This is a genomic window from Escherichia sp. KTE96 (assembly GCF_000408525.1).
GTDB classification, from domain to species: domain Bacteria; phylum Pseudomonadota; class Gammaproteobacteria; order Enterobacterales; family Enterobacteriaceae; genus Escherichia; species Escherichia marmotae.
Genome location: NZ_KE137149.1, coordinates 1,999,788 through 2,057,458, shown reverse-complemented (window position 1 = coordinate 2,057,458; position 57,671 = coordinate 1,999,788). Strand labels below are relative to the sequence as shown.

The following is a 57,671-nucleotide window of genomic DNA, read 5'->3' as shown; positions in this document are numbered from 1 at the left end:
CGAATACGGCGCATAAAGCGGGCATCACGCAAGCGCAGAACAGGCATCAACCGCACCAGATGACGCGCCTGATCGTTAATATCATCAACCTCAATCGGATGCCCGTCTTTATCAAGAAAACTGCGCAGCGTCATCACGCTGCCATCTTCCGCACACTCCCCTTCCAGACGATAAAAAATGCGGTGATAACCATCGACGCACGGCGTCCAGCATGTTTCAAGTGGGCGATAACGGCGAACACGATGCCGCCCTGGCAGCGATTCACGAAAGGTCAGAATGATATGCAGATGGTGTTCCCGGCCATTGATATCGCCCGGCGGAAACCAGAAATCGTCGCGTTCAAAATGGTAGAGATCTGATTCTGGCGATAGCAGTAGGGTTAGCGCATCCAGCAAACTGGATTTACCCCACGCGTTCTCCCCAATCAGGACGTTGTTTTGTTCCAGCATCAACGATAGTCGGTTGATACCACGAAAGCCCACAATTTCAACGCGCTCAAGAATCATATCCCCTCCAGAAATATGTTACTTATCCTTTACTCCGGCAGTATAACGGGAAAGCCCCCAGGAATACGTGATGACATCACACTTAAGCATGGCAAATGTCTGAAAAATGAGCGAATAATTGTGTCAGACGCCCTCTCACTGATTTCCCCCAAAAAACAATAAAATCAAATGATTAATCTTGTGTATTATTTTTATTACCCCCAAAGGTTTAATTTCGTGGTTTGCACTACACTGTCAATCAGGCAAATGACTATATGGGGGAACCCTCATTTGTTCTAAATCAAAATTACTGGATTTATTTATCTGGCGAATGACTCAGCTTCGTTTTTAAAATACCCACGCATTATTTCTGTCGTCACTTTTTTACGACGACCCTATAAAACGACCATATTTTTCACAGGGTCAATTTTTAATTGAGGTGGATATGTTCAGAAAATTAGCAGCAGAATGTTTTGGTACTTTCTGGCTTGTATTTGGTGGCTGCGGTAGCGCTGTGCTGGCGGCAACATTTCCGGAATTAGGTATTGGCTTTGCTGGTGTCGCGCTGGCGTTTGGTCTGACAGTACTGACCATGGCCTTCGCTGTTGGTCATATTTCTGGTGGTCATTTTAACCCGGCAGTCACTATTGGTTTATGGGCTGGCGGTCGTTTCCCGGCAAAAGAAGTCGTTGGCTACGTCATTGCCCAGGTTGTTGGCGGTATTGTTGCGGCGGCACTGCTGTATTTAATCGCCAGCGGTAAAGCCGGATTTGACGCGGCGGCCAGCGGTTTTGCGTCTAACGGTTATGGTGAGCATTCACCTGGCGGCTATTCCATGCTTTCTGCATTGGTTGTTGAACTGGTATTGAGCGCTGGTTTCTTGTTGGTGATCCACGGTGCGACCGACAAATTCGCGCCGGCGGGTTTTGCGCCGATTGCCATTGGTCTGGCATTAACGCTGATTCACTTAATCAGTATTCCGGTCACTAACACCTCCGTTAACCCGGCGCGCAGCACTGCGGTTGCTATCTTCCAGGGTGGCTGGGCGTTAGAACAACTGTGGTTCTTCTGGGTAGTGCCCATTGTCGGCGGTATTATTGGTGGTCTGATTTACCGGACACTGCTGGAAAAACGCGATTAATTAACGCAGAAGGCCTGACGCAATGTCAGGCCTTCTCATTTGCATAACGTTTCCTTTTAATTGCAACTTTACTCATCCTTCCGCTTTCAGTAGTGTGTCATCGCGCATTTCGATTTCTTCTTTGCAAGGGCTGAGTTTTCATGTTTTCTGGGCTGTTAATCATTCTGGTGCCACTCATTGTGGGTTACCTCATTCCGCTTCGCCAAAAAGCTGCGTTAAAACGCATTAATCAGTTATTAAGCTGGATGGTCTATCTCATTCTCTTTTTTATGGGTATTAGCCTGGCGTTCCTTGATAATCTCGCCAGTAATTTGCTGGCGATCCTGCATTATTCCGCCGTCAGTATTACCGTTATTTTGCTATGCAATATTGTCGCCTTGCTGTGGCTGGAGCGTGGTTTGCCATGGCGTAATCACCACCAGCAAGAGAAATTACCGTCACGTATTGCGATGGCACTGGAGTCGCTAAAACTGTGCGGCGTAGTAGTGATTGGTTTTGCCATTGGCCTTAGCGGATTAGGTTTCTTACAACACGCCACTGAAGCCAGCGAATACACGTTAATTCTGTTACTTTTCCTCGTCGGTATTCAGCTACGCAATAATGGCATGACCTTAAAGCAGATTGTCCTTAATCGCCGGGGAATGATTGTCGCTGTGGTAGTGGTTGCCAGTTCATTAATTGGCGGTTTAATTAACGCCTTTATTCTTGATCTCCCTATCAACACCGCGCTGGCAATGGCCTCCGGTTTCGGCTGGTATTCTCTTTCCGGTATATTGTTGACCGAATCTTTTGGCCCGGTAATCGGTAGCGCAGCGTTTTTTAATGATCTGGCACGAGAGCTGATCGCCATCATGCTAATCCCCGGCCTTATCCGTCGCAGTCGCTCAACGGCGCTGGGTTTGTGCGGTGCCACATCGATGGATTTCACCCTGCCCGTTCTTCAGCGTACAGGTGGTCTGGAGATGGTCCCGGCGGCGATTGTTCACGGTTTTATTCTTAGCCTGCTGGTGCCCATTCTGATCGCCCTTTTCTCCGCGTAATACCTCTCTGGCGGTAGAACCCTGCCGCCAAAATTGCGCTAAATCAATCTCCCTTAAAGTTGCAACAAAAATCCCTTTTATCCCCGCGTTAAGCGTCTTAACCTTAAACATGTATATTAAATATAACTTTAAAGGTGTGATCATGTTTTGTGTGCAATGTGAACAAACTATCCGTACTCCGGCAGGAAACGGCTGCTCATACGCGCAGGGGATGTGTGGTAAAACGGCGGAAACCTCTGACCTTCAGGACTTACTGATTGCGGCGCTGCAAGGGCTTTCTGCCTGGGCGGTAAAAGCACGTGAATACGGCATCATCAACCACGACGTGGACAGCTTCGCGCCGCGTGCATTTTTCTCAACGCTGACTAACGTTAACTTCGATTCTCCTCGTATTGTCGGCTACGCCCGTGAAGCGATTGCCCTGCGTGAGGCGCTGAAAGCACAATGCCTGGCAGTAGATGCAAACGCCCGCGTCGATAACCCGATGGCTGACTTGCAACTGGTGAGCGATGATCTCGGTGAACTGCAACGTCAGGCGGCGGAATTTACGCCAAATAAAGATAAAGCAACGATTGGCGAAAATATTCTCGGCCTGCGTCTGCTCTGCCTGTATGGTCTGAAAGGTGCGGCGGCCTATATGGAACACGCTCACGTTCTCGGTCAGTACGACAACGATATTTACGCCCAGTACCATAAAATCATGGCATGGCTGGGAACCTGGCCTTCCGATATGAACGCACTTCTCGAGTGTTCCATGGAAATCGGCCAGATGAATTTCAAAGTGATGAGCATTCTGGATGCAGGCGAAACCGGTAAATACGGTCATCCGACACCGACTCAGGTCAACGTCAAAGCTACAGCGGGTAAATGCATTCTGATTTCCGGTCACGATCTCAAAGATCTCTATAACCTGCTGGAACAGACCGAAGGCACGGGCGTTAACGTCTACACCCACGGCGAAATGTTGCCTGCTCACGGCTACCCGGAGCTGCGTAAATTCAAGCATCTGGTCGGTAACTACGGCAGTGGCTGGCAGAATCAACAAGTTGAGTTCGCTCGCTTCCCTGGCCCTATCGTGATGACCTCTAACTGCATCATCGACCCAACCGTCGGCGCTTATGACGATCGTATCTGGACCCGCAGCATTGTTGGCTGGCCGGGCGTACGTCATCTGGATGGTGAGGATTTCTCTGCGGTCATCGCCCAGGCGCAACAAATGGCGGGCTTCCCGTACAGCGAAATTCCGCATCTGATCACCGTAGGTTTTGGTCGTCAGACGCTGCTTGGCGCAGCCGATACGCTGATTGATCTGGTGAGCCGTGAAAAACTGCGTCATATCTTCCTGCTTGGCGGCTGTGACGGTGCCCGTGGTGAACGTCACTATTTCACCGATTTCGCTACCAGCGTGCCGGATGACTGCCTGATCCTGACGCTCGCCTGCGGTAAATATCGCTTTAACAAACTTGAGTTTGGCAATATCGAAGGTCTGCCGCGTCTGGTGGATGCCGGCCAGTGTAACGATGCATACTCAGCGATTATTCTGGCTGTCACCCTGGCAGAAAAACTGGGTTGCGGTGTCAACGATCTGCCACTCTCGCTGGTACTCTCCTGGTTTGAACAGAAGGCAATTGTTATTCTGCTGACGCTGCTTTCTCTGGGCGTGAAAAATATCGTCACCGGCCCGACTGCACCAGGCTTCCTGACCCCAGACCTGCTGGCGGTGCTGAATGAGAAATTCGGCCTGCGTTCTATCACCACTGTTGAAGAAGACATGAAGCAACTGTTGAGCGCGTAAGGAGTTTATCGATGACGATGCCAACGAATCAATGCCCGTGGCGGATGCAGGTTCATCACATTAAGCAAGAAACACCGGATGTGTGGACGCTTTCCCTGATTTGCCACGATTACTATCCGTATCGCGCCGGGCAATATGCGCTGGTCAGCGTGCGTAACTCAGCAGAAACGCTGCGTGCGTATACCATTTCCTCCACGCCAGGCGTGAGTGAATACATCACCCTGACCGTGCGGCGGATTGATGACGGTGTCGGCTCCCAGTGGCTGACTCGCGAGGTGAAACGCGGTGACTATCTCTGGCTTTCGGATGCGATGGGGGAATTTACCTGCGACGATAAAACAGAAGAGAAATTCCTGTTACTGGCAGCAGGCTGCGGTGTCACACCAATTATGTCGATGCGTCGCTGGCTGGCGAAAAATCGTCCGCAGGCCGATGTACAGGTGATCTACAACGTGCGCACACCGCAGGATGTCATTTTTGCCGACGAATGGCGCAACTATCCGGTGACGCTGGTGGCAGAAAATAACGTCAGCGAGGGCTTTATCGCTGGTCGCCTGACTCGCGAACTGCTGGAAAGCGTTCCTGACCTGGCTTCGCGTACCGTGATGACCTGTGGCCCGGCTCCGTATATGGATTGGGTGGAACAGGAAGTGAAAGCACTTGGCGTAACACGCTTCTTTAAAGAGAAGTTCTTCACGCCGGTGGCGGACGCTGCGACCAGTGGTCTGAAATTCACCAAATTACAACCGGCACAAGAATTTTATGCCCCGGTTGGCACCACGCTGCTGGAGGCGCTGGAAAGCAATAAAGTTCCGGTCGTCGCCGCCTGTCGTGCGGGTGTTTGCGGCTGCTGTAAAACAAAAGTAATTTCTGGCGAATACACGGTGAGCAGCACCATGACGCTGACTGACGCCGAAATCGCTGAGGGTTACGTGCTGGCCTGTTCCTGCCATCCGCAGGGAGATATGGTTCTCGCGTAATCGCATTATGCCCGATGATATTCCTGTCATCGGGCAATTTAACTGTTAGTGCCCCCTTTTTCTCCCATCCCTTCCCTCTCCGTCAGATGAACTAAACTTGTAACCATTATCACATTCAGGAGACGGAAAACCATGAAACAAACGGTTGCAGCTTATATCGCTAAAACGCTCGAATCGGCTGGGGTGAAACGTATCTGGGGAGTGACGGGCGACTCGCTTAACGGCCTCAGCGACAGCCTTAATCGTATGGGCACTATCGAGTGGATGTCCACCCGCCATGAAGAAGTCGCGGCCTTTGCCGCTGGCGCTGAAGCCCAGCTTTCAGGAGAACTGGCGGTCTGCGCCGGATCGTGTGGGCCAGGCAACCTGCACTTAATCAACGGCCTGTTCGACTGTCATCGTAATCACGTTCCGGTACTGGCGATTGCCGCCCATATTCCTTCCAGCGAAATTGGTAGCGGTTATTTTCAGGAGACCCACCCGCAAGAGTTATTCCGCGAATGTAGTCACTATTGCGAGCTGGTTTCCAGCCCGGAGCAGATCCCGCAAGTACTGGCGATCGCCATGCGCAAAGCGGTGCTTAACCGTGGCGTTTCGGTGGTCGTTTTACCGGGCGATGTGGCGTTAAAACCTGCGCCAGAAGGGGCAACCACCCACTGGTATCACGCGCCACTGCCAATAGTGACGCCGGAAGAAGAAGAGTTACGCAAGCTGGCGCAACTACTGCGTTACTCCAGAAATATTGCACTGATGTGCGGCAGCGGCTGCGCGGGCGCGCATAAAGAGTTAGTAGAGTTTGCCGGGAAAATTAAAGCGCCAATCATCCATGCTCTGCGTGGTAAAGAACATGTCGAATACGATAATCCGTATGATGTCGGAATGACCGGCTTAATCGGTTTCTCATCGGGTTTTCATACCATGATGAATGCCGACACTTTAGTGCTGCTCGGCACCCAATTCCCCTACCGCGCGTTCTACCCGACCGATGCCAAAATTATTCAGATCGATGTCAATCCTGCCAGCATTGGCGCACACAGCAAGGTGGATATGGCGCTGGTGGGCGATATCAAATCAACCCTGCGAGCACTTCTGCCATTGCTGGAAGAAAAAACCGATCGCAAGTTCCTGGATAAAGCGCTGGAAGATTACCGCGATGCCCGTAAAGGGCTGGACGATTTAGCCAAACCGAGCGAGAAAGCGATTCACCCGCAATATCTGGCTCAGCAAATTAGCCATTTTGCTGCCGATGATGCCATCTTTACCTGTGACGTCGGCACACCAACGGTATGGGCTGCGCGTTATCTGAAAATGAACGGTAAGCGTCGCTTGTTAGGTTCGTTTAACCACGGTTCGATGGCTAACGCCATGCCACAGGCGCTGGGCGCGCAGGCAACCGAGCCAGAACGTCAGGTAGTCGCCATGTGCGGTGATGGCGGTTTTAGTATGTTAATGGGCGATTTCCTCTCGGTGGTACAGATGAAACTACCGGTGAAAATCATCGTCTTTAACAACAGCGTGCTGGGCTTTGTGGCGATGGAGATGAAAGCTGGTGGTTACCTGACAGATGGCACTGAACTGCACGACACCAACTTTGCCCGCATTGCCGAAGCGTGCGGTATTACGGGCATCCGCGTAGAGAAAGCCGCTGAAATCGACGAAGCCCTGCAACGCGCCTTCTCCATCGACGGTCCTGTACTGGTGGATGTGGTCGTCGCGAAAGAAGAGTTAGCTATCCCACCGCAGATTAAACTCGAACAGGCCAAAGGTTTTAGCCTGTATATGTTGCGGGCGATCATTAGCGGACGCGGTGATGAAGTGATCGAACTGGCGAAAACAAACTGGCTAAGGTAAAAAGGGTGGCATTTCCCGTCATAATAAGGACATGCCATGATTGATTTACGCAGTGATACCGTTACCCGACCGAGCCGCGCCATGCTAGAAGCGATGATGGCCGCCCCGGTTGGGGACGACGTTTATGGAGACGACCCTACCGTTAATGCTCTGCAGGACTACGCGGCAGAGCTTTCCGGTAAAGAAGCCGCCATTTTTCTGCCTACCGGCACCCAGGCCAACCTGGTCGCTCTGCTCAGTCACTGCGAACGCGGCGAAGAGTATATTGTCGGTCAGGCAGCACATAACTATTTGTTTGAAGCTGGTGGTGCTGCGGTGCTGGGCAGCATTCAGCCGCAACCCATTGATGCGGCTACCGACGGCACGCTGCCATTGGATAAAGTGGCGATGAAAATCAAACCTGACGATATCCACTTCGCCCGCACAAAGTTGCTTAGTCTGGAAAACACCCACAACGGCAAAGTACTACCGCGTGAATACCTGAAACAGGCATGGGAATTTACCCGCGAGCGCAATCTGGCGCTGCACGTTGACGGCGCTCGCATCTTTAACGCCGTGGTGGCTTATGGCTGCGAACTGAAAGCGATCACGCAATATTGTGATTCGTTCACCATATGTCTGTCGAAAGGTCTTGGTACGCCGGTAGGTTCGCTACTGGTAGGCAATCGTGATTACATTAAACGAGCCATCCGCTGGCGGAAAATGACCGGTGGCGGGATGCGTCAGTCCGGGATCCTGGCGGCCGCCGGGATGTATGCGCTGAAAAATAACGTCGCGCGTTTACAGGAAGACCACGACAATGCCGCCTGGATGGCAGAGCAACTGCGTGAAGCGGGCGCTGATGTGATGCGCCAGGACACCAATATGCTGTTTGTTCGCGTCGGGGAAGAAAATGCTGCTGCGTTGGGTGAATACATGAAAGCGAGAAACGTGCTGATTAACGCCTCACCGATTGTTCGCCTGGTAACACATCTCGACGTCTCGCGTGAACAACTGGCTGAAGTCGCCGCCCACTGGCGCGCTTTCCTGACGCGTTAAGGAGCGAGACGTGCCGCAACGCATTTTAGTTCTCGGTGCCAGTGGCTACATTGGTCAGCATCTGGTGCGCACACTCAACCAGCAAGGGCATCAGATCCTGGCGGCGGCACGTCATGTCGACAGGCTTACAAAGCTACAACTGGCTAATGTCAGTTGCCATAAAGTCGATCTTAGCTGGCCGGACAACCTTACGGCCTTGTTAAAAGATGTTGATACCGTCTATTTTCTGGTGCACAGCATGGGCGAAGGCGGTGATTTTATCGCTCAGGAACGCCAGGTTGCTCTCAACGTCCGTGATGCGCTGCGTGAAGTGCCGGTTAAGCAAGTCATCTTTCTTAGTTCATTGCAGGCTCCGCCCCATGAGCAATCGGATCATCTGCGCGCCCGTCAGGCCACGGCGGATATTTTGCGTGAAGCCGATGTGCCTGTTACTGAATTGCGTGCCGGAATTATCGTCGGAGCCGGGTCAGCGGCGTTCGAAGTCATGCGCGATATGGTTTACAACCTGCCAGTGCTAACACCACCGCGCTGGGTTCGTTCACGTACCACACCCATCGCGCTGGAAAACCTGCTGCACTATCTGGTGGCGCTGTTAGACCATCCGGCCTGCGAACATCGGGTATTCGAAGCCGCCGGACCACAGGTGCTCAGCTATCAACAGCAGTTTGAACATTTTATGAGCGTGAGCGGCAAACACCGCGGGTTAATCCCCATCCCTTTCCCCACCCGCTGGATTTCGGTGTGGTTTCTCAATGTGATTACCTCCGTACCGTCCACCACCGCAAGTGCGTTGATTCAGGGACTGAAACACGATCTGCTGGCGGATGACACCACCTTACGCGCGCTCATTCCACAACCGCTGATCGCTTTTGATGACGCTGTGCGTCGCACGTTGAGAGAGGAAGAAAAGCTCGCCAACTCCAGCGACTGGGGATATGACACTCAGGCCTTTGCCCGCTGGCGACCAGAATACGGTTATTTCGCCAAACAGGCGGGTTATACCGTTAAAACCTCCGCCAGCCTTCAGGCTTTATGGCGGGTAGTGAATCAAATCGGCGGTAAAGAACGTTACTTCTTTGGCAATATTTTGTGGCAGACCCGGGCGTTGATGGACCGCGCAATAGGTCACAAACTGGCGAAAGGTCGCCCCGAGCGAGAATATTTGCAAACCGGCGATGCGGTGGATAGCTGGAAAGTGATTGTCGTCGAGCCTGAAAAACAGCTTACCTTATTGTTTGGTATGAAAGCGCCAGGACTTGGGCGACTTTGTTTTACTCTCGAAGATAAAGGCGACTATCGCACTATTGATGTCCGCGCTTTCTGGCACCCGCACGGGATGCCAGGGCTGTTTTACTGGCTGTTCATGATCCCCGCACATCTGTTTATTTTTCGCGGGATGGCAAAACGAATCGCCAGACTGGCAGAACAAAGCACAGATTAATCGAAAAAAACCTGCGTTATTCTTTCATGTTTCCCATTGCATCAAGGATGAAATCACGGAAGAATGCGCACGTCGTTTTTATCAACAACAGTGGAATGATATGAAGGTACTGGTTACCGGCGCCACCAGCGGCTTAGGTCGAAACGCGGTTGAATTTTTATGCCGAAAAGGCATCAGCGTAAGAGCGACCGGTCGCAATGAAGCGATGGGTAAATTGCTGGAGAAAATAGGCGCAGAGTTTGTCCAGGCGGATCTGACTGAACTGGTCTCATCGCAGGCAAAAGTAATGCTCGCAGGCATTGATACGCTGTGGCACTGTTCCAGCTTTACCTCGCCGTGGGGAACGCAGCAGGCTTTCGATCTGGCAAACGTTCGCGCCACTCGCCGCCTGGGCGAATGGGCTGTCGCCTGGGGCGTACGTAATTTTATTCATATCTCTTCACCGTCACTGTACTTCGACTACCACCACCACCGCGACATCAAAGAAGATTTTCGTCCGCACCGCTTCGCCAACGAATTTGCCCGCAGCAAAGCCGCCAGTGAAGAGGTCATCAATATGCTTTCGCAGACAAATCCACAAACGCGCTTTACCATTCTGCGCCCACAAAGCCTGTTTGGGCCGCACGATAAAGTCTTTATTCCCCGTCTGGCGCATATGATGCACCACTACGGCAGCATCCTGTTACCCCACGGCGGCAGCGCACTGGTCGATATGACTTACTATGAAAATGCGGTGCACGCTATGTGGCTGGCGAGCCAGGAAGCGTGCGATAAACTGCCTTCTGGTCGTGCGTATAACATTACCAACGGCGAACATCGCACTCTGCGCAGTATCGTGCAGAAATTGATCGACGAACTGAATATTGATTGCCGTATCCGTTCGGTACCTTACCCGATGCTGGATATGATTGCCCGCAGTATGGAGCGTTTAGGACGCAAGTCAGCAAAAGAGCCGCCGCTAACCCATTACGGCGTCTCCAAGTTGAATTTTGACTTTACGCTGGATATTACGCGAGCACAGGAGGAGCTGGGGTATCAGCCGGTCATCTCGCTGGATGAAGGTATCGAGCAAACTGCTGCCTGGCTGCGCGACCACGGAAAACTGCCGCGCTAGTCCTGGCCGTATTTCTCCAGTAGGGCTTCGGCAATCGCCTGAGTTTCTGCATCCGCTTCGCCGTTATATAACGTCGGGCGGAAGTGCATCTGAAACGCCATAATGACTCGCTGCTGCTCGCGCGGCGTCATTTCAGGTTTTACGTCATAGCCGTAGCGCGCCAAAAGCTCCAGTAACGATGCTGTTTCTACCGGCGTGTGTGGTGCGCGTCCGGCCAGATAAAAGCTAACGCGCGATGCATCCGGCCAGGCACCAATCCCCTGCTGCGCCAGTTGCTGCCACGGAAATAACGGGCCAGGATCGTCCTTGCGCTGTGGGGCTATATCCGCATGTGCCACCACATTCTCTGGTTTGATGTGATAGCGGGCGATAATCTCTTTCGCCAGTGGAATGAGCGCCTGAATCTGCGCCGGTTCAAACGGCGCAAAATATTTCACCCCCGCCGATTTTTGCCAGCCACGATTTTCCAACTCAATACCAATAGAGGTGTCGTTAATTCGTGTTGCTCCGCGCCAGGCGCTGATCCCCGCATGCCAGGCCAGTTCCTGTTCCGGCACCAGTTGCCAGATACGTGGTTTGCCGTTGTAACGCGGCGGCACGGCAGGCACCAGATAATGCGAGCTGACCTGCTTATCGGTCAGTGTCGCCAGCGAAGAATCGAAGTCATCTGCAGTGTAATGGATCACCAACACTTTGATACGAGGATACGCTGCCTGTGCCTGACGTCGGGTATCGAGCTGGTATCCCTCCTTCTCAACAATTCCTTTTTCTCCTGCGCACCCTGCCAGTAACAGAACCGCAGCAACCAGCCAGAAGATTCTTCTCATCGACGCGTTTTCACCGCTGTTCCGCTGACGCTGACCATCAGCATACTGCCGTTTTGCCCGACCGTTTCATAGTCGATATCAATGCCGACCACTGCGTCAGCGCCCAGCGCCCGTGCCTGATCGCCTAACTCTTCAAACGCAATCTCCCGTGCTTTACGCAGTTCTTTTTCGTAAGCCCCGGAGCGTCCGCCGACGATATCGCGGATGCCCGCAAAGAAATCGCGAAAAATATTGGCACCTAAAATCGCTTCGCCCGTCACCACACCGCAATATTCAACGATGGTCTGACCTTCAAGTGTTGGGGTTGTGGAAAATTGCATGACCGATCTCCTTGTTTGCTAAGCCTTCGATCTCAAAAGCATTATCGGACTGATACGCTATTATTGAAAGGATATCATTATTATCGTAGAACGCTTTCAAGGTGTTCGCTTATAAGGAAATCATTATGCGCTACAGCAAATTGACCATGCTTATCCCTTGCGCACTGTTACTCAGTGCTTGTACCACCGTTACGCCAGCCTATAAAGACAATGGCACTCGCACAGGTTCTTGCGTCCAGGGCGGCCCTGACAGCGTGGCTCAGCAATTCTATGACTACCGTATTCAGCATCGCAGTAACGACATTACCGCTCTGCGCCCGTATTTGAGCGATAAACTGGCGGCACTGCTCAGCGATGCCAACCGCGATAACAACCATCGCGAATTGTTAAGCAGCGATCCGTTCTCCAGCCGTACTACCTTGCCTGATAGCGCCCGAGTCGCCAGCGCGTCGACCATCCCGAATCGCGATGCGCGCAATATTCCGCTGCGCGTAGATCTGAAACAAGGCGATCAGAGCTGGCAGGATGAAGTATTGATGATTCAGGAGGGGCAATGTTGGGTTATCGATGATGTGCGCTATTTAGGTGGCAGCGTTCACGCCAAAGCGGGAACATTACGTCAGTCCGTTGAGAACCGTTAATCCCTTGATCAGATTATAACCCCCATAAATTGTCCGGCATTCTGCGAGGAATGCCGACATTTATGCTCGCCGCCCATCACCCTCGTTATTTTGTGCTATGTTTAGTGAATAATGTGCTTTGCTTTTAACTTTTAAAGCAGAAATATTGCATAATTATTCTGTCAAAGGTACTATCTTCGACCTCAATAGCTATCAGACTGCCAGTATACGAGTGTCAATGAGTATTCAATTAAACGGCATTAATTGCTTCTACGGCGCACATCAGGCGCTGTTCGATATCACGCTGGATTGCCCGCAGGGCGAAACGCTGGTGTTACTTGGCCCCAGCGGCGCGGGGAAAAGCTCGCTGCTGCGTGTACTCAATCTGCTTGAGATGCCGCGCTCCGGTACGCTCAACATTGCAGGCAATCATTTCGATTTCACCAAAACACCGTCTGACAAAGCGATTCGCGACCTGCGTCGTAACGTTGGCATGGTGTTTCAGCAATACAATCTGTGGCCACATCTCACCGTGCAGCAAAACTTGATCGAAGCACCCTGCCGCGTACTCGGCTTGAGTAAAGATCAGGCGCTGGCTCGTGCAGAAAAACTGCTGGAACGTCTGCGTCTCAAACCTTATAGCGATCGTTATCCACTGCACCTTTCTGGTGGCCAGCAACAACGTGTTGCTATCGCCCGAGCGCTGATGATGGAACCGCAGGTGTTGCTGTTTGATGAGCCGACCGCCGCACTGGACCCGGAAATTACAGCGCAAATCGTCAGTATCATTCGTGAACTGGCGGAAACCAACATTACCCAGGTGATCGTCACCCACGAAGTTGAAGTCGCGCGTAAAACCGCCAGCCGTGTGGTGTATATGGAAAACGGTCACATCGTAGAGCAAGGCGACGCGAGCTGTTTTACCGAGCCGCAAACCGAAGCATTTAAAAACTATCTCTCTCACTAAGATTCGGGATAACGACAATGAAAAAAGTTCTGATTGCCGCGTTAATTGCAGGTTTTAGTCTTTCCGCCACAGCCGCTGAAACCATTCGTTTTGCTACCGAAGCATCCTATCCTCCGTTTGAATCGATGGATGCGAATAACCAGATCGTCGGGTTTGACGTTGACCTGGCGCAGGCGTTGTGCAAAGAGATCGATGCGACCTGTACTTTCTCTAACCAGGCGTTTGACAGCCTGATCCCGAGTCTGAAATTCCGTCGTGTGGACGCCGTTATGGCGGGTATGGATATCACTCCTGAGCGTGAAAAACAGGTACTGTTCACCACCCCGTACTATGACAACTCTGCACTGTTTGTTGGTCAGCAAGGCAAATACACCAGCGTTGATCAACTGAAAGGCAAAAAAGTCGGCGTGCAGAACGGGACGACGCACCAGAAATTCATTATGGATAAACATCCGGAAATCACCACTGTTCCATATGACAGCTACCAGAACGCGAAACTGGATCTACAAAATGGCCGTATTGACGGCGTATTCGGTGACACCGCAGTGGTAACCGAATGGCTGAACAATAATCCCAAACTGGCACCAGTTGGCGACAAAGTGACTGATAAAGATTACTTCGGTACTGGCCTCGGTATTGCGGTACGTCAGGGCAACACTGAACTGCAGCAGAAATTCAACGCTGCGCTGGAAAAAGTGAAGAAAGATGGCACTTACGAAACCATCTACAACAAATGGTTCCAGAAGTAATTCCTGATGAATGAATTTTTTCCTTTAGCAAGCGCCGCCGGGATGACCGTCGGCCTTGCCGTTTGTGCATTGATTGTCGGTCTGGCGCTGGCGATGTTCTTCGCGGTGTGGGAGTCAGCAAAATGGCGTCCTGTCGCGTGGGCAGGTTCGGCGCTGGTAACGATTCTGCGCGGCCTGCCAGAAATTCTGGTAGTGCTGTTTATCTATTTTGGTTCTTCGCAGCTACTACTGACACTTTCGGATGGCTTCACCATCAACCTTGGGTTCGTACAGATCCCGGTGCAGATGGACATAGAGAACTTCGACGTTAGCCCGTTCCTCTGCGGGGTGATCGCCCTGTCCCTGCTGTATGCTGCCTATGCCTCGCAAACCCTGCGCGGTGCACTGAAAGCGGTGCCGGTGGGTCAGTGGGAGTCTGGTCAGGCGCTGGGGCTGTCGAAATCGGCTATATTTTTCCGTCTGGTAATGCCGCAGATGTGGCGTCATGCGCTACCTGGTCTCGGCAACCAGTGGTTGGTACTGCTGAAAGATACCGCGCTGGTCAGTTTGATTAGTGTGAATGATTTAATGCTGCAAACCAAAAGCATCGCCACCCGTACCCAGGAACCATTTACCTGGTACATTGTGGCGGCGGCGATTTACCTGGTGATTACCCTGTTGAGCCAGTACATTCTCAAACGCATTGATCTGCGCGCGACACGTTTTGAGCGGAGACCTGGCTGATGCTTGAGTATTTACCTGAACTGATGAAAGGGCTGCATACCAGCCTGACGCTGACGGTCGCCTCGCTGATTGTGGCGCTGATTCTGGCGTTAATTTTTACCATCGTCCTGACGCTGAAAACACCGGTGCTGGTGTGGCTGGTGCGGGGTTACATCACACTGTTTACCGGTACGCCGCTGCTGGTGCAGATCTTCCTGATTTACTACGGACCGGGCCAGTTCCCGACGTTGCAGGAGTATCCGGCGCTGTGGCATTTGCTGTCGGAACCGTGGTTGTGTGCACTGATTGCGTTGTCGCTGAATAGTGCCGCGTATACCACGCAACTGTTTTACGGAGCAATTCGTGCGATCCCGGAAGGTCAGTGGCAATCCTGTAGCGCCCTGGGGATGAGTAAAAAAGATACGCTGGCGATCCTGCTGCCGTATGCATTTAAACGCTCGCTCTCTTCTTATTCCAACGAAGTGGTGCTGGTGTTTAAAAGTACCTCGCTGGCTTACACCATTACGCTGATGGAAGTGATGGGATACAGCCAGTTGCTGTACGGACGCACCTACGATGTGATGGTGTTTGGCGCGGCGGGGATTATTTACCTGATCGTTAACGGCCTGCTGACGTTGATGATGCGCCTGATCGAGCGTAAAGCGCTGGCGTTCGAGCGTCGGAATTAATGTGGCTGCATTGATAACGTGCTAATGCCGGATGCGGCGTGAACGCCTTATCCGGCCTACATTCGCAGGATAATTTGTAGGTCTGATAAGATCCGCAAGCATCGCATCAGACACCAGCACAGAACCCACATATTGCATAAATCCTTATAATGAAGACGGACAACCCACTAAGTTGTCCGTCTTTTTTTATCTATTCTGAATTATTTAATCATATTTATTGCATATAAATTCACTTAATGGCATTGTTAACCCATGCCGCAGACACGGCCAATAAACATAAGATTGACAGACGGGAGTTCCATCATGAAAAAGTTAGTTCTTGCCGCATTACTTGCTTCCTTTACTTTCGGCGCTTCTGCCGCAGAGAAAATCAATTTTGGCGTATCAGCTACCTATCCCCCCTTTGAATCTATAGGTGCTAATAATGAGATCGTCGGCTTTGATATCGATCTGGCAAAAGCGTTATGCAAACAAATGCAGGCAGAATGTACTTTTACTAATCACGCTTTCGACAGCCTGATCCCGTCACTAAAATTCAGGAAATATGACGCCGTGATTTCCGGGATGGACATCACACCAGAGCGCAGCAAACAGGTGGCCTTTACCACGCCATACTACGAAAACTCTGCCGTCGTGATTGCCAAAAAAGATACCTATAAGACTTTTGCCGATTTGAAAGGTAAACGTATTGGTATGGAAAACGGCACCACCCACCAGAAATATATTCAGGATCAGCATCCGGAAGTGAAAACCGTCTCTTATGACAGCTATCAGAATGCATTTATCGACCTGAAAAATGGCCGTATCGATGGTGTATTTGGTGACACAGCGGTAGTTAATGAATGGCTGAAAACCAATCCACAACTGGGCGTTGCGACTGAGAAAGTGACCGATCCGCAGTACTTCGGCACCGGCCTGGGCATCGCTGTTCGTCCGGATAACAAAGCTCTGCTGGAGAAACTGAATAACGCACTGGCAGCCGTTAAAGCCGACGGTACGTATCAGAAAATCAGTGATCAATGGTTCCCGCAGTAATTGAGACTGATGACAAAAGTAAGATGGCCTGATGCGCTACGTTTATCTGGCCTACATTGACTCTACAATATATTGATTTCGCAAGATTTTGTAGGTTGCATAAGGTGTTCACCCCGCATCCGGCATGAACAAAGCGCATCTGGTCAACAATCTGAAGCCGCAGCCGCGGCTTTTTTATTGCTTCACCAACAGCGTCAGCACTTCATAATGCGCGGTGTGCGGGAACATATCGAAAAGCTGTACCCGCTCAATGCGATAACCAGGCAGTTCGCGAATATCTTTCGCCATCGTTTGAGCGTTACAACTGGAGTAAATAATAAAACGCGGTGCCATCGTTGAGAGATAGTCACACAGTGGCTTTCCAATGCCGCGACGCGGTGGATTAACCAGCACCAGTTCCGGCACTTCGCCTTGCGCGGTGGCAAACTGAGTGGAGTCCAGCGCCTGAAATTGCAAACGCGTTAAGCCCAGCTCAGCAGCAGACTGTTTCGCACAAGCAATCGCTTCTGGTGCAATTTCAATCCCCGTTAACTGCATTTCTGGCGTCGCACAATGCAAACCAAAACCGCCAACACCGCAAAACAGATCCCACATATGGTTTACCGGTAGTTGCTGTACCCAGTCACGCGCGGTGGCATAAAGCTGGCTGGCAACTGCCGGATTGGTCTGGAAGAAACTTTGCGGACGGATCCACAACGGTACGTTATTAAAACGCTCTGCCAGCGCCTGTTGTTCGGTCAGGTAGATCTCCGTCTCCCCTTCCATAATCGCCATATGTACTGGCTGAATATTGACGGTAATGACGTTGAGCTGCGGCAGTTGTGCCTGTAGCCACGGTAGCGCCTTACGCAGTTGCGCCAGCTTGGTTTCCGAGCGCAGCACAAAACGCAGCATCATGCCGCCATCAGTCTGGCTTTCAGTCAGCAGAATGTATTTCAGTTCACCACGCTTACGCGCCACGTTGTACGGCGTCAGCCCGGCGCGGGCAATAAACGGTTTTAGCACCGCAAAAACGGGCGCAAATGAGGCAGGATAAAGCGGACAGTCGCAAAGATCTTCCGGCGTGCCGTCGCGGTGTAGCATTCCGAGCAGTGGCTTTTCAACGCTGCCACTCACCACCATTTTGGCTTTATTACGAAACCCTTGTTCGGGGCCAGACACCGGCGCGCACCACTCCGCAACCGGAAAATCGGTCAGCAGATTTTTAAGATCGGCGGTTTTAGCGGAGAGTTGCTCTGGAATCGGCTGCGTTATCCACTGACAGGAACGACAGCGACCCGCGTCGTAAAGTGCGCACTGCATACATTGACCTTCACATCATCAGGGGCGACGATTATACACATTATTGCAACTGGAAGAACCGCCGACTGGTAGCGGGAACGAATAGCAACAACAGGATGAGCATATCCGGCAGCTTCTGCAGCATCAGGCTATGGAGGATTTCGCGTTTTGATTCACCGGGAATGCTGAACAGCTCAGGATAACCATAACCGAGTGAAGCCGCCCACAGATAACTGGCAGCCGTAATTTGTGTCAGCAGATACAGCCAGCGCGCCCAGCTACAGCCTTTCACCAGCGAAAACGCACACCAGATTTCAATAAAAACCAGCGCCAGGCTGCTTAAAAAGACCAGCGTTAAACTCCAGGTTTGTACGCTACGATGAATGAATTCGCCAATACCGTGAACGCCCAGCGTATTGAAAATCATCAGCACGTCGAGACCACGGATCATAATAATGGCGAGCGCCGCCACCTGCACCAGCGCAGGCACATTCAGGCGAGCATGTGATGAAGATGTTTTCTTAAAAAATCCCAACGTTTCGTCTTCCATGAAAACAATGCCGCGACATGCGCGGCATTATGTAGCCAGGTTGGCAAATTTTAGTGTCTTCAGCCACGTCTTGCACGCTGGATATCGCGTATCCGCTGCTTTTCTGCACGCGCCATTAAATACCAGGCGATAAATCCGATAATTCCTACCGCCCCGAGGATCAACGTCGCCAGGGCGTTAATCTCCGGATTCACCCCCATCCGCACACTGGAAAAAACCAACATCGGCAATGTGGTGGCACCGGGTCCGGAAACAAAACTGGCAATCACCAGGTCATCGAGCGACAGAGTAAAAGCAAGCAACCAACCAGAAATGATTGCCGGCATGATCATCGGCAGCGTAATCACGAAAAATACTTTCAGCGGCATCGCACCGAGATCCATCGCCGCTTCTTCTATCGAGCGATCCAGTTCCCGCAAACGTGAAGAAATAACGACCGCCACATACGCCGTACAGAAAGTTACGTGCGCCAGCCAGATAGTCAACATGCCGCGATCGGCTGGCCAGCCAATGGCATGAGCAAGGGCAACGAACAATAACAACAACGACAGACCAGTTATCACATCCGGCATGACAAGCGGCGCGGTGATCATAAAGGCAAAGCCATTTGAGCCACGAAACCGTCCAAACCGTACCAGCACGACCGCCGCAATAGTCCCGAGGATCGCCGCCGCGGTCGCCGCACAGGCGGCAATAGTCAGACTTAACCCGACCGCACTCATCATCGCATCGTCACGCAATAATTCGCCGTACCAGCGCGTTGACCAACCGGCCCACACCGTCACCAGTTTCGAACTGTTAAACGAATAGATAACCAGCATCAGCATCGGCGCATAGAGAAAGGTGAAACCCAGCAGCAAAATCACAATCCGCCAGGGAGAACGAACGACCGGTAAATTATTCATCCGTGCTCCCCCACGCTTTTTTGCTGATATTTGTGGAACCACATAATTGGCACAATCAGCAGCAATAACATGATGATCGCCACCGCTGAGGCCACCGGCCAGTCGCGGTTATTGAAGAACTCCTGCCACAGGACGCGTCCGATCATAATACTGTCCGGGCCGCCGAGCAGTTCCGGGATCACAAACTCACCAACCGCCGGAATGAAAACCAACATCGATCCGGCGATAATCCCGCCTTTGGTCAGTGGCACAATGACGGTGAAGAACGTTTTCAGCGGTCGCGCGCCGAGATCCAGTGCCGCCTCTACCAGCGAATAATCGATGCGGGTTAACGCGGTGTAGATCGGCAACACCATAAACGGCACATAGGCGTAAACAATGCCGATATAAACTGCCAGATTGGTATGCAGAATGGTCAGCGGTTGATCGATAACGCCCAGCCACAGCAGGAAATTATTCAATACACCGTTGTTTTTCAGGATCCCCATCCAGGCGTAAACGCGGATCAAAAACGAAGTCCACGACGGCAGGATCACCAGCAGCAATAAGATATTACGGGTTGAAGGCTTACTGTGCGCCACCGCCCACGCCAGCGGGTAGCCGAGCAATAAGCAACAAACGGTCGAAATCGCCGCTACCTGTAACGACTGGAGATAAGCATCGAAATAGAGCGGATCGTCGGTTAGCTGCAGGAAATTACCAAGGTTGAGGGTGATCGACAGTTGCCCATCCGCCCATTCCATCAGTTCGGTGTAAGGGGGAATGGCGCGCGCCATCTCTGCCAGACTTATTTTAAAGACGATAAGAAATGGCAGCAGAAACAGCAAAATCAACCAGATATACGGCAGCGCAATCACCAGTTTACGCCCGTGCTTCATCTGCCACTGCGTAAGCCACAGTTTCAACCCGCCCGGCTGGACAGGAGGTTCAAGTGTACTCATCTTTGCTCCTTAAACCGTCAGCACCACACAACTGTCCACTTCCCAACATAAACGGACTTCATCGCCCCAGGTCGGCAGCCCTTTACGATGACGATGGGCGTTTTGTAACTGAGCGCTGATCATCTGCCCACTTTTCAGGCGAACATGATAAACAGACAAATCACCGAGATAGGCAATATGTGTCACCTCTCCCACCGCAAAATTGCAGCCATCAGTAGGCGGTTCGTCACAGAGCATGATTTTTTCCGGACGCAGCGCCACATGCACCGGCACGTTATCGACCACTGACGCCTGCGGATCGACTTTCAACGGATGCACCAGCCCCGGCGAATAGAGCAATAGTCCGTCTTCCTGGCGCTCTTTTAGCAGCCCTTCAAAGACGTTAACTGAACCAATAAACTCGGCGCTGTAGCGGGTGGTCGGGTGCTCATAAATTTCTTCCGGCTCGCCAATCTGGACAAATTTACCGCGATTCATAATGGCAATACGCCCCGCCATGGTCATCGCCTCTTCCTGATCGTGGGTGACCATCACACAGGTCACGCCGACACGCTCGAGAATATCCACCACTTCAAGCTGCATCCGGTCACGTAGTTTTTTATCCAGCGCGCCCATCGGTTCATCAAGCAGCAGAAGTTTTGGGCGCTTGGCAAGGCTTCGGGCCAGCGCCACACGCTGGCGTTGACCGCCGGAAAGTTGATGCGGTTTGCGTTTGGCGAACTCCTGCATATGCACCAACCCGAGCATCTCGTTGACCCGGCTGGCAATTTCCGCTTTTGGTAACTTGTCCTGTTTCAGGCCAAAGGCGATGTTCTGTTCCACGGACATATGCGGAAACAGCGCATAGGACTGGAACATCATATTGATGGGGCGCAGATAAGGCGGCACCTGTGACAAATCAACGCCATCAAGCATAATCTGCCCGGCAGAAGGCTGTTCGAAACCTGCCAGCATACGCAGCAGCGTGGACTTACCACAGCCAGATGCGCCCAGCAGTGCAAAGATTTCGCCTTTATAAATGGTCAGACTGACATCATCGACCGCATGTTGACCATCGTAAGATTTGGTCAAATTGCGGATTTCTAATAGTGGTGTCAGCGACTTCCGACTTTTCGCCTGTGGGCGAGGGATAGCGTCATTCACGGCTGCTCTCCGGCATTTAAGGTGTGCAAGCGCACCATGATGGTGCAAATTGCCGGAGGGACTGGCGCGCCCGTCCGGCATCTACGGCTGCGGATTATTTTCCGCTCTTCACTTTAGTCCAGGCGCGGGTGCGCACTCGGTCAATTTTCGGGTCCTGCACTTGCAGTGTGAACATTTTGCCGCGAACGTCTGCCGGAGGATAAATCCCCGGGTTATCACGCACTTCCGCGCTTACCAGCGGCGTCGCTTCTTTGTTGGCGTTGGCATAGAACACATGGTCGGAGATATGCGCTACTACATCCGGGCGTAGCAGGTAATTCAGGAACTGATACGCTTCGTCTTTATTTTTGGCGTCGGCAGGCATGGCGAACACATCAAAGAATGCCATCGCCCCTTCTTTCGGAATCGAGAAAGAGACATTTACGCCATTCTTCGCTTCCTTCGCACGGTTTGACGCCTGCCAGACATCACCCGCCCAGCCGATAGCGACGCAGATATCACCGTTTGCCAGATCGTTTATGTACTGAGAGGAGTGGAAATAGCGAATATTCGGGCGCAGTTTCAACAGTAAGTCGGTAGCCGGTCCGGTGTAATCATCTGCTTTGGTACTGTTCGGATCTTTGCCGAGATAATTCAGCACGGTAGCAAAAACTTCTTCCGGCGCATCGAGGAAAGAGACGCCGCAGCTTTTCAGTTTTTCCAGATTTTCAGGTTTGAGGATCAAGTCCCAGCTATCGACAGGCGCATTTTCACCCAGTACCGCTTTAACTTTATCGACGTTATAGCCAATGCCAGTCGTCGCCCACATATATGGCATGGCAAATTTATTGCCGGGATCGTGTTTTGCCACCAGTTTCAACAATTCTGGATCGAGATTCTTCCATTCTGGCAATTTGCTTTTATCCAGCGGCTGGAACACACCGGCAGTCAACTGGCGTTCAAGAAAGCTGGCTGATGGAACGACAAGATCAAAGCCGGTGCTCCCCGCCATTAATTTGCCTTCCAGCACTTCGTTGGAATCAAAAACATCGTAGACGACTTTGATACCGGTCTCTTTTTCAAAATTTGCCACCGTATCCGGGGCGATATAATCAGACCAGTTATAAATGTGGAGTGTTTTTTGTTCAGCCGCGAGCGTGCCGACAGAGACAGCCATCAGAGCACCCGCAACCAGACCCGATAGCCATTTTTTATTTAAGCCGGTCATATCTCTTTCCTTCTGAAAGTTCGTTAACAAACGAACAAAAGTTGTCACACTGAAAGATATGCAATAAATGTGCATATTTTTTATCGGCACGGTGTAAGAAAAGAGGACTCTCTCCCGGCCAGCATTGCTCGCTATATAAAAGCATTGCAAGAATAACTTTAGCCAGGGTTTGAAACTATAGCTGTAATAAAAAAACGGCATTTAACAAATTTTTATGCGTATTTGCTCTATGTGATAAAGCAAATCCGGCACAACAGAAGTGAAATAATCTTTAATGAAAGGTTAAAATCAGCAGAAAATATTACAACGCGCAGCCACTGCGGCAGCGACTGCGTGCTCAAAAGGAATTATCAGTGAAGGAAATAGTTTTCGCTAACGTTGTTTTGCCCTTCATCATCAGTCGGTAACAGCAGTTGATGGGCATTGGCTTCAAGGATAACCATCGAAATCTGCTCTTCGCTCTGACGTACAAACCATGCAAACTGTTCATAGGTTACGCCCTGCATAACGGATAAAGACTGGCAAACCACCAGCTTTGGCAGATTATCATCCTGCATATCAAGAAATGCTTTCACGGTCAGCGAACTGGCATTGATGGCTGATAAATCCGCCGCCAGCGGTAACACGGCTGAAGGTCTGACTTCCGCCATAGCAGAAAACAGGATTGTGTTATCTATCAGATCGATTTTGGCATCAAAGACACCGTCGAAATTCTGCATATGTGGCAGATGCAGAGCCTGACAGTTATCACATTCAAAAAAACTCATCCCCAGGTCATCGAGCCATTGACGCAACGTATCCAGACCAGGAACGACCAGCGATGTCATAATTTTGTACAACCTCTTCCGATAAAAAGACCGGCACAGCTTACGCAAAAAGCGCAGGCAAAACCATGATCAGTCACGTTATTGCGACTAACCACCGGTTTTTAAGCAATATTCCGCCGTAGCATGGCGTTCAATCCAGCGGATCATTTTACCCGCGATGTCGATACCGGTGGTTTTTTCTATCCCTTCCAGACCTGGCGATGCATTTACCTCCATTACCAACGGTCCGCGATTTGCACGCAGAATATCCACACCGGCAACATCCAGCGCCATCGTTCGCGCGGCTTTAATGGCGATCTCGCGCTCCTGCGGCGTGATACTTGCGACGCTTGCCGCGCCACCACGATGCAAATTGGAACGAAAATCGCCTTCTTTCGCCCGCCGTTCAATCGCCGCAACCACTTCATCACCGACGACCAGACAGCGAATATCGCGCCCTTGCGCCTCTTTGATATATTCCTGCACCAGAATATGGGCATTCAGGCCGCGAAATGCATCAATCACGCTTTCTGCTGCCTGACGCGTCTCCGCCAGCACCACACCAATTCCCTGCGTACCTTCAACCAGCTTGACCACCAGCGGCGCACCACCGACCATCTCGATTAAGTCGCTGGTATCGTCCGGCGAATGCGCTATCCCCGTGACAGGCAGGTCAATACCCTGACGTGCCAGCAATTGCATTGAACGCAATTTGTCACGCGCACGGGCAATAGCAACCGATTCATTTAGCGGATAACTGCCCAGCATTTCAAACTGGCGCAGCGCCGCCGTTCCATAAAAGGTAATGGCGGTGCCAATGCGCGGGATCACCGCATCAAAATGGGGAAGCTTGCGACCTTTATAATGAATGGACGACGCCGCAGGATTAATGTTCATGTAACAAGAAAGCGGATCGAGAATTTCAACCAAGTGACCGCGCTGCAACGCCGCTTCACGCAGTCGCTTACACGAATAGAGCGTTCCATCCCGGGACAATATGGCAATTTTCACCCTGCACCTCTCTGTCAGACCTGGTCAAAAGCCCGCGTATAATACATCGGCGTTACGGTTTTAGCGCGTCGCCCAACCTTGTTTATGTAAATAATCGAGAATAAAAGGACGACTTTCTTTGATAATCGTCCGGCGAATATGATCGCTCTAGGTATCACGGCGATTATTGCTACCACGGGTGAGATAATATTCCGCCAGTTGCTCGTCATACTGCGCCAGAATGTCTTTATCCAGCGGTTGGTAGCTGTTTTCATGCACCAAAATAGAGGACGGTAAACGCGGCTTGAGATCCGGGTTATCCGCAGGCCAGCCCAGGCACAAGCCAAACAGCGGCAATACATGCTTCGGCAATTTCAGCAGTTCCGTCACTGCTTCAATGTTATTGCGCAGGCCGCCGATATATACACCGCCCAATCCCAGCGATTCCGCTGCGGTTAAGGCGTTTTGCGCCATCATCGCCGTATCAACGACACCGAGTAACAACTGTTCCGCCAGGCCGAGTTGAGCATCCGGGCAAATCTGTAAATGGCGGTTAAAGTCGGCACAGAACACCCAGAACTCCGCCGCTTGCGCAACGTGTTTTTGCCCACCGGTCAGCGTTACCAGTTCATTACGCAGAGCTTTATCAGTAATGCGAATAATGCTGCTGCACTGCAAAAAACTGGAACTGGAAGTCGCCCGGGCGCTGTTGATAATCGCCTCGCGCTGTTCAGCGGAGACAGGTTCATCAGTGAAATGGCGAATGGAGCGATGACCACAAATGAGTTCAATGGTTGGCGTCATTATCTTTTTCTCTTTCTGAACATGAAGATTCTGGTGGACGATTCATCAGTTGCGGGGCAAGCCGTTTTGCAACCTGAAGAATAACCACCACCGCAGCGGGAAGCATGAGCAAAACACCGAGAAAAATCATCAGAATTTGCGCTTCTGGTGTAGAAAACGGCATCGGAAGCGAAAGGTAGTCACTTACCGACAGCAGCGACACAGCCAGTAACATCATTCCGAGAAATTCCAGTATCAACACGCTGTCAGGCAATTTACCGATCGTGCGCATAGGCTTCCCTCTGCAAAGTGAGCGGCCAGTTTAAAACCTTTCATCACATTGTGCTTAACAGTTATAGCTTTAAGCAATCAATGCAACAGGTTAAACCTACTTTCAGCGAATAAGATTTGGCGTGATCATGCACGCATGACAGATAAATGGAGAGAGAAAATGCAAACCGTTATTTTCGGCCGTCCGGGTTGCCCTTACTGCGTTCGTGCAAAAGATCTGGCAGAAAAATTAAGCAACGAGCGCGATGATTTTCACTATCAGTATGTGGATATTCGTGCTGAAGGGATCACTAAAGAAGATTTACAACAGAAGGCCGGGAAGCCCGTTGAAACCGTGCCGCAGATTTTTGTCGATCAGCAACACATCGGTGGCTATACCGATTTTGCAGCCTGGGTAAAAGAGAATCTTGACGCCTGATTTGCCGGATAAGCCCTCTCTGTTTGAGGGCTTTATTGATTTCTTCTGTGTTGTGGCTTGAACAAGCTACTGATAAACAAGAAACACAACGCCCCCAGCGCACACCAGAAGACAGCACTCAATAACCATGCCAGCTCTTGCCAGAATGAGCGTGTTGGTGAAAAAAACAGGCGCATAATTAACATAGAACACGGTGCTGCCAGCATTGCGCCAAACAGGGGTTTAAGGACTTCTCTACGCTGCGAAAAAAAACTGGCGACAGCTCCAGGAAGAATGAAAAACAGTAAGCCGATTTCAGGATGCCCGGCAGCCCGAAAAGCGCCCTTCATATGCGTCGCCAGGAAAAGGCACACCACAATGAAGAGGACAAAACAGCAGACTGCCCCCGCCCAACGTTGTTTATGTTTCACATCTTCCTCCTGACACTGCCTCTATCGAACACATTTTTCGCCAGTGTGGCGCTCAGTAAGATAAAGCCGCTTCGCATTCCATGCTAATATAGGCCAACACAATTCTTATAGCCGTTGGTATCTAATGTGATTACACTAGTAAAATATATTGTTACTTTACTATTGATTAAGTGCGCTGAATGAATCTGCGCCCTGAATTCAGGTAAAAACATTATCTTAAATTACCATTTCTTTCAACAGCTTACTCGTAAACAAGAAGTTAGTCTCCGTGAATATAAACGTCGCCGAATTGTTAAATGGGAATTACATTCTGTTATTATTCGTGGTCCTCGCGCTTGGGCTATGTCTCGGAAAATTACGACTTGGTTCAATCCAACTGGGTAATTCCATTGGCGTTTTAGTCGTATCGCTATTATTAGGTCAACAACATTTCAGTATTAACACCGACGCGCTTAATCTTGGCTTTATGCTGTTTATTTTCTGCGTCGGGGTCGAAGCCGGACCCAACTTTTTTTCCATTTTTTTCCGCGATGGGAAAAATTACCTAATGTTAGCGCTGGTAATGGTCGGTAGTGCGCTGTTGATCGCCTTAGGTTTGGGTAAGCTGTTTGGCTGGGACATTGGCCTGACGGCCGGTATGTTGGCTGGCTCCATGACATCGACGCCGGTTCTGGTCGGTGCGGGCGATACGTTACGCCACTCTGGTATAGAAAGCGGGCAGCTCTCCGCGGCACTGGATAATTTAAGCCTTGGGTATGCATTAACCTATTTGATCGGTCTGGTGAGCCTGATTGTCGGAGCGCGTTACCTGCCCAAGTTACAGCATCAGGACTTACAGACCAGCGCCCAGCAAATCGCTCGTGAGCGAGGTCTGGACACCGACGCCAGCCGCAAAGTCTATCTGCCGGTGATTCGCGCTTACCGAGTCGGGCCGGAACTGGTCGCCTGGGCCGACGGCAAGAACTTGCGTGAATTGGGTATTTATCGACAGACCGGTTGCTACATTGAACGTATCCGTCGTAACGGGATTCTGGCAAATCCGGATGGTGACGCCGTGTTGCAAATGGGCGATGAAATAGCGTTGGTAGGATATCCCGATGCCCACGCCCGACTCGATCCCAGCTTCCGTAACGGTAAAGAAGTTTTTGATCGTGACCTTCTCGACATGCGTATTGTCACTGAAGAGGTGGTCGTCAAAAACCATAACGCCGTCGGTAAACGTCTGGCGCAATTGAAGTTGACCGATCACGGTTGCTTCCTTAACCGCGTGATCCGCAGTCAGATCGAGATGCCAATTGACGATAACGTAGTGCTTAACAAAGGTGACGTTTTGCAGGTGAGCGGCGATGCCCGCCGTGTGAAGACCATCGCTGACCGTATCGGCTTTATTTCGATTCACAGCCAGGTCACCGACTTGCTGGCATTCTGCGCATTCTTTGTTATAGGCCTGATGATCGGGATGATTACCTTCCAGTTCAGCACTTTCAGTTTTGGCATGGGTAACGCTGCCGGATTGTTATTCGCTGGCATTATGCTGGGCTTTATGCGCGCTAACCACCCGACCTTCGGCTATATTCCGCAGGGTGCGTTAAGTATGGTGAAAGAGTTTGGTTTGATGGTGTTTATGGCGGGTGTTGGTTTAAGCGCCGGTAGCGGCATCAATAACGGCCTGGGCGCGATTGGCGGTCAGATGTTGATTGCCGGATTGATTGTCAGTCTGGTGCCCGTTGTTATCTGCTTCCTGTTCGGTGCTTACGTATTGCGTATGAACCGCGCACTGTTATTCGGCGCAATGATGGGCGCACGAACCTGCGCACCGGCAATGGAGATCATCAGTGATACAGCCCGCAGTAACATCCCGGCGCTGGGCTATGCGGGCACTTATGCAATAGCTAACGTACTGCTGACACTGGCAGGGACAATCATTGTGATGGTATGGCCCGGACTCGGATAAAACTGAAGTTGCCCTAAAAATGAATTTTTTTTGTACAACCGCAGAACTTTTCTTCAGGGTATCAGTCTTAATTAGTGCCACTGCTTTTCTTTGATGTCCCCATTTTGTGGAGCCCATCAACCCCGCCATTTAGGTTCAAGGTTGATGGGTTTTTTGTTGCCTGAAATTTATCTCCAGCCCTGCCACTCGCTCCACCATCCTCAAAATCTCCTCATGCGATAGCGGCTTACGGTCGGTGACAAAATGCAGACTCATCCCTTCAATAAAAGCATCCAGCGCCCGGGCAGTTTCCGGTTCAAACCATTGTTCAAGCGTTTGCTGACTACGCTGCATCCAGTTTTGCATCACCGTTTTTAATAGCGGTTTTCGGCTGGCCAATGCGTAGAGCTGGTACATCAGTTCCATGTTATCCGGCGTTGCGACCTGCGAGCTGTAGATCATGTCTGTTATGGCCTGGCAGGCGCTGGGGGCGTCATTGACATCATCAAAAAAAGCCTGATATTGCCGCGACATCGTCTGCGTAAAACGGCTAAACGCTTCCAGCAACAACTCATCAATTCCTGAAAAATAGTAGGTCATTGATCCTAACGGCACTCCGGCGAGGGTAGCGATTTTACGGTGCGTAACGGCATGTATCCCGTAAAGTTTCACTGCCTCCAGCGTGGCCTGAATGATTTTTTCTCGCCGTTGGGGATCATTAGCGCGGCGCATATTTTTACCCTCTCTCTGCAATTGTGTACAAATGTACACAACCTTGCTAAGGTTGTCTTCCCTCTTCTTTTTTTGACGTGATCTATGACAGTAAATTCTTCACGTAATGCCTTGAAACGCCGTACCTGGGCGTTGTTTATGTTCTTCTTTTTGCCAGGACTGCTAATGGCTTCCTGGGCCACCCGCACGCCAGCAATTCGGGATATTCTCTCTGTCTCTATCGCTGAAATGGGCGGTGTACTCTTTGGCCTGTCGATAGGTTCGATGAGCGGTATCCTCTGCTCGGCGTGGTTAGTGAAACGCTTTGGGACGCGTAATGTCATTCTGGTCACTATGTCCTGCGCTTTGATCGGGATGATGATATTAAGTCTGGCGCTCTGGCTGACATCCCCCGTCCTCTTTGCCGTTGGTCTTGGTGTCTTTGGAGCCAGTTTTGGTTCCGCTGAAGTGGCGATAAACGTTGAAGGCGCAGCCGTTGAGCGAGAAATGAATAAAACGGTTTTGCCTATGATGCACGGCTTTTATAGCCTGGGCACGCTGGCAGGCGCTGGTGTCGGGATGGCGTTGACAGCCTTTGGTGTTCCGGCAACTGTACATATTTTGTTGGCGGCACTGGCGGGCATCGCACCTATTTATATTGCTATTAAGGCAATCCCTGGCGGTACGGGCAAAAACGCTGCCGATGGCTCGCAGCATGACGAAAAAGGTGTGCCTTTTTACCGTGACATCCAGTTGCTGTTGATTGGTGTCGTAGTACTGGCAATGGCTTTTGCAGAAGGCTCTGCCAACGATTGGTTACCCTTATTAATGGTTGATGGCCACGGTTTTAGTCCAACGTCAGGCTCACTGATTTATGCCGGTTTCACATTGGGGATGACCGTTGGACGCTTCACCGGTGGCTGGTTCATCGACCGTTACAGCCGCGTTGCCGTAGTACGTGCCAGTGCCTTGATGGGTGCGTTGGGTATCGGACTGATTATTTTTGTCGATAGCGCATGGGTCGCTGGGGTGTCTGTTGTGCTTTGGGGATTGGGCGCTTCTCTGGGCTTCCCACTAACCATTTCTGCCGCCAGCGATACCGGCCCCGATGCGCCGACCCGTGTCAGCGTAGTGGCAACGACGGGTTATCTGGCATTCCTCGTCGGGCCGCCACTGCTGGGCTATCTCGGAGAACATTATGGATTACGTAGTGCAATGCTGGTTGTGCTGGCGCTGGTTATTCTTGCGGCTATTGTCGCTAAAGCCGTCGCCAAACCCGATACAAAAACGCAAACTGCGATGGAGAATAGTTGATGGGCATTAAATTAATTGCGGTAGATATGGACGGTACTTTCTTAAGCGATCAAAAAACCTATAACCGTGAGCGGTTTATGGCCCAGTATCAGCAGATGAAAGCACAAGGTATTCGCTTTGTGGTCGCCAGTGGAAATCAATATTATCAGTTAATTTCGTTCTTTCCCGAAATTGCCAATGAAATTGCCTTTGTGGCGGAAAACGGCGGCTGGGTGGTGAACGAAGGCAAAGATGTTTTTAATGGCGAACTGTCGAAGGACGCATTTTCCACTATTGTGGAGCATTTACTGACGCGCCCGGAGGTGGAAATTATTGCCTGTGGAAAAAATAGCGCCTATACCCTGAAAAAGTATGACGCCGAAATGAAGGCCGTGGCGGAGATGTACTATCATCGCCTGGAATATGTCGATAACTTTGACAATATCGACGATATCTTCTTCAAGTTTGGGTTAAATCTCTCTGACGAACTGATTCCGCAAGTGCAAAAAGAGTTACATGATTCTATTGGCGATATTATGGTGCCAGTCCATACCGGCAACGGTAGTATCGATTTGATTATCCCCGGCGTACATAAAGCCAATGGCCTGCGTCAACTCCAGAAATTATGGGGCATAGACGACAGCGAAGTGGTGGTTTTTGGCGATGGCGGTAATGATATTGAGATGCTGCGTCAGGCGGGCTTTAGCTTTGCAATGGAAAATGCTGGCAACGCAGTCGTAGCGGCGGCGAAATACCGTGCAGGCTCCAATAACCATGAAGGCGTACTGGACATTATCGATAAAGTTCTTAAACACGAAGCGCCATTTAATCAATAAAACGGCAGCACGCCCGGCAACACAATGCCTGAATGAAGGATGCATAATCCGCGGAAATTACCCTTCTGGATTATTTCAGGCGAAATGATGATGAAAAAATGTGTACTGCTGGGCGCGTTTCTGTTGAGTTTTACTGGTGTGGCAATGGCGCAAAGTGTCACCGTTGATGTGCCGAGTGGATACAAAGTGGTGGTGGTCCCTGATTCAGTCAGCGTTCCGCAAGCCGTCAGCGTTGCCAGCGTGCCGCAAACCGTATACGTGGCCCCTACGCCAGCTCCGGCTTACCGTGCACATCCATATGTCCGTCACCTTGCCAGCGTAGGCGAAGGGATGGTAATCGAACATCAGATCGACGACCATCACCACTAATCCCTGAATGCCTGATTGTATAAAACAACCAGGCATTTTCTTATCCGTCGTTAGAATTTCCTGTTTGTTTATCTTTTAAAAAGATAAACATCAGCAGCAGCCACAAAACTCCGTTGGCAAGATTAAACAAATTAAACAATCCATTACCGCCATTCAGCCAGGCATGTTTACTGATCTCAATACCTACGGTAAAGATCAGCATTTGCAACATCCCCATCGCCGCCGATACCGTCCCTTTACTCATATCACTGGCGAACAACGTTAAACGCACCAGCCCTGCATTCGCCAGACCAATACCAAAAGCATAAATACTTAACCCGGCGGTCATCCATAAATACGCGTGCGATGAGATGACCGTGGCCGCTGCGGCGACCAGCAGACCAATCATAATCGGCCAGCCCCCCATAATAATCAGCGAACGTACGGTACGGCGCGAGGTCAGACGTGCCAGCAGCAAATTACCCGCAATTAACGCGCCGAAAATGGGCACTTGCAGCAAACCATATTCATAGCTACTCAACTGTTCACCGGTGATGATGATAATCGGTGACTGGGCAATCCACGCCAGTAACGGCAGACTGACAAATCCCAGCGCCAGCGCTCCTGCAACAAAGCGGCTGTTCTTCAGTACCAGCTTATAGTCTCGACCAAGCTCTTTCAGCGACAGTTTCTCGCCAATGCGCGTAGCCGTTTCTGGCATCGCACGTTGCAGACCGAAGAAGGAGATCGCCGCCAATGCAGCAAACAACACAAACATCCCTTCCCAGGGCAACACATGAATCCACGCGGCACCCACCAATGGCCCGAGTAACGGAGCAATCAGCGCCACATTCGCCATCAGCGCGGTGATCTTGATACAAACCGCCTCTTCAAAAGATTCCTGAATCGCGGCGTAACCCACAGCGCCAATGAAACAGAGGCTTATCCCCTGTAGAAAGCGCAACAGCGTGAATTGTTCAATGTTTTGCGCCAGTAATATCGCCAGGCAGGTGATTATGAACCACACCACGCCAGCTAACATTACCGGACGGCGACCAATACGATCCGACAGTGGTCCTAACAGCCACTGTAAAAACATCCCTCCCGCCAGGTAAGCGGTCATCGAAGTAGGAACCCAGTCAATACCCGCCTGGTACTGCTCCACCACGGCGAGCATACCGGGTTGGATCATATCGTTGCCGATATAGGTCGAGAATTCGTAGAGCACCAGACAGAGGGGGAAAAGTAATGCCTGACGCCCAAGTCTGGCACCTGTTGCTAATTTATTTTGCATGCAATTTCTTCGCCAATAATAATCGCGCAAATTTTAATAAAAGCGTGGCAAACGAGAAAGCAAATTTTGTAGCTGAAACCACGGTTAAGCACATTCTTACGTTATTCCGAGTATAGCCCCCCTTTCTTTAAGCTTTATTTAATTTCTTCGCGTTACCATTCTCTGCTGTAAGCCAATCCGGTTGAGGTAAATAAGACGATGCCGCTTTACCCTGTTTAACAAGCGATTTATTCTCATCGACTTGCCTGATGGCTGCCCACTAATCACCTTTTGAGTCTGAAAGTTATGCTGGAAAATCTGAATTATTCATTATTCTCTCTTATTAATGCGACGCCAGACTCATCCGCATGGATGATTTCGTTAGCAATTTTTATTGCCAAAGATTTAATTACCGTGGTGCCATTGTTGGCTACGGTGCTTTGGCTATGGGGATTTACGGCGCAACGACAACTGGTGATAAAAATCGCCATCGCGCTAGCGGTCAGTCTGTTTGTTTCCTGGACGATGGGCCATCTGTTTCCGCATGACCGTCCATTTGTCGAGAATGTCGGCTATAACTTCCTGCATCATGCAGCAGATGACTCTTTCCCGAGCGATCATGGCACGGTGATATTTACCTTTGCGCTGGCATTTTTATGCTGGCATCGTTTGTGGTCAGGAGCAATCCTCATGGTACTGGCGGTAGTTATTGCCTGGTCGCGCGTTTATCTCGGTGTTCACTGGCCGCTGGACATGCTTGGTGGATTGTTGGCGGGAATGATTGGTTGCCTTAGCGCCCAGATTATCTGGCAAGCTGTGGGATCCAGGCTCTACCAGCGGCTGCAATTGTGGTATCGCATCTGTTTCGCCTTACCAATACGTAAAGGCTGGGTGCGTGGCTGATTTCGGATAAAAAGTGTAATATCAGGCGGCTCGCTTCAATAACAATTCAGAGGGATTATGGAAACACGTCGCGAAGAGCGTATCGGGCAATTACTGCAAGAATTAAAACGCAGCGATAAGTTACATCTGAAGGACGCCGCCACCCTGCTCGGGGTTTCAGAGATGACGATTCGCCGCGATTTGAATAACAACAGCGCCCCCGTCGTATTACTCGGCGGTTATATCGTTCTGGAACCGCGCAGTGCCAGCCATTACCTGTTAAGCGATCAAAAATCCCGTCTGGTGGAAGAAAAACGCCGGGCGGCAAAACTGGCTGCGACGCTGGTAGAACCCGATCAGACCCTCTTTTTTGACTGTGGCACTACCACGCCGTGGATTATTGAAGCGATAGATAATGAAATCCCTTTCACCGCCGTTTGTTATTCACTAAATACCTTTCTGGCACTGAAAGAGAAACCCCATTGCCGGGTGTTTCTTTGCGGCGGTGAATTTCATGCCAGTAACGCCATTTTTAAACCCGTCGATTTTCAGTTGACGTTGAATAATTTCTGTCCAGATATCGCTTTTTATTCCGCAGCCGGAGTGCATATCAGTAAAGGTGCTACCTGTTTTAATCTTGAAGAGTTGCCGGTAAAACACTGGGCCATGTCGATGGCGCAAAAGCATGTGCTGGTTGTCGACCACAGTAAGTTTGGCAAGGTACGCCCGGCACGCATGAGTGACCTGAAACGATTTGATATTGTGGTAAGCGATCGTTGCCCGGAAGATGAGTATGTGAAGTACGCACAGACGCAGCATATTAAATTGATGTATTGATGATGCATAACCGGATGACGTTAACGCGTCATCCGGTCATCAGAAGATTAAGAGAACCAGCCGCCGAACCACTGATGGAATTTCATCATTACGAAGTCCCACATCCGACCAAAGAATCCGCCCTCTTCCACATTTTCCATCACGATCAGCGGACGCTGTTCAATCGACTTGCCGTTAAGCTGGAAATCAATAGTGCCGACGACCTGACCTTTTTTCAGCGGTGCGGTAAGCTGCGGTTCCGTTAACGTGTAACTGGCTTTCAGGTTTTTCAGTTGCCCACGAGGGATGGTCACCGATCCCCCTTCACCGGCACCGAGATTCACTTCGCTCTTATCACCAAACCAAACCCGCTGAGTCACAAAGGTGGCATCAGGTTTAATTGGTGTCACGGTTTCAAAGAAGCGGAAACCCCAGGTCAGTAATTTCTCAGACTCATTAAAACGGATACGGTCAGTTTTCGCCCCCAGCACCACAGAGATCAAACGCATATCACCCTGGGTAGCCGAAGCGACCAGATTGTATCCCGCACCTGCCGTGGTTCCGGTCTTCATACCATCAACATTAACGTTACTGCTCCACAACAGGCGATTACGGTTAGGTTGGCGAATTTTGTTAAAGGTAAACTCTTTCTCTTTATGAATGGCATACTCTTCCGGTACATCGTGAATTAACGCTTTACCCAGCAATGCCATATCGCGCGCGGTACTAAACTGCCCCGGTGCATCCAGGCCGTGTACCGTCTGGAAGGTGGTGTTGGTCAGGCCCAGTTTCTTCGCATAACCATTCATCAAACCAATAAATGACTCCTGGCTGCCCGCAACATAATCTGCCAGTGCAATACAGGCATCATTACCGGACTGAATGATCACACCTTTATTCAAATCCGCCACAGAGACCTGATCGCCCGGTTTAAGAAACATGACCGATGAACCGCGCAGCGCTGGATTGCCCGTTGCCCAGGCATCTTTACCGACCGTCACCATATCGGTGAGTTTGATCTTATCGGCCTTAAGCGCCTGCCCAACCACATAGCTGGTCATGATTTTAGTCAGGCTTGCGGGGTCCAGTTTCTCATCCGCATTGCCTTCTGCCAGCACTTTGCCGCTGGCATAATCCATTAAAATCCATGCACGCGCATCCACGCTCGGCGCTTCAACGGTCTGTTCCGCCGCAAATGCCGTTGGGGCAAAAAGGAATAAAAATGCAGAACCCGCTGCAAGACCACGAAGGAAAGAGGAGTATTGCGTCATAAATGCCACCCGAGTATCCATTCAAAAAAAATACGTTATATCGCCGTATGATAAGTTCGGTGATTAATAACGCACACACAAGCTTAAAGAAACCGTAAGTTGGTAAAGTTTTTAAAGTTTATGCAATATCCTGCCGCTTCGCTGCTTCTGGTGTCATTTTTTTACTCACTGTTGCTTAAAAGTTAACTTTACTTCACCATCGGAATCCTGTTCAGCCTGTGGCTGCCTGTATAAAAGGGGTGACTATGATTACGCTGTGGGGTCGGAATAATTCAACCAACGTTAAAAAAGTGTTGCTGACGCTCGAAGAACTGGAACTACCTTATGAGCAAATTTTGGCGGGTCGTGAGTTTGGGGTAAACCATGACGCCGATTTTCTGGCGATGAATCCTAACGGGCTGGTGCCGCTGTTGCGTGACGACGAAAGTAATTTAATTCTTTGGGAATCAAACGCCATTGTCCGCTACCTTGCAGCACAGTACGGGCAAAACCGTTTATGGATCGACTCACCGGCACGCCGCGCAGAAGCCGAAAAGTGGATGGACTGGGCAAACCAGACGCTCAGTAATGCCCATCGAGGGATCCTGATGGGATTGGTCAGAACGCCACCGGAAGAGCGCGATCAGGCCGCCATTGATGCCAATTGCAAGGAATGCGACGCCCTGTTTGCCCTTCTCGATGCAGAGTTGGCAAAAGTGAAATGGTTCTCCGGCGATGCATTTGGTGTGGGCGACATTGCCATCGCGCCGTTTATCTACAATTTGTTTAACGTTGGCCTGACCTGGACACCACGTCCGAATCTGCAACGCTGGTATCAGCAACTCACCGAACGCCCCGCGGTGCGTAAAGTTGTGATGATCCCTGTTAGCTAATTATTGCGTGGGCTAACTTTGAGTAATTCTCCATTGGACTCGTCGGTCAGAACGTATAAATAACCGTCGGGTCCGCTGCGAACATCACGAATTCGCTGCCTCCTGTCCGTTAATATGCGACCATCTTCTGCCACCTTGTTGCCTTTAACGCTCATCACGATGACATTTTTATCTTTCAGCGCGCCAATAAATAATTTTTGCCGCCACTGGGGGAATTTGTCGCTGTTATAGAAGGCCATGCCGCTCACCGCCGGTGAATCCTTCCAGTAAAAAATGGGTTGTTCAGTCCCGGCGACGATTTCCCCTTTCGCTTCCGGTATTTTAAAACCTGAGTAATTCATCCCCCAGGTTGCCAGCGGCCAACCGTAGTTTTTACCTTTTTCCGGGATATTAATTTCATCGCCGCCGCGCGGACCGTGTTCATTCAACCACAGCGTATTACTCCACGGATTCATCGCCATCCCTTGCGGGTTACGAATGCCATAAGACCAGATCCCGGCTCGCACACCAGACCCCTCCACAAAGGGATTATCATCCGGGATCTCGCCCTGGTCGGTCAGGCGCACTAATTTACCCTGCAATTTATCCAGATCCTGCGCCGTCGGGCGCTGATTGTTTTCACCCAGACCAATATACAGATAGCCTTTACCATCGAATACCAGCCGCCCGCCAAAATGATTACCGGTAGAAAGTTTTGGCGTCTGGCGAAAAACGGTGCGGAAGTCCGTCACTTTTGCGAGGTCATCAGTTAAGCGGCCATAACCTACGGCAGTTCCGGCTTTACCATCATCACCGACTTCAGAAAAACTTAACCAGATACGGCGCGACTGGGCAAAATCAGGCGCTAATGCCACATCCAGCAAACCGCCCTGCCCGTGCGCCCAGACTTCCGGCACACCGGCAAGCGGCGCAGATAATCCTTTTCCTGCTTGCCAGTGGCGTAACTCGCCGCCGCGCAGGGTGATTAACATGCCGTGATTATCCGGTAAGAAGGCCAGCGCCCACGGATGGTCGAGTTTATCCTGCAGTACTTCGACATTTACCGTTTCGGGTGCCGCCCAAAGAGCGGAAGGAATACAGAGAAGGGGCACAAGGTAAAAGGATTGTCGATACATAACACCTCCGGATTGACTCTGGCTTAAAGCGTAGTCAGTCAGGGGCGTGACAAATTTATTTTTACATAAACTTAAATATGAAGGGGGAGACGCCTTCTCCCCCTTAGCTTTCAGGCCTGCTCAAGCATGGCGTGCTTCTCCAGGCTCTGGATACTCAGCGTTAAGCTCATCAGACAATTTTCAAGCTTATCGGCGTTGACGGTAATAAAAGTTGGGCAATCATGATACCCACTCATCAAACATACTGCGGCTGTCGCTAATGCTTCTTCAGCATGGTGAAGAGCATTCCACTCTTCCTGATCCAGGTGAAGATTCAACCGCAGCGATTTATCGTGCAGTTCGCGATTCAGTTTAAAAAAGTTATCTCGTAGATGATTGCTTTCGCTGACGGACATGTATCCTTTGGCCTTCCTCAGTCGCACATATGCGGCGAGGTCAACTCGAGCATCGTTCAACCGATTAAGCAGATCGCTTCGCTGTCTGTCAACGAACATACTTCGATCCTCCTCTTTGCAGCCTTAGTGCAATTAAATAGTATGGCTACTTTTTGAACAAAGTGCTGTCAAGGATCAATACTTCACATCTTATTAATAATAATTTACATTATTTCTCTTTCCAGTACCTCGCATCCCCAGGGTGCCAGTTCTAATTCTTGTGAACAAGCCTTGCCTGTTTCCGCCACTCGCCATGCACCAGGAAGCACCACATTTTGTACATGAGCAGTGTAATTTTGTACAAAAACCCATTCCTGATTGCCGTCTGTCCGACGCGTTGCAATAACGCCAACAGGAAGTTCAGTCGCAAGGGCTTTTGGAAGATTAAGTGAGTTGATCAACATCGCAGCAAACGCTTGATGAAATGACGCATCATTACGCGAAGCCACATAGAAAGCACGTCCCTGTCCGACGTGATTTACCGTTAACGCAGGTGTACCTGCATAAAAATCCTCACCATAGCGCGCCAGAACCTGTGCGCCTTCGGCGTGAATAACCGCACATAATTCCCTTGCCTGCCATTTACCTTGCAATCCATAGGCATTCGGCTCGCAGATAACTTCGTTATGCTGATAATCATTAAGGCTATCGATCTCTTCAGCCCACACGCCCATCAGGTCACGCAACGAGCCAGGAAAACCGCCCAGGTGACATAAATCAGTTTCATTGACAATCCCGGACCAGTAAGTGGTGACAAAATTGCCACCAGCTTCGACATAGGCACGGGCACGATCAGCAAATCCATCGCGAACCATATAGAGCATTGGAGCGATAACTAATTGATAACCCGTAAGATCACAATCAGCGTTGATAATATCGACCGCCACCCCCTGCTCCCAGAAAGGTCGGTAATGATCCACTACCGTTTGTTCGTAATGGATACCGCAATTGCGCGGCCCGGCAGCATCATTAACCGCCCAGCGGTTTTCCCAGTCGAAAATAATGGCAACTTTAGCCTGAGTTTTCGTCCCGACCAATTGCTTAAGATGTGCCAGTCGTTGCCCTAGCTGTGTAACTTCGCGCCCGGTACGCGTCTCCAGATGACCGACGTGATCAACCACCGCACCATGAAACTTCTCCACGGCTCCGCGACTCTTACGCCACTGAAAATAGTGCACGCCATCTGCGCCATGAGCGACGGCCTGTAAAGAAGAAAGAATGTTCATTCCCGGCTTTTTCAATTTGCTGGTTGGCTGCCAACTTGTCTGGCTGGGGGTGGATTCCATCAGAATGAACGGTTTATTTTTCAAGGTACGCATCAGATCGTGATACATCGCTGTTTTACAAGCTACGGCGCGTTCATCTTCCTGTTTGTGCCACATGGGATAGCTATCCCAACTTACAAAATCGACAACCTCAGCTAATGACCAGTAGTTGTAATCATTGAAATACCACATAAAATTGGTCGTCGCGGGTAACTCAGGCCGTTCTGCTTTTAGCGGCGCGACTTCCATTTGATAGAATTCTTTTACCTGCGATGTGACAAAGCGTCGCCAGTCAAGATTCAGGCCGTGGTTAGACATCTCACCTAATGGAGAAGGTGACTCAATTTGTGACCAGTCACTGTATGTATGGCTCCAGAAGCCTGTCCACCATGCCTGATTAAGTGCCTCAAGAGTGGTGTAACGAGTCTGCAACCAATGGCGAAACGCCTGTTGGCATCCGTTACAATGACACTCACCGCCATACTCATTACTGATATGCCATCCCAGAACCGCCGGATGATTCGCGTATCGCTGCGCCAGCTTACGGTTAATTTGCGTCACTTTTTCTTTATACACTGGCGAAGAAAGGCAGTGATTATGGCGACCGCCGTGAAGCATTTTCTCGCGTGACGCGCTAACTCTCAGAACCTCTGGATAACGTGCTGCAAGCCAGGCGGGTTTGGCTCCGCTCGGGGTTGCCAGGAAGACAGAGATCCCGCCAGCATGAAGTTTATCCAACACCTCATCCAGCCAGTCAAAGCGATATTCCCCCTCTGTGGGTTCCAGCATTGACCAGCTAAAGATGCCCACCGACATGGTGTTACAACCAGCCTGTTGCATCATGGCAATATCTTTCTCCAGGATCCCAGGGACATGTAACCATTGTTCCGGATTGTAATCGGCACCATGAAGTAACCACGGGGCTGTGGGGATGATCGGTGGATGCTTGTCCATGCTGACTCCTGAATTGTTTTAAACAGACAAAAAATGTTATTCGTTCACAATACTGTCATCTAGTAATTAATTGCTTCGTTATGCAAGAAGTGTCCGGTAGAAATGTGAGCAACTACGCGTTTTTCCATTCAAACAGGCTCCACGGTTTGGCAGACATGCGCTGAAATACGTGAGCGTGATACGTATGACATTCACTGCGGTATACTGTGACAAATCTTTTAGCCGGGGCGAATATGAAAACCAAAGCTGCAACCCTTGCCGATGTTGCTCGTCATGCCAATGTTTCTTATCAGACAGTGTCGCGGGTGCTTAACAATTCAGCGAACGTGTCTGCCAAAACACGTCAAAAAATTGAACAAGCCATTGCCGAACTGAAGTACGTTCCAAATCGCGTAGCTCAACAGTTGGTAGGGAAAGAGAGCAAAACGGTGGGGCTGGTCACCACCTCACTCGCCCTACATGCCCCTTCACAAATTGCGGCGGCGGTAAAAAAATATGCCGGGGAGCAGGGATATCAGGTGCTGATATCGATGATTGATGATGTTGATATTAAAGGTATTCAGGCTGCAGTTAATGACTTAAAAGCACAACGGGTAACAAAGATTATTATCAACGCCCCCCTGGAAACGGCATTGGCTGAAACTCTGGTTGCTGAAAACAGTGATGTATTGTGTCTGTTTCTCGACGTGGACCCTTATAGCCCGGTGTTTAACGTCACCTTTAATCCCGCAGAAGGTGCACGCGCCAGCGTAAAATATCTTTACGACTTGGGGCATCGTCAATTTTGCTTGATCTCTGGCCCTGAAAATTCAGTACCGGCGCGGTTACGACTCAATACCTGGCGCGATACCCTCGCCTCACTCCAACTGACACCGCTGGCCATACATTACGGTAGCTGGGACGCTCAAAGCGGCTATCTGGCGACATTACAGATGCTACGTGAAACGCCACAGGCGACCGCTCTTCTGATCGCGAACGATCAGATGGCGTTGGGTGCGTTAAGCGCCTTACATCAACAAAAACGTAAAATCCCGCAGGATATTTCTGTCATTGGCTATGACGACACCTATGAGAGTGCGTTTTTTGAACCTTCACTGACGACCGTCGCAATCGACTTTGATTTGCAAGGGAAAATTGCCGTTCAACAAATTTTACAGCCGGACGATGCACAAGCTATGCTCCGCTCTTCAACCATCCTTCCCAGCCGTCTGGTCGTGCGTAATTCTGCTGGCCCTCTGCACTCACCACAGGCTGATCTGATGAATATTGCCGAACACCTTCGCACGCTGGCAGATGAGCTAACACGCAAGGCATAAAAGTAATACGTTCTCATAAAGAAGATTTAGTGATCCGTTTCGCTAAATCTTTTTTATTATCAGCAATAAATGTGATGTAAATCTCAAACATTCGTTTAACACATTGCCTAATCATCAATGTCAGGGCCAGAGTAAAAATGAAATTGTTAACGTATGACATTTCCGGAGATGCATACCAAAACAATAACCAGTAAGCACAGCTAATGCCTGTGCCAACGGTAAATGACCCAACGCCAGTGATTGAGGATATGGCTATGTTATTGCCCGGTAAACGTAATTATATTTTGCTCAGTATTTTCGATTTTCTGTACCTCTTCGCCTGGTCGGCAACGATGGCATTTTTTGTCATATGGACGACACAGCATCTGGAAATTACCGCCACACGCACAGGATTACTTTATTCCGTTAATGCTTTCATTGCGTTATTAATGCAGCCGTTCTTCGGTTTCATCTCCGATAAATTTGGTCTTAAGAAACAACTCATCTGGATCCTCGTCGCATTATTGCTTCCCGTAGGCCCATTCTTTATTTATGTGTATGCCCCGCTTCTGGTTCATAACTTCTGGCTGGGCGCTGTTTTGGGTGGCGTTTACCTGGGGATCATTTTTAATTCTGGCTGTGGCGTTCTGGATTCCTGGATAGATAAAGTTTCGCGTCGTTATCATTTTGAATATGGTCGCGTAAGGATGTGGGGCTCTCTGGGATGGGCCGCCGCCGCGTGGATTGTTGGTAAATATATTGATACCAACCCTAATCTCTCTTTCTGGCTGGCAAGCTGCGCCATTGTGATCGCCGCAATCTGCTTTATGTTTACCAAAATCGAACTTACCGAGGCCGAAATTGAAAAAACCAATTCGCTGAAAGCCATCCATGCCCTTGAGCTGGCAAAAAATAGTCAGTTCTGGTTTTTATTGATGTTCACTCTGTTCGTAACACAAATTTATGACACCTACGATCAACAGTTCGCACAGTATTTTTCGCTGCAATTTCCGACACCAGAAGAAGGCAATCGCTGGTACGGAATTCTGGCTTCTGTTCAGGTCTGCGGAGAAACCTTATTTCTCTGCCTGATGCCGTGGTTTGTTAACCGCACTGGTGCAAAATGGGCGTTAGTGATTGCCGGAACCATTATGTCGTTACGCATTGCCGGTTCTGCAATCCAACTGGGACCGGTGTGGATTGCAGCCGTTAAAATGATGCACGCCATCGAAAAACCACTGATCCTGGTGTCTGTGTTTAAATTTATCGCGGCTAACTTTGATCATAAACTCTCTTCAACGGTCTACCTGCTAGTGCTTTTTGTGGCATCCATCGCCACAGCAATCTATTCACCCATTGCAGGCTATCTGTATGACACCATTGGCTTTGCTGAAACCTATCTAATCCTGGGGGCTATTGCCGGTTGCTTCACGCTTATTTCGGTCTTTACGCTGCGGGACAAATCCAGCAGCCAGCCTACGGAGACGCTAACTGAAAATTCTGTAGCATGATCCTCATTTGCGCCCCTTTATTTGGGGCGCTTTCCTCACCGGTTGACCAGATTGCGATACAAATTTTATCCAGAACTCTGTAGAATCCCTGCCCTGACCTTTCCTGTAACTGAATATTTTTTAAGCTATGAGCAAAGTAACTCCCCAGCCGAAAATCGGCTTTGTTTCCCTCGGCTGTCCGAAAAACCTCGTCGATTCAGAGCGCATTCTGACTGAACTGCGCACTGAAGGTTATGATGTAGTACCGAGCTATGACGACGCAGATATGGTGATCGTCAACACCTGCGGCTTTATTGACAGTGCGGTGCAAGAATCACTGGAAGCCATTGGCGAAGCGTTGAATGAAAACGGCAAGGTAATTGTGACCGGTTGTCTGGGGGCGAAAGAAGATCAAATCCGCGAAGTCCATCCAAAAGTGCTGGAAATCACCGGCCCTCATAGCTACGAGCAGGTTCTGGAACACGTTCATCACTACGTGCCAAAACCGAAACACAACCCATTCCTGAGCCTGGTGCCGGAGCAAGGTGTTAAGCTGACACCGCGTCATTATGCTTATCTGAAGATTTCCGAAGGCTGTAACCATCGTTGCACCTTCTGCATTATTCCGTCTATGCGCGGCGATCTGGTGAGCCGCCCGATTGGCGAAGTGTTAAGTGAAGCGAAACGTCTGGTTGATGCGGGTGTTAAAGAGATTCTGGTGATCTCCCAGGATACTTCCGCGTATGGTGTTGATGTAAAACACCGCACTGGCTTCCACAACGGCGAACCGGTAAAAACCAGCATGGTCAGCCTGTGCGAACAGCTATCAAAACTGGGGATCTGGACGCGCCTGCACTACGTTTACCCTTACCCGCATGTGGATGACGTCATCCCGTTGATGGCAGAAGGCAAAATTCTGCCATATCTGGATATTCCGTTACAGCACGCCAGCCCGCGCATTCTCAAACTGATGAAGCGTCCGGGTTCTGTAGATCGCCAACTGGCGCGCATTAAACAGTGGCGCGAAATTTGCCCGGAACTGACACTGCGCTCAACCTTTATTGTCGGCTTCCCTGGCGAGACGGAAGAAGATTTCCAGATGCTGCTCGATTTCCTGAAAGAAGCTCGTCTGGATCGCGTTGGTTGCTTTAAATACAGCCCGGTTGAAGGTGCTGATGCCAATGCCCTGCCTGACCAGGTTCCGGAAGAAGTGAAAGAAGAACGCTGGAACCGCTTCATGCAACTGCAACAGCAGATTTCCGCCGAGCGTCTGCAGGAGAAGGTGGGTCGTGAAATTCTGGTGATCATCGACGAAGTGGACGAAGAAGGCGCGATTGGCCGCAGTATGGCAGATGCACCGGAAATCGACGGCGCGGTTTATCTCAATGGTGAAACCAACGTTAAGCCGGGTGATATTGTGCGTGTGAAAGTCGAACACGCCGATGAGTACGATTTGTGGGGGAGTCGGGTTTAATTAATGTCAGGCCGGGCAAATTACCCGCCCGGCCTGCTAATAAGCATTATTGCCAGCTAATCTGCGCCCTGCCGTTTTTCTTACTTTTATACAGCCGCTCATCTGCCAGCATTTTCAGCCGTTCAACGGTAGTACATTCATTTGAATGCGCCACGCCGATACTGGTGCTTAAGTTAATGCTCCCCACCTGGAAATGGACGATTTCTTTTAGTATTGATAGCAACTCTTCCAGAGTACCACCGGTATAAATCACCGCAAATTCGTCGCCGCCAAAGCGGTAGACTTTGCCTTTATCTACCGGAATCTGTGATTTGAGAATTTTCACTACCTTCATCAACACTTCATCGCCCAGCAAATGCCCGAAGGTATCGTTAATGTTTTTGAATTTATCGACGTCAAACAGGCACAAATAGCCACCTTTTTCCGGCAGGGCTTTTAAATCTTCATCAAAAGATTTTCTGCCCATTGCTTTCGTCAGGTCATCAAGAAACGCTGAGTTATACATGCTGTAGAGTTTTTTGACATCCGCCGCCGAGAAGAAAAGCCCACCATCCAGCACGCGGTCAAAATGGTTATTAATGATAGCTTCTTTCTCAACGATGCCGCGATTAATGACTCTGCGTACCAGATACATGCAACTTATCCCCGATATCGCTGCCACTAATGCGGCAAAGAAAATAATTAAAGTACAAACCTGAAAATAGACATCCTTCTTATAAGCAAAGACATACAACCCCGTTGGTAAATAAGTGAAGTGTTCCATCGCTTCCGAAACAGTAAAGATGGCATTTTTCGCGTTATATTCATCCCCAACAACTGGCTTGCCACCTTTGAATAAAGAGAACATCAGGTTCTCGCTATCCATTGCCAGCGACTTTGAGAGTAACGAAAATCGTTCCAGCCCAAGCAAAAATATCAGACTGCGGTTGTGAGTAACCGGATAGAGATAATAGACGAAGGTTTTACCGTCAAAAGAGATAAACCCCGTATTTTTGACATGCCGATACTTAACAACCTGCATAATATCTGCACAATAATTTTTTTCATACTCCTTAACCTGAATACACTCGTCGCTGGAAATCAGATAAGGACCAACATCATACAAATAAGAAGGTGAAACCGAGTCAGCGTAAGCTGTGCGCAAGCCAACCAACAGTTGTTCTTCAGTCGGATTAAGCGTGTTAATGAGATCAATTGACACACTGCGCCGATATTCGGCAATATTTGCCACCGCAAAAGCAGTATCAATAACGGACTGTTTCAGGCCATACACCCGTTCTTTTACCATCTGGGTATAGATCCCGCAGGCAACTGCTGAAATCATGATAAAAATCAGCAGACTGACTGTAAGTACGAATTTATTGATTCTGGACATACCTAAACTACTCTTTTACTAACTTTCCACTTTTGTCCCAGGCAGAGAATGGCAACGGCTTCTGATATAGATACCCCTGGGCCTGAACACACCCTAATTTGATTAATTCACGCGCAACCTCTTCGCTCTCAACACCTTCTGCAATTACCGGGATCCGGTTATAGCGGGCCAGGTCGAAGATAATGCGTACAATTTTTCCCGCAGTGCCGAAAATATCGCCGGTAAATTGCGAGTCTACTTTTATGCTGTCAGGATTAATTTCATAAAAACGCTTCAGGTTTGACAAACCTGTACCAAAGTCATCAATCGATATCCGTACTCCTTGTTGACGCAGTTGTTCAATATTGAGATAAAAATGTTCATTAATACGTTCAATCACTGTTTCAGTGATCTCAATACAGATGCTATTCGCTTTCAGCTCATGTTCTTCCATAATAGCTGTAAAACGCGCATGAAAGTGTGGCTCGTTTAACTGCCAGGGCGAAACATTAATATGCAGTAAGAAACCTTCCTGCAGTTCCGCACGCTGGCTAAAATGTCTGAATTCCCCTATCGCCGTTTTAATAATTTGATAACCCAGTTCATTGATAAAACCGATATCTTCAGCGATAGCAATAAACTTCAGCGGCGAGATTATCCCCCGCTCTGCTGAAACCCAGCGGCACAGCGCCTCAGCTCCCAGAATGTCGCGGGTATTAATATCAACAATCGGTTGATAGACCAAAAATAGCTCGCCTTTTTCCATTGCATTACGGATATTGCGCGCAATCCAGATATTTTCTTCAATTTCTCTGAGTTTCTCATCATCACAGAAAATAAATTCAGAGAACATATGATCGCGGATACTGGAAATCGCCAGTTTTAGTTTTTCTGCGTAGCTCCAGGCATTTTCGCCTTTCAGAGGTTCACAAATGGCAGATTTATGTATACGCAGATTGCGGTAGCCAAAGCTACTGTCGAAATCGTTTATCATCGCGATCTTATGGGTAAAAATCTCTACATTTTCCCGACACAATAATAAATAGAGATCGGCATTGAATGTCACAATATCGCAACATTGCGCGTATTTCTCGGCAATTTGCTGACACAGTTTCCTGACGATTTTGTTGCGTTCCTCAACGCCAAACACCGCTTCGACGGCTTCCAGTCCGCACAGTTTGATGATCCCAACGGCCAGATACTGATTATTGTTTGACTCAATAATCGCCATATTTTTGATAAACCCGCTTTCCTGATCGTAGGAGATCAGCGAGAGCAATTTATTTGAACGCTCAACTTCTGCATCTTTCATTTCCGCGATCGAATTTTTGATGCTGATAATCTCTTTTGCATCGCCTTCACGAATTTTCAGTGCCTGCATTTGATCCGCAGAGTCGGGTAAAAATTCCAGCGTATTGACCAGCGTTGTCATTTCGGAAAATTGTCGACGGAACACACGGGTGGTCATTAAGTAAACCACCAGCAATACGATAATAATGAAAGCAAATGGTAAATAAAAGAGTTTGTCTGATGCGTTAAATAAATCCCCCGTAGGATAATAAAAATAGATATCGAACAATGGATTATTAGGAACTGCCGATTTCCTTGCGATATATTCTGTATCAACAGAATCAATAATATTATAACTATCTTCGCTATTATAAATAATCAATTTTTCGCGAGCGAGTTGATTCTTGGCAATGATTTCATGACCTTGTTTCAGAAACAGGACTTCATCCGTTGCGCTGATTTGATCAAGGTATTCGTTCAGATATCGCCAATTTAAATCGACGTGAATTTTATCAACAGCCAGCAAATCACGATCTTTGCCGTTAATTCGTAGCGTAAAAGAAATACATTTTTTACCCGGGCGATCAAAGCAATTGTATGCCGGATTCCAGCTACTGTCAGAGCCATCCGAGGATACAGACCACGGACGTTGCGACGGGTTAAAATCGGAAAAAATAACGCGCCCCGCCTCATCGATAAGCGGCCCATTAACCTTTTCCTGATGATAAACAACAATTTTATCGTTCGCCCGCCGCGAAAAAAGATAATATTTATTATTATCCAGCACCAGTCCCACTGAATCTAAAAATGGCATCATTTCCATTTTCAGAATAACAGCACGTTTAATCTCCTCACTGTTTTTCAACAAATAGAGTGAGTCTTTTAACGTCAGGGCCGAACGTTCAATATCTTTAAAGAAATAGCCAACGTTTTTTTGAATAAGTTCAAAGCGGCTATCGGCACGTTTTACCGCACGTTCCGATACCAACTGATAGTTAATGATGAAAAAAAGACCAATAAATGACAGCGCAGCCAATAAAAATAAAATTATCAGCCTTATCTTTATCTTTTCGTATAAACTCAGTATGTTAATACATTTAACAAAATAACTGCCAGTACGCTGTGCCGCTGCATAAATAGTTCCCCACAGCGACTTTTTAACTAAATGACCAGATTCTACAAAATCAGCAAAAAGTTACAACACTTGCTTCAGGCAATAATTTCCTGCGAGGTGATAACCCTTTCAAGCAATATTCAACCGTGATTATCCTTTAATTTTGGGGTCCAGCGCATCGCGTAAACCATCGCCCAGCAAGTTGAAAGCCAGCACGGTCAGAAAAATGGCCAGTGCCGGAAAAACCGCCACATGCGGCGCGATAACCATATCCGCTCTCGCTTCATTGAGCATCGCCCCCCACTCTGGCGTCGGCGGCTGCGCGCCAAGGCCGAGAAACGACAGGCTGGCGGCGGAAATAATCGAGGTGCCAATACGCATGGTGAAGAACACGACGATGGAAGAGACTGTCCCCGGTAAGATGTGACGCAACAAAATAGTCACATCGCTGGCACCAATACTGCGTGCTGATTCAATAAAGGTTTGCTGTTTCAACACTAGTGTGTTGCCGCGCACCAATCGGGCAAACGCCGGAATGGAAAAGATAGCGACGGCGATAATCACGTTAGCAATGCCACTTCCCAACACCGCGACAACAGCGATAGCCAGCAAAATACCGGGAAACGCAAACAGCACATCGCAAATGCGCATGATCAGTCGGTCCCACCAGCCTTCATAATATCCTGCCAGCAAGCCCAGCAACGTCCCAATCGCCGCACCAATAAACACCGCAAATACGCCAGCCGCCAGCGAGATTTGCGCCCCCACCAGGACACGGCTGAAAATGTCGCGCCCCAGTGAATCGACGCCAAACCAGTGCTGCAAAGAGGGGCCGTTATTCAGGTTGTCATAGTCAAAATAATTTTCGGCGTCATAAGGAACGATCCAGCGCGCCAAAACAGCAACTATAATCAATAAGATAACGAACAATGCGGCGCTCATCGCCATATGCTGACGACGAAAACGCCGCCAGAACTCATGCCACGGTGTACGTACCTGGTCAGGTTTTACCAGTGGCATAGCGTTTAACACCGCCTGACGTCGCCAGTTAAATAATCGCATCCTTACTTGTACCTGATAGCCGGGTTAATGGCAGCGTAAAGCACATCCACCACTAAGTTGATAAGAATAAATTCCAGCGAGAAAAGCATAATTTCTGCCTGAATCACCGGGTAATCACGCATTTCTACCGAATCGACCAGTAAACGTCCAAGTCCGGGCCAGTTAAAGACTTTCTCCACGACAATGGAGCCGCCGAGCAAGAAGCCAAACTGTAAGCCCATCATGGTAACCACCGGGATCATCGCATTACGTAACCCATGTTTGAGGATGACCCAGGTTTCGCTCACCCCTTTCGCCCTCGCGGTACGCATATAATCTTCACTTAAGACATCGGCAAATGAAGCACGGGTAAAACGCGCCATCACCGCCGCCACCGCTGCGCCAAGTGTCAGGGAGGGTAAAATGTAGTGCTGCCAACTGTCTGCACCAACAGTCGGCAGCCACCCCAACTCAACGGAGAACACCTGAATCAAAAGCATCCCCAGCGCAAATGCCGGGAAGGAAATCCCCGATACCGCGATGGTCATGCTCAATCGATCCGGCCAACGGTTACGCCAGACGGCGGCCACAATCCCCGCCGCCATACCAAATATCACCGCCCAAACCATACTGGTAATAGTCAGCCACAATGTAGGCATGAAGCGGCTGGCAATCTCATCGGCAACCGGACGACGCGACACCATCGACAGACCAAAATCCCCCTGTACGGCGTTGCTGATGTAGTGCCAGAACTGGTAATACAGCGGCTGATCCAGCCCCAGTTGCTGGCGCACCAGTTCGATAACCTGAGCATCGGCTTCGGGGCCGGCAATCAATCGCGCCGGATCGCCGGGCAGCATATGGACAAACAAAAACACCAGCACCGAGACGATAAACAGCGTCGGGATCAATCCCAGTAAGCGTTTGATAACGTAATTAAGCATTCCACTCCCTGCGTTGCTTATTGCAAATCCGCGTCTTCAAAGCTAAAGCCTGTATCTGGCATGATCCAAAAACCGGTCAGGTTTTTACTGTGTGCCGACACCAGTTTTTCTACCACCAGCGGGATCCACGGCGATTCTTGCCAGATGATATCCTGCGCCGCCTTATACAAGCGTGCCTTTTCCGCCGGATCGTTGGTTTTCAGTGCCTGAGCAAGGTCTTCATCCACCTGCTTATTGCTGTAAAACGCGGTATTAAACAGCGTCGGTGGCCAGTTCTGCGAAGCAAACAGCGGCGAAAGCGCCCAGTCAGCTTCGCCGGTCGATGCCGACCACCCCGTGTAGAACATCCGCACATTGCTCTCTTTCTGCCCTTTTCCTTCCACTTCCGCCGCCCGTTGTCCGGCATCCATCGCCGTCACCTGGGCTTTAATCCCTACCTGCGCTAACTGCTGCTGGGTAAATTGCAGCACTTTCTGCGCGGTGCTGTGGTTATGTGATGACCACAGCGTGGTACTGAAACCGTTGGGATACCCCGCCTCTTTCAGTAACTCACGTGCTTTAGCCGGATTGTAAGGCCACGGTTGATAACTTTGCGCGTAGGCAATACTCGGAGGTACAACACCGGTAGCTGGCGTTGCATATCCTGCAAATGCCACCTTAACCAGCGCCTGACGGTTGATGGCGTAATTCAGCGCCTCACGCACTTTCGGATTATCGAACGGCTTTTGCGTCACGTTCATGCTGATATAACGCTGCATAATCGACGGACTGGCCATCAGCTCGATATTTTTGTTCTTCTCCAGTAACGCGGCTTGTTCATAAGGAATAGGGAAAGCAAACTGCGCTTCACCGGTTTGCAACATTGCCGCCCGGGTATTGTTGTCCGCCACCGGACGCCAGGTAATGCTGTCCAGTTTGGGCAGACCGGGCTGCCAGTAACCCGCAAATTTCTTCACTTTCACAAAATCGGTCTGATTCCAGGTATCCAGCGCATACGGCCCGGTTCCGACCGGATGAAAGCCGATCTCTTTACCATATTTTTCCAGTGCCGCAGGTGAAATCATTGCTGTCGCCGGATGAGCGAGAATATTAATAAACGCGGAAAACGGCTGTTTGAGCGTAATCTTCACCGTTGTCGGATCGACCGCTTCAGTTTTGGCAATATTTTTGTACAAGTTATAGCGTTTAAGATGATTCGCCGGATCGCTGGCTCGATCCAGATTCGCTTTTACCGCCGCAGCGTTGAAGTCAGTGCCGTCCTGGAACTTAATCCCTTCGCGCAATTTCACGGTGTAAGTGAGGCCGTCATCAGAGACGGTATAACTCTCTGCCAGCACATTTTTCAGCTTCATCTCTTTATCCAGACCGAACAGCCCCTGATAAAACGATTTCGCCACAGCCTGCGATAACGTGTCATTCGCGTCATACGGATCGAGTGTGGTGAAGTTCGACCCCACCGCCACAACCACATCTTTGGCAGCGAATGCACAAGATGCCATCAACGCTGTGGCAATGCCCAGCGCCACTAACCCACTACGGTGTACAGCTCTTGCCATTTTATTCTCCGCCTGAATGTTATCTACGCATGAATGCGTATTCTGATTGTGGTTGTGCGACGTAATGCCCCGGTCCGACGCATTGTAACGAGACGGTGGCAACCTCTTCGCCACGCAGATGAATATTGCTGGGAAGATCGTCCGACAATAGTACGCGCTGTGGTCGCAGTCGGGACGGTTCCGCCACCGGAACTGCCGCCAGTAATTTACGCGTATAAGGGTGCTGCGGATTTTCAAATATCGCGCGCCGTGGGCCAATCTCAACGATTTGCCCGAGATACATCACCGCCACGCGATGACTGATCCGCTCCACGACTGCCATATCGTGGGAGATAAATAGATACGCGATACCGAAATCACGCTGAAGATCAAGCAACAGGTTGATAATTTGCCCGCGAATAGAAACATCCAGCGCCGACACGGCTTCATCGGCAATAATCACTTTCGGATTCAGCGCCAACGCACGGGCAATGCAGATGCGCTGACGCTGACCACCAGAAAACTCATGCGGGTAACGCCATGCGTGTTCAGGTAACAGGCCAACGCGCTCCAGCAACCACGCAACGCGTGCAGCAGCTTCTTTACCCTGCAATAAACCGTGTACGCGCAGCGGTTCGATAATCGAATCACCGATGGTCTGGCGAGGATCCAGCGAGGCGTAAGGATCCTGAAAAATAAACTGGATATTGCGGCGCAACGACTGAAGTTTACCGGGCGAGAGAGTATCGATTCGCTGACCGTTAAAGATAATTTCGCCGCTCTGCGATTCGACCAGACGCAACAGCGCCCGTCCGGTAGTGGATTTACCGCTGCCAGACTCGCCCACCAGCGACAGCGTTTCACCAGGCCTGAGATCAAAACTGACTTTCTCAACGGCGTGCACTTCTCGCGTTACGCGATTCAACAACCCGCTACGCAAAGGGAAACGGGTAACCAGATTACGCACCTGTAAAACAGGTTCGCCATCCACCACCGTTTTCTGTTCGACAGGACTTTCCTGTTTAGCCGGATGTTCAAGTGATATCAGCGGAAAACGACGGGGATAATCTTGCCCTTTCATCGCGCCGAGCTGCGGAACAGCAGCCAGCAGTGCGCGGGTATAGGGGTGCTGCGGCGCATGAAATATCTGTTCGACGCTGCCCGTTTCAACCGCCTCGCCCTGATACATCACCAGCACCCGATCGGCAATCTCTGCCACCACGCCCATATCGTGAGTGATAAAGATGACGCCCATCGACATCTCTTTTTGCAATACTTTGATTAATTGCAGGATCTGCGCCTGGATGGTGACATCCAGCGCGGTGGTCGGCTCATCGGCAATCAGCACCGCCGGGCGACATGACAGTGCCATTGCGATCATGACCCGCTGGCGCATCCCTCCGGAGAGTTGATGGGGATAACGTGAAAGAATGGTTTGAGCTTCCGGAATGCGAACCTGATCCAGCATCCGCTTCGCCTCCACCATCGCTTCTTCACGACTGGCGTTTTGATGCAAACGGATAGACTCAGCAATCTGCTCACCCACAGTAAATACCGGGTTTAGCGACGTCATCGGCTCCTGGAAAATCATCGCTATATCTGCGCCGCGTATATGCTGCATTTGCCCGGAGCTCTGCGTACTAAGCTCAATCACCTCATGGCTGCGCCGCCGCAACAGCATTTTATCGCACTGTACCAAACCGCCCGCCTGTTCCAGCAGACGCATCAACGCCAGTGCTGTAACTGACTTGCCGGAACCGGATTCGCCAACAATCGCCAGCGTCTCGCCGCGTTGCAGACTAAAAGAGAGGCCGCGAACCGCAGCCATTTTCTGCAGGTCTTGTATAAAGGCAATATTGAGGTTCTCAACCGCCAGCACATCACCGGCATCAAGCTCATCACTGTGTGGCAACGGTGTCCCCTTTTTCACGGTAGATACCGGTGGTTGGCGTATCGCCTGCATAGCCCCAGGCGCGATACATTCCTTCGGTGTTAAACGGTAACGCGACGTTACCTTCATGATCGATAGCGATTAAACCACCACTGCCATCAAGCGCAGGGAGTTTTTCCATCACTACCCGCTCGCAGGCTTCCGCGAGACTTAAACCGCCGTAATCCATTAACGCAGCGATGTCATATGCCGCCAGCGTACGAATGAAGACTTCGCCCGTACCGGTACAAGAAACCGCCACGCTGGCGTTATTGGCGTAGCACCCGGCACCGACAAGCGGGCTGTCACCGACCCGACCGGGTAATTTGTTAGTCATTCCCCCCGTGGACGTGGCTGCCGCCAGGTTGCCGTATTGATCCAACGCCACAGCGCCCACAGTGCCCATTTTCTGTTTTTCATCCAGCGGTGCGTCGCTATGGTCGAGGATCATTTCCCCTTCCTCACGCGCCGCCATCAGTTGTTCATAACGCAAAGGCGTGGAAAAAATCTCCGGCGAGACGCGTTCCATGTCATGAGCAAAAGCAAAATTTTCCGCTCCTTCGCCAATCATCATCACATGCGGGCTTTGCTCCATCACCAGACGGGCAGCAAGAATCGGATTGCGCAGATGACTGACGCCCGCGACCGCACCGGCTTTCAGGGTGTTACCATCCATCACACAGGCATCCAGCTCATGAGTTTCATCACGGGTGAAGACAGCACCAATACCGGCGTTAAATAGTGGGCACTCTTCCAGCAAGCGCACAGCTTCTGTTACCACATCCAGCGCACTTTCGCCCGCTTCAAGCATTTTCTGCCCGGTTTCAACAATGGCAGACAGCGCCTCAATGTAGCGTAATTCCTGTTGCAGACTCATCTGCGCGCGGCTAATTGCGCCTGCGCCACCGTGAATTGCAATGACTGCTTTGCCCATAGTTTTCGTCCATTAAAGGGTGGCTCGCCACTTTTGCTATAAATATCAGAATTTTTATGAATTACTCATTCAATTTTTGAATATAGAAAGATGTATATGGCATGTAAAGGCAGGAACCCACGCTACGCCCGAGGTGGCATACAGTCCGGGGCGTTTTTCTGACATAATAAGCAAATTCGATTTTGCCTCCGCAGGAGTGTTTTCATGGAATTTACCACCGGTTTGATGCCGCTCGACACCGCGCTTAATGAGATGCTTTCTCGCGTTACCCCTCTGACTACCCAGGAAACGCTGCCACTGGTACAGTGTTTTGGTCGCATTCTGGCAAGCGATGTCACTTCGCCGCTGGATGTCCCTGGGTTTGATAACTCCGCAATGGACGGCTACGCGGTTCGTTTAGCCGATGTCGCTTCCGGTCAACCACTGCCCGTCGCCGGTAAGTCGTTTGCGGGTCAGCCGTATCATGGCGAGTGGCCTGCTGGCACCTGTATTCGTATTATGACCGGCGCGCCGGTGCCGGAAGGCTGTGAAGCTGTGGTAATGCAGGAACAGACTGAACAAACGGACAATGGCGTACGTTTTACCGCTGAAGTAAGTCGCGGGCAAAATATTCGTCGACGCGGTGAGGATATCTCCGCGGGAGCAGTTGTTTTCCCGACAGGTACTCGCCTGACTACTGCCGAACTGCCCGTGATTGCTTCGTTGGGGATTGCCGAAGTTCCGGTGATTCGCAAAGTGCGTGTGGCGCTATTTTCCACGGGTGATGAGTTACAGTTACCCGGTCAGCCGCTGGGTGATGGTCAAATCTACGATACCAACCGTCTCGCCGTGCACCTGATGCTGGAACAGTTAGGTTGCGAGGTAATTAACTTAGGGATTATCCGTGACGACCCGAACGCATTACGTGCGGCATTTATTGAAGCTGACAATCAGGCGGATGTGGTGATCAGTTCCGGCGGCGTTTCGGTTGGTGAAGCGGATTACACCAAAAACATTCTCGAAGAGCTGGGCGAAATCGCATTCTGGAAACTGGCGATTAAACCAGGCAAACCGTTTGCGTTCGGCAAACTCTCTAATAGCTGGTTCTGTGGCCTGCCGGGCAACCCGGTTTCTGCGACGCTGACTTTCTATCAACTGGTACAACCGTTACTGGCAAAATTAAGCGGCAACACCGCCAGCGGCCTGCCAGCGCGTCAGCGCGTACGCACAGTATCTCGACTGAAGAAATCCCCCGGACGTCTTGATTTCCAGCGTGGCGTGCTACAACGCAACGCCAACGGCGAACTGGAAGTGTCGACCACCGGACATCAGGGTTCGCATATTTTTAGTTCTTTTAGTCTCGGTAACTGTTTTATCGTGCTGGAACGCGATCGCGGAAATGTAGAAGCGGGCGAATGGGTAGAAGTCGAGCCATTTAACGCGTTGTTCGGGGGCTTGTAATGGCGGAACTCAGCGATCAGGAGATGCTGCGCTATAACCGGCAAATCATCCTGCGTGGTTTTGATTTTGACGGTCAGGAAGCGCTGAAAGATTCTCGCGTGTTGGTCGTTGGCCTGGGCGGGCTGGGGTGTGCAGCATCGCAATATCTGGCAAGTGCGGGCATCGGCAACCTGACGTTGCTCGACTTTGACACCGTTTCGCTCTCGAATCTGCAACGTCAGACACTACACAGTGATGCCACGGTCGGGCAACCGAAGGTTGAATCCGCCCGTGACGCACTGGCGCGAATCAATCCTCACATCGCAATTACACCGGTGAATGCGCTGCTTGACGACGCTGAACTTGCTGCGTTGATTGCCAAACACAATCTGGTGCTCGACTGTACAGATAATGTCACGGTGCGTAATCAACTTAACGCGGGCTGTTTTGCCGCAAAGGTGCCGCTGGTTTCTGGCGCGGCGATTCGTATGGAAGGTCAAATCACCGTCTTTACCTGGCAGGATGGTGAACCGTGCTACCGTTGCCTGAGTCGTCTGTTTGGCGAAAACGCGTTAACCTGCGTGGAAGCAGGCGTAATGGCTCCGTTGATCGGCGTAATTGGTTCGTTGCAGGCAATGGAAGCGATCAAACTGCTGGCAGGTTATGGCAAACCTGCCAATGGGAAAATCGTGATGTACGATGCGATGACCTGTCAGTTTCGCGAAATGAAGCTGATGCGCAATCCTGGATGTGAGGTGTGCGGACTGTAATTGTCGCCTGTAGTCCTGATAAGACGCGGTAGGCGTCGCATGGGCATTTGCTCCAGACGCCAGATGCGGCGCGAACGCCTTATCTGGCCTACGGTTCGGGCGCAGATTTCCAGGCCTGATAAGACGCGGCAGGCGTCGGTGCACTCCGCCACGTCATAATCAATTTTTGAGGATGGTGAACGTCCTGTTAAATCGACGTCCGGCCAAACGCCCCCTGCCAGTCCTGCTCAAACTTCGCCACGGCGGCATCGACCGCCGGATAGCTAATCATCTGCTGCGCAACATCCAGCGGCAGCGTGATTGACTCACATCCTGCCAGTAAGCAGTCCAGCGCCTGACGCGGGGTTTTGAAACTCGCCGCCAGCACTTTCGCCTGTGGTGCATGCATTTTCAGCAACTGATGCAAATCGGTCACGGTCTGAATACCACTTCCGCCCTGGGCATCAATACGGTTCACGTAAGGCGCAACATATTCCGCACCCGCCAGCGCTGACAGCAGACCTTGCGCCGCGCCATACACCGCCGTGCCCAACGTTGGGATCCCTTCCGCCTTTAACAT

General features: G+C 50.3%; 54 protein-coding genes and 1 pseudogene (2 of these 55 cut by a window edge). 27 read left to right on the top strand and 28 right to left on the bottom strand.

What is annotated here, in order from left to right; genetic code table 11:
* On the bottom strand, positions 1 to 506 hold the 5' end (the start) of the coding sequence (locus A1WG_RS04995; RefSeq protein ID WP_000599821.1) for an ATP-dependent endonuclease. 1,153 nt of this gene lie to the left of the window's left edge; 506 of the gene's 1,659 nt are visible here — the first part of the coding sequence; it begins with the start codon at positions 504 to 506; the stop codon falls past the left edge of the window.
* 424 nt (positions 507 to 930) lie between these two features.
* Here A1WG_RS04995 and aqpZ point away from each other — a divergent pair, with 424 nt between their 5' ends.
* The 8 genes from aqpZ to A1WG_RS05035 all read left to right on the top strand — a co-directional run bounded on the left by aqpZ (position 931) and on the right by A1WG_RS05035 (position 10,885).
* On the top strand, positions 931 to 1,626 hold the full coding sequence (gene aqpZ, locus A1WG_RS05000; protein WP_001516085.1) for an aquaporin Z: 696 nt from the start codon (positions 931 to 933) through the stop codon (positions 1,624 to 1,626).
* Positions 1,627 to 1,766: 140 nt separating this feature from the next.
* Positions 1,767 to 2,666: an L-lysine exporter LysO gene (gene lysO, locus A1WG_RS05005; protein WP_000491126.1), complete on the top strand. Its 900-nt coding sequence runs from the start codon at positions 1,767 to 1,769 to the stop codon at positions 2,664 to 2,666.
* A gap of 142 nt (positions 2,667 to 2,808) precedes the next feature.
* Positions 2,809 to 4,461 (top strand): hydroxylamine reductase, encoded by a 1,653-nt coding sequence (gene hcp / locus A1WG_RS05010; RefSeq protein WP_000458827.1) that lies wholly within the window; start codon positions 2,809 to 2,811, stop codon positions 4,459 to 4,461.
* 11 nt (positions 4,462 to 4,472) lie between these two features.
* Positions 4,473 to 5,441, top strand: a complete 969-nt coding sequence (hcr, locus tag A1WG_RS05015) for an NADH oxidoreductase (RefSeq protein WP_001516083.1) — start codon at positions 4,473 to 4,475, stop codon at positions 5,439 to 5,441.
* Between the two features lie 132 nt (positions 5,442 to 5,573).
* Positions 5,574 to 7,292: a ubiquinone-dependent pyruvate dehydrogenase gene (gene poxB, locus A1WG_RS05020; protein WP_000815343.1), complete on the top strand. Its 1,719-nt coding sequence runs from the start codon at positions 5,574 to 5,576 to the stop codon at positions 7,290 to 7,292.
* A 36-nt stretch (positions 7,293 to 7,328) separates the two neighbouring features.
* The gene (ltaE, locus tag A1WG_RS05025; RefSeq protein ID WP_000566404.1) at positions 7,329 to 8,330 is read left to right on the top strand and encodes a low-specificity L-threonine aldolase; all 1,002 of its coding nucleotides are present in this window, start codon (positions 7,329 to 7,331) and stop codon (positions 8,328 to 8,330) included.
* Between the two features lie 10 nt (positions 8,331 to 8,340).
* A complete protein-coding gene (locus A1WG_RS05030; protein ID WP_001516081.1) occupies positions 8,341 to 9,771 on the top strand; it encodes an SDR family oxidoreductase in 1,431 nt (476 codons plus the stop codon).
* Between the two features lie 100 nt (positions 9,772 to 9,871).
* Positions 9,872 to 10,885: an NAD-dependent epimerase/dehydratase family protein gene (locus A1WG_RS05035; RefSeq protein ID WP_000866894.1), complete on the top strand. Its 1,014-nt coding sequence runs from the start codon at positions 9,872 to 9,874 to the stop codon at positions 10,883 to 10,885.
* Here the strand turns inward: A1WG_RS05035 and amiD are convergent.
* Both amiD and A1WG_RS05045 read right to left on the bottom strand, forming a co-directional pair.
* On the bottom strand, positions 10,882 to 11,712 hold the full coding sequence (gene amiD / locus A1WG_RS05040; protein ID WP_001516080.1) for an N-acetylmuramoyl-L-alanine amidase AmiD: 831 nt from the start codon (positions 11,710 to 11,712) through the stop codon (positions 10,882 to 10,884). The genes A1WG_RS05035 and amiD overlap by 4 nt on opposite strands.
* Positions 11,709 to 12,032, bottom strand: a complete 324-nt coding sequence (locus tag A1WG_RS05045) for a heavy metal-binding domain-containing protein (protein ID WP_001160731.1) — start codon at positions 12,030 to 12,032, stop codon at positions 11,709 to 11,711. Before A1WG_RS05045 ends, amiD begins: the two co-directional genes overlap by 4 nt.
* A 125-nt stretch (positions 12,033 to 12,157) precedes the next feature.
* On the opposite strand from A1WG_RS05045, the gene A1WG_RS05050 reads away from it, so the two are divergent.
* From A1WG_RS05050 to artJ, 6 genes are all read left to right on the top strand, one after another.
* Positions 12,158 to 12,673, top strand: coding sequence for a lipoprotein (locus A1WG_RS05050; RefSeq protein WP_001516079.1), 516 nt, complete (start codon positions 12,158 to 12,160; stop codon positions 12,671 to 12,673).
* A 217-nt stretch (positions 12,674 to 12,890) separates the two neighbouring features.
* Positions 12,891 to 13,619, top strand: coding sequence for an arginine ABC transporter ATP-binding protein ArtP (artP, locus tag A1WG_RS05055; protein ID WP_000027205.1), 729 nt, complete (start codon positions 12,891 to 12,893; stop codon positions 13,617 to 13,619).
* A gap of 17 nt (positions 13,620 to 13,636) precedes the next feature.
* Positions 13,637 to 14,368: an arginine ABC transporter substrate-binding protein ArtI gene (gene artI, locus A1WG_RS05060; RefSeq protein WP_000756581.1), complete on the top strand. Its 732-nt coding sequence runs from the start codon at positions 13,637 to 13,639 to the stop codon at positions 14,366 to 14,368.
* A 6-nt stretch (positions 14,369 to 14,374) separates the two neighbouring features.
* A complete protein-coding gene (gene artQ, locus A1WG_RS05065) occupies positions 14,375 to 15,091 on the top strand; it encodes an arginine ABC transporter permease ArtQ (RefSeq protein WP_001001690.1) in 717 nt (238 codons plus the stop codon).
* On the top strand, positions 15,091 to 15,759 hold the full coding sequence (gene artM / locus A1WG_RS05070; RefSeq protein ID WP_000895404.1) for an arginine ABC transporter permease ArtM: 669 nt from the start codon (positions 15,091 to 15,093) through the stop codon (positions 15,757 to 15,759). The genes artQ and artM overlap by 1 nt, the downstream gene beginning before the upstream one ends.
* A 303-nt stretch (positions 15,760 to 16,062) precedes the next feature.
* Entirely contained in the window at positions 16,063 to 16,794 is a 732-nt protein-coding gene (artJ, locus tag A1WG_RS05075; RefSeq protein WP_001516078.1) for an arginine ABC transporter substrate-binding protein ArtJ, read from the top strand.
* Between the two features lie 174 nt (positions 16,795 to 16,968).
* Here artJ and rlmC read toward each other — a convergent pair whose 3' ends face one another.
* The 10 genes and pseudogenes from rlmC to A1WG_RS05125 all read right to left on the bottom strand — a co-directional run bounded on the left by rlmC (position 16,969) and on the right by A1WG_RS05125 (position 25,692).
* The gene (gene rlmC, locus A1WG_RS05080; protein ID WP_001516077.1) at positions 16,969 to 18,096 is read right to left on the bottom strand and encodes a 23S rRNA (uracil(747)-C(5))-methyltransferase RlmC; all 1,128 of its coding nucleotides are present in this window, start codon (positions 18,094 to 18,096) and stop codon (positions 16,969 to 16,971) included.
* A gap of 40 nt (positions 18,097 to 18,136) precedes the next feature.
* Positions 18,137 to 18,625, bottom strand: coding sequence for a YbjO family protein (locus tag A1WG_RS05085; protein ID WP_000389253.1), 489 nt, complete (start codon positions 18,623 to 18,625; stop codon positions 18,137 to 18,139).
* A 59-nt stretch (positions 18,626 to 18,684) separates the two neighbouring features.
* The gene (gene potI, locus A1WG_RS05090) at positions 18,685 to 19,530 is read right to left on the bottom strand and encodes a putrescine ABC transporter permease PotI (RefSeq protein ID WP_001516076.1); all 846 of its coding nucleotides are present in this window, start codon (positions 19,528 to 19,530) and stop codon (positions 18,685 to 18,687) included.
* Positions 19,527 to 20,471 carry a putrescine ABC transporter permease PotH gene (potH, locus tag A1WG_RS05095; protein WP_001516075.1) on the bottom strand — a complete coding sequence of 315 codons (945 nt, stop codon included), beginning with the start codon at positions 20,469 to 20,471 and terminating at the stop codon, positions 19,527 to 19,529. The genes potI and potH overlap by 4 nt, the downstream gene beginning before the upstream one ends.
* Positions 20,472 to 20,480: 9 nt before the next feature.
* Positions 20,481 to 21,614, bottom strand: a complete 1,134-nt coding sequence (gene potG, locus A1WG_RS05100; RefSeq protein ID WP_000995979.1) for a putrescine ABC transporter ATP-binding subunit PotG — start codon at positions 21,612 to 21,614, stop codon at positions 20,481 to 20,483.
* A gap of 94 nt (positions 21,615 to 21,708) precedes the next feature.
* Positions 21,709 to 22,821: a spermidine/putrescine ABC transporter substrate-binding protein PotF gene (potF, locus tag A1WG_RS05105; protein WP_000147250.1), complete on the bottom strand. Its 1,113-nt coding sequence runs from the start codon at positions 22,819 to 22,821 to the stop codon at positions 21,709 to 21,711.
* 350 nt (positions 22,822 to 23,171) lie between these two features.
* Positions 23,172 to 23,648 (bottom strand): type III secretion system chaperone family protein, encoded by a 477-nt coding sequence (locus A1WG_RS05110; RefSeq protein WP_001516074.1) that lies wholly within the window; start codon positions 23,646 to 23,648, stop codon positions 23,172 to 23,174.
* 87 nt (positions 23,649 to 23,735) lie between these two features.
* Entirely contained in the window at positions 23,736 to 24,638 is a 903-nt protein-coding gene (rimK, locus tag A1WG_RS05115) for a 30S ribosomal protein S6--L-glutamate ligase (RefSeq protein ID WP_000684354.1), read from the bottom strand.
* Between the two features lie 60 nt (positions 24,639 to 24,698).
* Positions 24,699 to 25,421 (bottom strand): annotated as a pseudogene (gene nfsA / locus A1WG_RS05120) (nitroreductase NfsA).
* Complete coding sequence (locus A1WG_RS05125; protein WP_001259126.1) at positions 25,405 to 25,692, bottom strand: YbjC family protein; 288 nt, start codon at positions 25,690 to 25,692, stop codon at positions 25,405 to 25,407. The pseudogene nfsA and the gene A1WG_RS05125 overlap by 17 nt, the downstream one beginning before the upstream one ends.
* A 159-nt stretch (positions 25,693 to 25,851) precedes the next feature.
* Between A1WG_RS05125 and grxA the strand changes: the two genes are divergently transcribed.
* Positions 25,852 to 26,109, top strand: a complete 258-nt coding sequence (gene grxA / locus A1WG_RS05130; protein WP_001195226.1) for a glutaredoxin 1 — start codon at positions 25,852 to 25,854, stop codon at positions 26,107 to 26,109.
* Positions 26,110 to 26,141: 32 nt separating this feature from the next.
* Here grxA and A1WG_RS05135 read toward each other — a convergent pair whose 3' ends face one another.
* Positions 26,142 to 26,519, bottom strand: coding sequence for an inner membrane protein YbjM (locus tag A1WG_RS05135; protein ID WP_001516072.1), 378 nt, complete (start codon positions 26,517 to 26,519; stop codon positions 26,142 to 26,144).
* 268 nt (positions 26,520 to 26,787) lie between these two features.
* On the opposite strand from A1WG_RS05135, the gene A1WG_RS05140 reads away from it, so the two are divergent.
* Positions 26,788 to 28,473, top strand: coding sequence for an aspartate:alanine antiporter (locus A1WG_RS05140; RefSeq protein ID WP_001024862.1), 1,686 nt, complete (start codon positions 26,788 to 26,790; stop codon positions 28,471 to 28,473).
* A gap of 135 nt (positions 28,474 to 28,608) precedes the next feature.
* On the opposite strand, the gene rcdA is transcribed toward A1WG_RS05140, so the two are convergent.
* Entirely contained in the window at positions 28,609 to 29,184 is a 576-nt protein-coding gene (rcdA, locus tag A1WG_RS05145) for a DNA-binding transcriptional regulator RcdA (protein WP_001516071.1), read from the bottom strand.
* 84 nt (positions 29,185 to 29,268) lie between these two features.
* Here rcdA and A1WG_RS05150 point away from each other — a divergent pair, with 84 nt between their 5' ends.
* The 3 genes from A1WG_RS05150 to ybjH all read left to right on the top strand — a co-directional run bounded on the left by A1WG_RS05150 (position 29,269) and on the right by ybjH (position 31,661).
* The gene (locus A1WG_RS05150; RefSeq protein WP_010379705.1) at positions 29,269 to 30,477 is read left to right on the top strand and encodes an MFS transporter; all 1,209 of its coding nucleotides are present in this window, start codon (positions 29,269 to 29,271) and stop codon (positions 30,475 to 30,477) included.
* Positions 30,477 to 31,292 (top strand): Cof-type HAD-IIB family hydrolase, encoded by an 816-nt coding sequence (locus tag A1WG_RS05155; protein WP_001516070.1) that lies wholly within the window; start codon positions 30,477 to 30,479, stop codon positions 31,290 to 31,292. The genes A1WG_RS05150 and A1WG_RS05155 overlap by 1 nt, the downstream gene beginning before the upstream one ends.
* An 84-nt stretch (positions 31,293 to 31,376) precedes the next feature.
* Complete coding sequence (gene ybjH, locus A1WG_RS05160; protein ID WP_010379680.1) at positions 31,377 to 31,661, top strand: protein YbjH; 285 nt, start codon at positions 31,377 to 31,379, stop codon at positions 31,659 to 31,661.
* Positions 31,662 to 31,701: 40 nt separating this feature from the next.
* Here ybjH and mdfA read toward each other — a convergent pair whose 3' ends face one another.
* On the bottom strand, positions 31,702 to 32,934 hold the full coding sequence (gene mdfA, locus A1WG_RS05165) for a multidrug efflux MFS transporter MdfA (protein WP_001516067.1): 1,233 nt from the start codon (positions 32,932 to 32,934) through the stop codon (positions 31,702 to 31,704).
* 285 nt (positions 32,935 to 33,219) lie between these two features.
* On the opposite strand from mdfA, the gene ybjG reads away from it, so the two are divergent.
* Positions 33,220 to 33,816 carry an undecaprenyl-diphosphate phosphatase gene (ybjG, locus tag A1WG_RS05170; protein ID WP_000892326.1) on the top strand — a complete coding sequence of 199 codons (597 nt, stop codon included), beginning with the start codon at positions 33,220 to 33,222 and terminating at the stop codon, positions 33,814 to 33,816.
* A gap of 57 nt (positions 33,817 to 33,873) precedes the next feature.
* Entirely contained in the window at positions 33,874 to 34,632 is a 759-nt protein-coding gene (deoR, locus tag A1WG_RS05175; RefSeq protein WP_000450142.1) for a DNA-binding transcriptional repressor DeoR, read from the top strand.
* Positions 34,633 to 34,679: 47 nt separating this feature from the next.
* Here deoR and dacC read toward each other — a convergent pair whose 3' ends face one another.
* Entirely contained in the window at positions 34,680 to 35,882 is a 1,203-nt protein-coding gene (gene dacC, locus A1WG_RS05180; RefSeq protein ID WP_001516066.1) for a serine-type D-Ala-D-Ala carboxypeptidase, read from the bottom strand.
* A 245-nt stretch (positions 35,883 to 36,127) separates the two neighbouring features.
* On the opposite strand from dacC, the gene gstB reads away from it, so the two are divergent.
* Positions 36,128 to 36,754 (top strand): glutathione S-transferase GstB, encoded by a 627-nt coding sequence (gene gstB / locus A1WG_RS05185; RefSeq protein ID WP_001516065.1) that lies wholly within the window; start codon positions 36,128 to 36,130, stop codon positions 36,752 to 36,754.
* On the opposite strand, the gene A1WG_RS05190 is transcribed toward gstB, so the two are convergent.
* From A1WG_RS05190 to A1WG_RS05200, 3 genes are all read right to left on the bottom strand, one after another.
* Positions 36,751 to 37,869 carry a PQQ-dependent sugar dehydrogenase gene (locus A1WG_RS05190; RefSeq protein WP_001516064.1) on the bottom strand — a complete coding sequence of 373 codons (1,119 nt, stop codon included), beginning with the start codon at positions 37,867 to 37,869 and terminating at the stop codon, positions 36,751 to 36,753. The genes gstB and A1WG_RS05190 overlap by 4 nt on opposite strands.
* A 110-nt stretch (positions 37,870 to 37,979) precedes the next feature.
* Positions 37,980 to 38,363, bottom strand: coding sequence for a biofilm formation regulator BssR (gene bssR / locus A1WG_RS05195; RefSeq protein ID WP_000497146.1), 384 nt, complete (start codon positions 38,361 to 38,363; stop codon positions 37,980 to 37,982).
* A gap of 104 nt (positions 38,364 to 38,467) precedes the next feature.
* On the bottom strand, positions 38,468 to 40,522 hold the full coding sequence (locus A1WG_RS05200; protein WP_001516063.1) for a beta-galactosidase: 2,055 nt from the start codon (positions 40,520 to 40,522) through the stop codon (positions 38,468 to 38,470).
* A gap of 233 nt (positions 40,523 to 40,755) precedes the next feature.
* On the opposite strand from A1WG_RS05200, the gene A1WG_RS05205 reads away from it, so the two are divergent.
* The 3 genes from A1WG_RS05205 (at position 40,756) to rimO (ending at position 44,781) form a co-directional block, all read left to right on the top strand.
* Entirely contained in the window at positions 40,756 to 41,838 is a 1,083-nt protein-coding gene (locus tag A1WG_RS05205) for a LacI family DNA-binding transcriptional regulator (protein ID WP_000849774.1), read from the top strand.
* A 254-nt stretch (positions 41,839 to 42,092) separates the two neighbouring features.
* A complete protein-coding gene (locus A1WG_RS05210) occupies positions 42,093 to 43,328 on the top strand; it encodes an oligosaccharide MFS transporter (RefSeq protein ID WP_001516062.1) in 1,236 nt (411 codons plus the stop codon).
* A gap of 127 nt (positions 43,329 to 43,455) precedes the next feature.
* Positions 43,456 to 44,781: a 30S ribosomal protein S12 methylthiotransferase RimO gene (gene rimO / locus A1WG_RS05215; RefSeq protein ID WP_000049369.1), complete on the top strand. Its 1,326-nt coding sequence runs from the start codon at positions 43,456 to 43,458 to the stop codon at positions 44,779 to 44,781.
* Between the two features lie 46 nt (positions 44,782 to 44,827).
* Here the strand turns inward: rimO and A1WG_RS05220 are convergent, their stop codons facing one another.
* The 7 genes from A1WG_RS05220 to iaaA form a co-directional block, all read right to left on the bottom strand.
* Entirely contained in the window at positions 44,828 to 46,156 is a 1,329-nt protein-coding gene (locus A1WG_RS05220) for a GGDEF domain-containing protein (RefSeq protein WP_001516061.1), read from the bottom strand.
* Positions 46,157 to 46,163: 7 nt separating this feature from the next.
* A complete protein-coding gene (locus A1WG_RS05225; protein ID WP_001516060.1) occupies positions 46,164 to 48,512 on the bottom strand; it encodes a sensor domain-containing phosphodiesterase in 2,349 nt (782 codons plus the stop codon).
* A gap of 177 nt (positions 48,513 to 48,689) precedes the next feature.
* A complete protein-coding gene (gene gsiD / locus A1WG_RS05230) occupies positions 48,690 to 49,601 on the bottom strand; it encodes a glutathione ABC transporter permease GsiD (RefSeq protein WP_001516059.1) in 912 nt (303 codons plus the stop codon).
* Between the two features lie 2 nt (positions 49,602 to 49,603).
* Positions 49,604 to 50,524, bottom strand: coding sequence for a glutathione ABC transporter permease GsiC (gene gsiC / locus A1WG_RS05235; RefSeq protein WP_001516058.1), 921 nt, complete (start codon positions 50,522 to 50,524; stop codon positions 49,604 to 49,606).
* Positions 50,525 to 50,541: 17 nt separating this feature from the next.
* Positions 50,542 to 52,080, bottom strand: coding sequence for a glutathione ABC transporter substrate-binding protein GsiB (gene gsiB, locus A1WG_RS05240; RefSeq protein ID WP_001516057.1), 1,539 nt, complete (start codon positions 52,078 to 52,080; stop codon positions 50,542 to 50,544).
* Positions 52,081 to 52,099: 19 nt separating this feature from the next.
* Positions 52,100 to 53,971 carry a glutathione ABC transporter ATP-binding protein GsiA gene (gene gsiA, locus A1WG_RS05245; RefSeq protein ID WP_001516056.1) on the bottom strand — a complete coding sequence of 624 codons (1,872 nt, stop codon included), beginning with the start codon at positions 53,969 to 53,971 and terminating at the stop codon, positions 52,100 to 52,102.
* A complete protein-coding gene (iaaA, locus tag A1WG_RS05250; protein WP_000513756.1) occupies positions 53,958 to 54,923 on the bottom strand; it encodes a beta-aspartyl-peptidase in 966 nt (321 codons plus the stop codon). The genes gsiA and iaaA overlap by 14 nt, the downstream gene beginning before the upstream one ends.
* 204 nt (positions 54,924 to 55,127) lie before the next feature.
* On the opposite strand from iaaA, the gene moeA reads away from it, so the two are divergent.
* Positions 55,128 to 56,363: a molybdopterin molybdotransferase MoeA gene (moeA, locus tag A1WG_RS05255; RefSeq protein WP_000397321.1), complete on the top strand. Its 1,236-nt coding sequence runs from the start codon at positions 55,128 to 55,130 to the stop codon at positions 56,361 to 56,363.
* Complete coding sequence (gene moeB, locus A1WG_RS05260; protein ID WP_000829226.1) at positions 56,363 to 57,112, top strand: molybdopterin-synthase adenylyltransferase MoeB; 750 nt, start codon at positions 56,363 to 56,365, stop codon at positions 57,110 to 57,112. Before moeA ends, moeB begins: the two co-directional genes overlap by 1 nt.
* Before the next feature lie 187 nt (positions 57,113 to 57,299).
* Here moeB and fsa read toward each other — a convergent pair whose 3' ends face one another.
* Positions 57,300 to 57,671: the 3' portion of a fructose-6-phosphate aldolase gene (fsa, locus tag A1WG_RS05265; protein WP_016242614.1), read on the bottom strand. 291 nt of this gene lie beyond the right edge of the window; 372 of the gene's 663 nt are visible here — the last part of the coding sequence; its start codon lies off the right edge, out of view; the stop codon is at positions 57,300 to 57,302.

Excerpts from the sequence above, each read along its gene's own strand:
- gsiD (WP_001516059.1), bottom strand. The coding sequence starts at position 49,601 with ATGCGATTATTTAACTGGCGACGTCAGGCGGTGTTAAACGCTATGCCA.
- A1WG_RS05200 (WP_001516063.1), bottom strand. The coding sequence starts at position 40,522 with ATGGACAAGCATCCACCGATCATCCCCACAGCCCCGTGGTTACTTCAT.
- A1WG_RS05110 (WP_001516074.1), bottom strand. The coding sequence starts at position 23,648 with ATGACATCGCTGGTCGTTCCTGGTCTGGATACGTTGCGTCAATGGCTC.
- ybjG (WP_000892326.1), top strand. The coding sequence starts at position 33,220 with ATGCTGGAAAATCTGAATTATTCATTATTCTCTCTTATTAATGCGACG.
- dacC (WP_001516066.1), bottom strand. The coding sequence starts at position 35,882 with ATGACGCAATACTCCTCTTTCCTTCGTGGTCTTGCAGCGGGTTCTGCA.
- potH (WP_001516075.1), bottom strand. The coding sequence starts at position 20,471 with ATGAGTACACTTGAACCTCCTGTCCAGCCGGGCGGGTTGAAACTGTGG.
- poxB (WP_000815343.1), top strand. The coding sequence starts at position 5,574 with ATGAAACAAACGGTTGCAGCTTATATCGCTAAAACGCTCGAATCGGCT.
- deoR (WP_000450142.1), top strand. The coding sequence starts at position 33,874 with ATGGAAACACGTCGCGAAGAGCGTATCGGGCAATTACTGCAAGAATTA.
- A1WG_RS05155 (WP_001516070.1), top strand. The coding sequence starts at position 30,477 with ATGGGCATTAAATTAATTGCGGTAGATATGGACGGTACTTTCTTAAGC.
- rlmC (WP_001516077.1), bottom strand. The coding sequence starts at position 18,096 with ATGCAGTGCGCACTTTACGACGCGGGTCGCTGTCGTTCCTGTCAGTGG.
- A1WG_RS05210 (WP_001516062.1), top strand. The coding sequence starts at position 42,093 with ATGTTATTGCCCGGTAAACGTAATTATATTTTGCTCAGTATTTTCGAT.
- A1WG_RS05045 (WP_001160731.1), bottom strand. The coding sequence starts at position 12,032 with ATGCAATTTTCCACAACCCCAACACTTGAAGGTCAGACCATCGTTGAA.
- A1WG_RS05085 (WP_000389253.1), bottom strand. The coding sequence starts at position 18,625 with ATGGAAGACGAAACGTTGGGATTTTTTAAGAAAACATCTTCATCACAT.
- rcdA (WP_001516071.1), bottom strand. The coding sequence starts at position 29,184 with ATGCGCCGCGCTAATGATCCCCAACGGCGAGAAAAAATCATTCAGGCC.
- amiD (WP_001516080.1), bottom strand. The coding sequence starts at position 11,712 with ATGAGAAGAATCTTCTGGCTGGTTGCTGCGGTTCTGTTACTGGCAGGG.
- mdfA (WP_001516067.1), bottom strand. The coding sequence starts at position 32,934 with ATGCAAAATAAATTAGCAACAGGTGCCAGACTTGGGCGTCAGGCATTA.
- bssR (WP_000497146.1), bottom strand. The coding sequence starts at position 38,363 with ATGTTCGTTGACAGACAGCGAAGCGATCTGCTTAATCGGTTGAACGAT.
- aqpZ (WP_001516085.1), top strand. The coding sequence starts at position 931 with ATGTTCAGAAAATTAGCAGCAGAATGTTTTGGTACTTTCTGGCTTGTA.
- A1WG_RS05125 (WP_001259126.1), bottom strand. The coding sequence starts at position 25,692 with ATGCGCACGATCGGTAAATTGCCTGACAGCGTGTTGATACTGGAATTT.
- A1WG_RS05205 (WP_000849774.1), top strand. The coding sequence starts at position 40,756 with ATGAAAACCAAAGCTGCAACCCTTGCCGATGTTGCTCGTCATGCCAAT.
- artQ (WP_001001690.1), top strand. The coding sequence starts at position 14,375 with ATGAATGAATTTTTTCCTTTAGCAAGCGCCGCCGGGATGACCGTCGGC.
- artM (WP_000895404.1), top strand. The coding sequence starts at position 15,091 with ATGCTTGAGTATTTACCTGAACTGATGAAAGGGCTGCATACCAGCCTG.
- gsiC (WP_001516058.1), bottom strand. The coding sequence starts at position 50,524 with ATGCTTAATTACGTTATCAAACGCTTACTGGGATTGATCCCGACGCTG.
- moeB (WP_000829226.1), top strand. The coding sequence starts at position 56,363 with ATGGCGGAACTCAGCGATCAGGAGATGCTGCGCTATAACCGGCAAATC.
- potI (WP_001516076.1), bottom strand. The coding sequence starts at position 19,530 with ATGAATAATTTACCGGTCGTTCGTTCTCCCTGGCGGATTGTGATTTTG.
- artJ (WP_001516078.1), top strand. The coding sequence starts at position 16,063 with ATGAAAAAGTTAGTTCTTGCCGCATTACTTGCTTCCTTTACTTTCGGC.
- grxA (WP_001195226.1), top strand. The coding sequence starts at position 25,852 with ATGCAAACCGTTATTTTCGGCCGTCCGGGTTGCCCTTACTGCGTTCGT.
- hcp (WP_000458827.1), top strand. The coding sequence starts at position 2,809 with ATGTTTTGTGTGCAATGTGAACAAACTATCCGTACTCCGGCAGGAAAC.
- moeA (WP_000397321.1), top strand. The coding sequence starts at position 55,128 with ATGGAATTTACCACCGGTTTGATGCCGCTCGACACCGCGCTTAATGAG.
- gsiB (WP_001516057.1), bottom strand. The coding sequence starts at position 52,080 with ATGGCAAGAGCTGTACACCGTAGTGGGTTAGTGGCGCTGGGCATTGCC.
- gstB (WP_001516065.1), top strand. The coding sequence starts at position 36,128 with ATGATTACGCTGTGGGGTCGGAATAATTCAACCAACGTTAAAAAAGTG.
- A1WG_RS05220 (WP_001516061.1), bottom strand. The coding sequence starts at position 46,156 with ATGTCCAGAATCAATAAATTCGTACTTACAGTCAGTCTGCTGATTTTT.
- iaaA (WP_000513756.1), bottom strand. The coding sequence starts at position 54,923 with ATGGGCAAAGCAGTCATTGCAATTCACGGTGGCGCAGGCGCAATTAGC.
- A1WG_RS05190 (WP_001516064.1), bottom strand. The coding sequence starts at position 37,869 with ATGTATCGACAATCCTTTTACCTTGTGCCCCTTCTCTGTATTCCTTCC.
- potF (WP_000147250.1), bottom strand. The coding sequence starts at position 22,821 with ATGACCGGCTTAAATAAAAAATGGCTATCGGGTCTGGTTGCGGGTGCT.
- A1WG_RS05050 (WP_001516079.1), top strand. The coding sequence starts at position 12,158 with ATGCGCTACAGCAAATTGACCATGCTTATCCCTTGCGCACTGTTACTC.
- artP (WP_000027205.1), top strand. The coding sequence starts at position 12,891 with ATGAGTATTCAATTAAACGGCATTAATTGCTTCTACGGCGCACATCAG.
- ybjH (WP_010379680.1), top strand. The coding sequence starts at position 31,377 with ATGATGATGAAAAAATGTGTACTGCTGGGCGCGTTTCTGTTGAGTTTT.
- A1WG_RS05150 (WP_010379705.1), top strand. The coding sequence starts at position 29,269 with ATGACAGTAAATTCTTCACGTAATGCCTTGAAACGCCGTACCTGGGCG.
- hcr (WP_001516083.1), top strand. The coding sequence starts at position 4,473 with ATGACGATGCCAACGAATCAATGCCCGTGGCGGATGCAGGTTCATCAC.
- ltaE (WP_000566404.1), top strand. The coding sequence starts at position 7,329 with ATGATTGATTTACGCAGTGATACCGTTACCCGACCGAGCCGCGCCATG.
- A1WG_RS05035 (WP_000866894.1), top strand. The coding sequence starts at position 9,872 with ATGAAGGTACTGGTTACCGGCGCCACCAGCGGCTTAGGTCGAAACGCG.
- rimO (WP_000049369.1), top strand. The coding sequence starts at position 43,456 with ATGAGCAAAGTAACTCCCCAGCCGAAAATCGGCTTTGTTTCCCTCGGC.
- artI (WP_000756581.1), top strand. The coding sequence starts at position 13,637 with ATGAAAAAAGTTCTGATTGCCGCGTTAATTGCAGGTTTTAGTCTTTCC.
- lysO (WP_000491126.1), top strand. The coding sequence starts at position 1,767 with ATGTTTTCTGGGCTGTTAATCATTCTGGTGCCACTCATTGTGGGTTAC.